The following is a 56,534-nucleotide window of genomic DNA, read 5'->3' as shown; positions in this document are numbered from 1 at the left end:
CGCGCTCGCCTCGACTGCGGCAAGCACCTTTTGTACCTGCAAAGCATCAGCGAACGACGGCGACGGCTGCTCGCCCGCGCCGATGGCCGTCACGAGGTCCACTACCTGGTGTGTAAACCCGTGCTCGTAACCCAGACCGTGGCCGGTTGGCCACCAGTTGGCGGTGTAGGGATGGGAGGGCTCGGTGACCATGATCTTCCGGAAACCCGCATCGGGTTCCAGGGCAGCATCGTAGAAGTGCAGGGAGTTCATGTCCTCGAAATCGAAGGCCACCGAACCCTTGGTGCCGTTGAGCTCCAGGCGCATTGCGTTCTTGCGTCCCAAAGCGAACCGGGTGGCCTCGAAGATGCCGATAGGGCCGGCGGCAGCACCGCCGTCGTGCTTTGACTCGAAACGGGCGGTGAACAGCGCTGCGTCGTCCACGGTGACCGGACCACGCGGGCTGTCGGAACCGCCACGGCCGCCAAGACCCACGAAGTCTCCGCCCACGGGCCGTTCTTTCACGAACGTTTCCAGGAGCGCAGAGACGCCGGTGACATTCAGGCCGGTGATCCACTGGGCGGCGTCGATGCTGTGCGCACCGATGTCCCCCAGCGAACCGGACCCCGACTTTGACTTGTCCAGCCGCCAGGTCAACGGCGCGTCCGCGTCGCTGAGCCAATCCTGCAGATACTGCGCTCGCACATGCCGGATGTCGCCCAGGCGCCCGTCATCCACCATCCGCTTTGCCAGGGCCAGTGCAGGGGTCCGGCGGTAGCTGAAGCCGCACATGGACAGCACGCCCCGCTCGGCTGCGGCCTGGGCCACGGCGGTCATCTTCTCGGCCTCTTCCACGGTGTTGGCAAGGGGCTTTTCGCAGAGGACGTGCTTGCCGGCCTCAAGGGCGGCGATGGCGATCTCGGCGTGGGTGTTGCCCGGTGTGCAGATATCGATGAGGTCGATGTCGTCCCGTTCGATCAGCCGGCGCCAATCGGTCTCCACGCTGTTCCAACCGTATTTGTGGGCGGCTACGCGGACGCCGTCGGCATTCCTGCCGGCCACTGCCGTGAGTTCAGGGACCAGGGGCAAGTCGAAGAACCGCGGTGCCGTACGCCAGGCGTGGGAGTGCGCTGCACCCATGAATGCATAGCCGACCATGCCCACCCGCAGTGGTTTCGTTTCAGTCATGACGGGATCCTTTCTGCTGGCAGACGCCAGTCACTTGCTGAAGCCTGCGGTCAGGCCGCTGAGCAGTTGGCGGCGTGCCACCACATAGACCACAAGCAACGGCAGGGTAGCGAGGACGACGGATGCGAGTACCGCAGGAATGTTGACGCTGAACTCGCCCTGGAACGTCCACAGCGACAGGGGCAGGACCCGGGTATCAGGGCTCTGCGTGAGGATCAGCGGAAACAGGAATCCATTCCATACGTTGAGCGCGTTGTAAATCCCGACGGTGATGACGGCGGGCTTGGTCATCGGCAAAGCGAGCCGCCACAGCATGGCCCAGTCAGAGCAGCCATCCAGGCGCATCGACTCGAACAACTCGTTGGGTACGTCCCGCAGGAAGTTGGAAAGGATCAGCACGGAGATCGGAATCGCGAAGGCAATGGACGGCAGGATCAAGGCCAACAAAGTGTCGTACATGTGGGCTTTGGTGATCATCCAATAGATGGGGATGATCGTGGCGTGAAGCGGGATGGCCAGGCCCAGCAGGAAGATGTTGTTGGTCAGGCCGAGGAATTTACCCCTGCCCCGGACGATTGCGTACGCCGCCATGAAGGAAACCAACAGAGCCGGAATAACACTGCCCAGCGTGACGATCAGGCTGTTGGCGAAGTACTTGGCGAAGTCGTTTTCCAGTACCAGTTTGTAATTGTCCAGGGTCGGTTCGGAGGGCGGCAGCATCGGGTTGGACGTAAAGAAGCCTGCTTGGTTCTTCAAGCTGGTGATGACCACGTAGTAGACCGGCACAATGATCACGGCCAGCCAGGCCCAGCCGCCCAGTCCGCCCAGGATGTTGGGCCGCGACCTGCCGGTCTGTGGAGTCCGACGGCGGGTAGCGGCCGGCTTCGGCGGTGCTGCCGGTGACGTGGGGAGCTGTGTGGTGGAAGCCATTACGCACCTTCCAATTGGCTGGCATTGCGGTTCTTGCCGCCGAGTCGTTGGAGGAACAGCGCCAACGCCAGGCCGATGACCACGAGGATCACTCCCAGGGCGCTCGCCGCTCCCATGTCATTGGCTTTGAAGCCGGTGAGGTACATGTGCAGCGGAAGCAACCGGGTGGAATAGCCCGGGCCGCCGGCAGTGAGGACGAAGACCAGGTCGAAGTAAGCCAGGGAACCAACCACCATCAGGGTGGACGAGGTGATGATCGTGTACTTCAACTGGGGGAGGGTGATGTTGAAGAACTGCTGGACCCTCCCGGCACCATCGATCTGCGCCGCTTCGTACAGCGACGTGGGTATCTGCCTGACGCCGCCTTGGTAGATCAGGGTGTGGAACGGCACGAATTGCCAGGCGATCACGAAGACCACCACGAACAGCACCAGGTCCGAGTTGCCCAGCCAGTCCTGGGCCAGGAACGGCAGGCCCAAGCCAGGGCCCAGGCCGAAGTTCGGATCCAGGAGCGCTTTGAAGGCGATGGCGACAGCCGCGGAGGAAAGGAGGAGCGGCACAAAGTAGAGCACTGCCAACGCGGCGCGGTACTTCTGGCTGGCAGCGGTGAAGACGCCCAGCAGGAGGCTGATGGGGGCCTGGACGACGAACGAGAAGAACATGATCTTGGCCGTCACCAGCAGGGCATTTCCGGTAACAGGGTCGGTCAGGACTGTTTGCCAGCTGGAGAGTCCGTCGAGCTTGATTTCGCCAAGCCCGTCCCAGCGGGTGAAGCTCAGGAAAAGGACGCCCAGGAGGGGAAGAATCGCGAACAGCGTGAAGAAAGCGAGGGCCGGGACTGCCAGCCACCCCGACGGACCCTTTTCGAGGGTCCGCCGGGAGGTCTGCTCCCGGGTAGCAGCAGTAGTGGTTGACACCGGATTACTTCCCGATCGTCGCGTTCATGGCTGAGGCGAACTGCTCGGGCGTGATCTTTTTCAGGAAAATCTGGTCAAGGTTCGCCAGCATCGCATCGCCCTGCGCCGGGCTGAGTGCCTGGTCCCAGGACAGCGTGAAATCAGGGGCGTCCTTGGCCATGCCGTAGACGTACGTCAGGAAGTCCTTGTCCGGCGACGCAGCAAGCTTGTCTTCGATGCCCGTGACCACAGGAACGGCGCCGGAGTCGATCAGGGCCTTGACGTTGTCGTCATTGAACATTCCGTCCTTGACGTAGCTCAGCGCTGTCTTCTTTTGTTCCTCGGTTGCCTTTGAGGAAACCGACCAGAAGTTGGAAGGGTTTCCCACGACGTTTGCCGGGTTTCCCTTACCGCCGTCGATGGTGGGGAAGGGGGTGTAACCGAGCTTGCCGCTCTTGACGAAATCGGCGGCGTCTTTCTTCATGCCCTGGTAGATCCAGCTGCCCTGCAGGATCATGGCTGCCTTGCCGGTGTAAAGAAGGGCCTGGTCGGCGTTGCTGTCAGCTGCAATGGAGGAGAAGCCGTTGATGAAGCCACCGGCATCCACCAGTTCCTGGATCCTGGTCAACGCTTCAATGACGGCATGGTCGGACCATGCATCAGGCTTGTTGGCTGCGATCTTGGCGAAGACTTCGGGTCCACCGATACGGTCCACGAGGTATTCGAGCCACATGAGGTCCGGCCATTTCGACTGCCCGCCCAGCGAGAACGGAGCTACGCCCGCGGCTTTGAACTTGGGCACCAGGGCCATGAGTTCATCCCAGGTCTTGGGCGCTTCGGCGCCGATCTTGTCGAAGACTTCCTTGTTGTAATAGAGGACCACCGGCTGCACTTTGTTGTTGGGCAGCGCGTAGGTCTTGCCATCGATGACGCCACTTTCCAGGATCGACGGGAGATAGCGGCTCTGGACGTCGGGGTTCTCTTTGAGGAATCCTGTCAGGTCATCCACCTGGCCGGCGTCGACGTAGGACTTAAGGACACCGCCTCCCCAGCCATACACCAGTGTGGGGCCCTGTCCCGCGCCTACGGCCGTACGGACCTTGGTCTTGTAGGCATCGTTGGCGAAGAAGTCGAGCTTGATGGAGGAATCGGGGTGCGCCTTGTTCCAGGAGTCCACGGAGGCCTGGAAGACCGGTTGGTCACCGCCCGTCAGGCCCCACATGGTGGCAGAACCCGCGGAAGCTCCCGTTCCGGCGGGGCCTGAGGAGCCGCAGGCTGCGAGCGAGATCGACAAGACGGCTGCCGAGACCGCCATTCCGGCGGTGCGCAACTTCAGATTATTCATGTGCTGTTTCCATTCGTCCTACGGGCTCGACGCTGATGGCCCGGCTGCTCGTATAAAAAGCCGCACTCTGCGGGGAGGGATCAACTTCGATCGCCAGTTACCCTGAAAGCTTTTCGAAATGTTTCGGAAGTTCTTTCGAAAGTGCCCACCAAATTTAGCCGTGAGCTATGTCACCGTCAAGGGTGTCCGTCAAGAATCTTTCCCGCCATAGCTTCACGATTGACGCCGAGGCCGATGCTGCTGCACACTAAAGCAACACCGAAACTTTTCGAAAGCAGACTTTTATGGCCCCCGAAGACCAACCGTCAAAAATGACGCTTTCCGCTGTGGCCCAAGAGGTAGGAGTGTCGGTCCCCACGGTCTCCAAAGTGGTAAACGGGAGGGCCGACGTGGCTCAGGGAACCCGCACGCGGGTCCTGGAGGCTCTCCAGCGGACTGGCTATAAGACGCCGCTCCAACGCAAGGGCAAACCCGTGCAACGAACGGTGGAAGCCGTCTTCGACTCGTTGAATTCCGCCTACAACATGGAGATCCTCAACGGCGTCATGGAGCAGGCCAACGTCTCCGGCATGGAAGTGGTGCTCTCGGTGACGGGCCTGCAGGCTCCGCCGTCCCTGGAGCCCGAGGAGCGGGCGCAGCGCATGATTGACGAAGGACGCAGCGGAATGATCGTGGTCACCTCGGCCTTCGGGGCAACGCAGCTCGAAGCATTCCAACGCCGCCAGATCCCGATCGTGGTGATCGACCCCCTCAACCCGCCACCATCGAACCTGTTCAGCGTGGGCGCGAGCAACTGGGCCGGCGGCAAAGCAGCTGCCATGCACCTCCTCGAACTCGGGCACCGCCGGATCGCGTTCATCGGCGGTCCCGACACCGCCGAGTGCAGCCAGGCCCGCCTCCATGGCTACATGGCTGCCCTCATGGCCGAAGGCATCACTGTCGAACACGAGTATGTCTCGGCCGGGAAGTTCCGGCCGGAGAACGGTGCCGCCGCCTTCAAAGCGCTGTTGGCCCTGGAGGATCCGCCCACCGCGATCTTCGCCGGCAGCGACAGTATCGCTTTGGGCGTCTTGGCTGAGGCGCGGCGTCAGGACGTGCGGATTCCGGAGGAGATGAGCCTGGTGGGCTTCGATGGGACCTACCAGGCGGAGGAGTCCATCCCACCCTTGACGTCGGTGAGCCAGCCGCTGCAGGAAATAGGCCGATCAGCCTTGAACTTCATCCTCCGCCAAATGCAGGGGGAAGAAATCGACTCCAGAAGGGTGGAACTGGCAACTCACCTCGTTGTCCGCGAGTCCACTGCGCCGCCGCGCGCAACAGCGCTACGCTAGGTCCCGTCGTCGTGGGTTCAGCTGCAGTGGCGGGATGGCCTCATACAGCAGCACCCGCACCCAACGGTCCCCGGTTTCGCGGAACTCCGCGCGACTGGCGAAGCGGTAAAGGTAGCTTCGCGCCCGGACCCACCGCGGGCGGCCGCCGTCGAACGGATCCCGTCGAAGCAGGTTGAGGGTGGGCTTGTCGGCCTCCAGTAGCCTGTCCAGGAAAGCGTAGAACCAGTCCTCATGGACGGTCCGCAGCGGCAGGAACCACATGAGCCAGTCCAAGCGAAGGTGGTACGGGGCCCATTGCCGCGGGAGCCGCCGGAGTTCCCCGGGCTTGCCCTTGAAACCGTACTCCAGCCAGTTCTCGTCAGGTGCGTCCGGCTCCTCAGCCATGGTGCCTTCCACCACGATCTCGATCCGCTGCTTCGTGACCGTCCCGAACGCGCCATAGGCGTTGACCAGCCGCCAGCGGTTGAAACTGGCATTCATCAGTTGGTGGTGGGAGAACAAGTTGAGCAGCGGACGGTAGCTGAACACCAGCAGCAGCGCCGTAACAAGCACGACGACGGCGAGCCACCACAACGGGGTTTCGGCACCTGGGTGCCACTCCAGCGGGATGGACGGAAAGACGGAGTGTGCCACGGGATCGCTCACGGCGGCGAAGGCCAAGACGATCGCCACCCAGTTCAGCCACGCGAAATTCCCGCTCGCCACCAGCCAGAGCTGGGTCACGATGATGATGCCAGCAGCAACGCTGGCCAGGGGCTGCGGAGCGAACAGGAAGAAGGGGACCACGAGTTGCGCAAAATGGTTGCCCAGCACCTCGAGCCTGTGGAGGGGCCGCGGCAGCAGGTGTGCCTGCCTGCTGAGTGGGCCAGGCATCGGTTGGGTCTCATGGTGGTAGAACATCGCGGTCATGTCCCGCCATTCACGACCCCCGCGGATCTTGATCATCCCGGCGCCGAACTCAAGCCGGAAGACCAGCCAGATGATCATGACCAGGACAGGGGTGGGCGGCGGTGTCTGGTCCGAACCCAGGAAAGCCACGATGAACCCGGCCTCGAGGAGCAGGATCTCCCAGCCGAAACCGTAGAACGTCTGGCCGACGTTGACAATCGACATGTAGAGCAGCCACAGGACGAGGAATGCCAGCAGCGGGAGCCACGGCGGCCCGGCCTGGGGGAGCCCCAAAACCAGCAGGGCCGCAACGGCCATGCCCGCCACGCAGACGATCCGGAGGAGGCCGTCCGAGTAGCGCCACCGAAAGAGGGTGGGCCGTGCCAGGCGGCGGGCCACTTCCATGAACTCCGGCACGGGAAGCAATCCATGCTCGCCCAGAAGGGCAGGAAATTGATTCAGCGTGGAGAGAAAAGCAACGAAGTACAGCCCGGCCGTGCCACGCTGCAGCACCTGCCGCGCGAACTCGTAATCCCAGGCATCAAGCCAGGACAGCCACTCCACGGTTCCACGGTACGCCCGGCCGGCGGTTCTCCACATAGCTCCAGGTCCGGTCGCTGCCTTCCCCGGTGGCTGGGATACTTAAGGAATGCAGCCGCGCAAGATCGTCATCCTCGGGTCCACCGGTTCCATCGGCACACAGGCGCTAGACGTCGTCGATGGCGCGCCTCACCGCTTCGAGGTGGTGGCGCTCAGTGCGGGCGGCGGAAACCTTGGACTCATTGCGCAGCAGGCCGTCCATACCCGTGCCCAAGCGGTGGGGATCGCCCACGGGGACCCTGCGACGCTACGGCAGATGATCGATGCCGCTGCCGCCTCCGAAGGCATCGGAGGATTCACTCCGGAAATCTTCGTCGGCCCGGATGCCTCCACCCGGATCGCAGCCATTGCGTGCGACGTTGTCCTGAACGGCATCACAGGCTCCATAGGGTTGGCCCCGACGTTGGCCGCGCTCGGCACGGGAGCAACGCTGGCCCTGGCCAACAAGGAATCACTGATCGTCGGCGGCGCGCTGGTCAAGGCTGCAGCACGCCCTGGCCAGATCGTCCCCGTGGACTCCGAGCATTCGGCCATAGCGCAGTGCTTGCGCTCAGGCACTGAGCCGGAAGTCGAAAAGCTGATCCTCACCGCTTCGGGTGGCCCGTTCCGTGGCCGCACGCGTGAACAGCTTCATGACGTCACACCGCAGGAGGCCCTTGCCCACCCCACCTGGGACATGGGCCTGATGGTCACCACCAATTCGGCCAGCCTGGTCAACAAGGGTTTGGAAGTGATCGAGGCCCACCTGCTCTTCGATGTTCCGCTGGACAGGATTGACGTGGTGGTCCACCCCCAATCGGTGGTTCACTCGATGGTCCAGTTCGTGGACGGCTCCATCATCGCCCAGGCGTCGCCGCCGGATATGAGGTTGCCCATCGCCCTGGGGTTGGGGTGGCCTGACCGTGTTCCGCGCGCCGCTCAGGCCTGCGATTGGAGCCAAGCCACCAGTTGGACGTTCGAGCCACTTGATACCGTGGCTTTCCCAGCCGTGGATCTCGCCAAGGACGCCGCGAAGCAGGGCAGTACGTTCCCGGCCGTGTTCAACGCTGCCAATGAAGAAGCGGTCGAAGCTTTCCATGCCGGGCGCATCAGGTTCACCGACATCGTGGACACGGTGGAGTCCGTCCTCAGCGAACATTCAGGCTCCTCGGAGCTTACGGTGGAGTCCGTGCTGGATGCTGAGAAGTGGGCACGCGCCCGAACCCACGATCGTTTAGCCAGCAGCAGCGCCCTGTAGCCTACAAACCCTTATGGAAGCAGTCCCACCGGTATGAGTCCCGTCCTTCTCTTCATTCTCGGAGTCGTCTTCGTCGCCATTGGCGTAGCGGTCTCCATCACGTTGCACGAGGTAGGCCACCTGGTGCCCGCGAAGCTCTTCAATGTCCGAGTCACCAAGTACATGATCGGCTTCGGGCCCACATTGTGGTCCCGGAAAAAGGGCGAAACGGAGTACGGCTTCAAGGCCCTTCCGCTGGGTGGTTATGTGGCCATGATCGGCATGTACCCGCCCAACAAGGACGACGGCGCCGTCCGCCCTTCCAGTACAGGAATGTTCCAGACACTGGCCACCGAAGCGCGTTCGATGGCGCACGAGGAAGTGGGTCCGGGCGACGAGAAGCGCGTGTTCTACAAGTTGCCGGTCTGGAAGAAGATCATCATCATGCTCGGCGGTCCCGCCATGAACATGATCATCGGCCTGATCCTGCTGGCGGTGCTGCTGATGGGATTCGGCGTGGCCCAATCAACCACCACAATCGCCGACGTTTCCAAGTGCCAAGTCGCTGCGGGCCAGACTGTGGACCCTGATTCCGCGGACTGCAAGCTCACCCCTGCCGCAGCTGCCGGGCTCCAGCCGAATGACACCATCACCTCCTTCGACGGCAAGGAAGTGACCAACTGGGACGAGCTGACCAGCTGGATCCGGGCATCTGCGGGCAAGGATGTTCCCATAACCGTGCAGCGCAACGGCACGTCGGTGGAGACCACTGTGACGCCGGTACTCTCCTCCCGGCCAGTGGTCGGACCTGACGGACGCGCGGAGCAGGACGCCAACGGTGTCCTGAAATACCAGGAAGTCGGATTCCTGGGAATCGGCGCCCAGAGCGCACTGGTACCCCAACCGGCGTCGGCTGTCCTTCCCTTGGCAGGGGAGAACATCAAGCAGATCGCCGGTGTGATCTTCAACCTGCCCGCCAGGGTGGTGGGCGTCGCGAAAGCGGCCTTCAGTGAGGAACCCCGGGACCCCAACGGTCCCATCAGCGTGGTGGGCGTCGGCAGGGTGGCCGGCGAAGTCGCCGCCATGGAACAGGTGCCCATGCAGGCGCGTATTGGAACCTTGGTGGGCTTGTTGGCCGGGCTCAACTTCGCGCTGGCGATCTTCAACCTGATACCGCTCCTGCCCTTGGACGGCGGCCACGTTGCTGGCGCCCTGTACGAGGGCGCACGCCGCCAAGTGGCCAGGTTGAGGGGAAAACCCGACCCCGGGGCCTTCGACATCGCCAAACTGCTGCCTGCTACCTATGTTGTGGCCGCGTTGCTCATGGCCATGGGTGCGCTCTTGATCTACGCAGACATCGTCAAGCCCGTGAACATCTTTGGCTGAGCTGTGAATATTCTCGGCGGGGCAGGCGGGATAGGCTAGCTCCATGACTGTTTTCGCTGTTGAGTACGTATACGCCGCCGATTCCGAAGCCCTTCGCGATGAAACCCGGCCGGCGCACCGTGCCTGGCTCGGCGGACTGGCCGAGGAAAGCACGTTGCTTGCCAGCGGTCCGTACGGTGACGGCGCTGGTGCACTGTTGATCTTCAAGTCTGCGGATGAAACCCAGCTCAACGACCTCCTCAAGGAGGATCCGTTCGCTGCAGCCGGCGTTATCGCCGGAATCCGAACCACGGAATGGTCCCCGGTCATCGGTGTCCTTGCCTCTCACACGTCCTGACACGGCCGTCCTCCACTACATCGCCCCACCCCAACCCAAGGAGTCCACGTGACCTCGGTCAGCCTGGGAATGCCAGCAGCCCCACCACCCGTTCTTGCCCCGCGACGTAAGACGCGGCAGATCAAAGTTGGTTCAGTGGGCGTTGGTTCTGATTCGCCCATCAGCGTTCAGTCGATGACCACCACGCCCACCACGGACATCAACGCCACGCTGCAGCAAATCGCGGAACTCACGGCATCAGGCTGTGACATTGTCCGCGTCGCCTGCCCGTCCGCCGATGATGCCGAAGCGTTGCCCATCATTGCCCGCAAGTCGCAGATCCCGGTGATCGCCGACATCCACTTTCAGCCGAAGTACGTCTTTGCGGCCATTGAGGCCGGCTGCGCAGCGGTCCGTGTAAACCCCGGAAATATCCGTAAGTTCGATGACCAGGTCAAGGAAATCGCTGCGGCTGCCCGCGATCACGGCACGTCCATCCGGATCGGCGTCAACGCAGGCTCCCTCGAGCCCGGCATCCTGAAGAAGTACGGCAAGGCCACCCCGGAAGCCCTTGTTGAGTCCGCTGTCTGGGAAGCCTCCCTCTTCGAAGAGCACGGATTCCACGACTTCAAGATCTCGGTCAAGCACAACGACCCCGTCATCATGGTGGCCGCCTACGAGATGCTCGCCGAGAAGGGCGACTGGCCCCTGCACCTCGGTGTGACCGAGGCCGGACCTGCCTTCCAAGGCACCATCAAGTCGGCCACGGCCTTCGGTGCGCTCCTGTCGCGCGGTATCGGCGACACCATCCGGGTCTCCCTGTCTGCGCCGCCGGTGGAAGAGATCAAGGTTGGAAACCAGATCCTGCAGTCCTTGAACCTGCGCCCCCGCAAGCTCGAGATCGTGTCCTGCCCATCGTGTGGCCGCGCCCAGGTTGACGTCTACACGCTGGCCGAACAGGTCACCGCCGGCCTTGAGGGCATGGAGATCCCGCTGCGCGTCGCCGTCATGGGCTGCGTCGTCAACGGACCAGGCGAAGCACGTGAAGCGGACCTTGGTGTGGCTTCCGGCAACGGCAAGGGCCAGATTTTCGTCAAGGGCGAGGTCATCAAGACTGTGCCTGAGAGCCAAATTGTTGAGACACTGATCGAAGAGGCCATGCGCATCGCCGAAGAGATGGGGGAGGCCGATGGCGAAGATGCTGTCAAGGGTAGCCCCGTGGTTAGCGTCTCGTAACGGGACCGGCTTGGGAGTCAGGGTGCTCGGCAGTGCCGACACCCTGGCCCTTCGCGAGCTTGCAAGCGAAGACGTTGTAGCCAACGTCTTCATACTCTCGCACTTGGACAGTACGGGTACGGCGGCGCCCACCAGCGGCGGTGCCAGTATCTTCGGAGTGTTCGACGATACGACGCTCCTGGGGGCCTGTTGGGCGGGAGCAAACCTGGTCCCCGTGCAACTCGATCCCGGACTGGCGGGGTACGTAGCCAACGCCGCCCACCAGACGGGTCGACGTTACGCGTCCATCTTTGGGCCGGCCGACACAGTGCTCGCGCTGTACTCCCGTTTCGAGCAGTTGGGGCACTCCGCCCATGAAGTCCGCTCCCAGCAGCCGCTCCTGACGATTTCCGGCACACCGACAACAAGCCCCAATCCTTCGCTGACTTTCGGCAGGATGGAAGACTTTGATCGCATCCTGCCTGCCTGCGCGGCGATGTTCGAGGAAGAAGTTGGCTATTCGCCCTTCCTGGGCGGCCAGGAGTTCTACAGCAGGCGGGTTGCGGGGCTCATCCGACAGGGCCATTCGCTGGTGCACATTGATGCCACGGGCACGGTGATCTTCAAGGCCGAGCTGGGTGCCGTGACCCCGGACGTTACCCAGGTCCAGGGTGTGTGGATGAATCCGGAACTGCGTGGGCGCGGCCAGAGCGCCGGGTACATGGCCGCCGTCGTTAATCTTTCCCGCACCTTCGCTCCGGTGACCAGCCTGTACGTGAATGACTACAACGCCAAAGCCCGTGCCACCTACGAGCGGGTGGGCTTCGAGCAAGTGGGCACGTTCGCGACTGTTCTTTTCTAGGCCTATCCGCTGCTCAGCCGGAGGCGTCAAGGTCCCCAGTGAGGTAGCGCTGGATGTTCGGCGCAGTCAGCCGGACAACTTCGTCCCGGCCGGCGGAAGCCAGGGGCTCAAGCCGGATCACGTAACGGACCAGCATCAATCCCACCACTTGGGTCGCCACCAGGTTGCCCCGCATCCGGACCTCCTCGGCGGTTCCAGGAACGCCGGCCATGATCCTGGAGAGGATGGTGCGGTTCACCATTTCCCGCATCAGCGCCGTCTTGGCTTTGGAGCCGATGGTTCCCCGGACAAAAGCCACTAGGCCGTGCTGCGCCGGACCTTCCCACAGCCGAAGTACAGCACGGACGATCGCCTCCGCCCGCGCCGCCGGGTCCAGGTCTTCGACGCCGGCCAACACTTCGGCAGGATCTGCGGGCAGTTCAACGCTCGCAGCAAAGAGTTCGTCCTTGCCGCGGAAGAAGTGGTGGACCATGGCCGGGTCCACGCCCGCGTCCCTGGCGACTTGGCGGAGGCTTGTCCCCTCGAAGCCGCGTTCAGCAAAAAGATGGCGGGCTGCTGCGAGGATGGCTTCGCGTGAATGGTCGCCGGCGTTTCGGCGGCCCCGCCGCACTTGGGGGAGGCTCACCGGCTCTGCCTCCGCAGGGTCAGCGATGCCAGGACAAGGACGCCCACCACGATTCCGCCCATGATCAATGTGTCTTGCCACAGTGCCGCTGTGGCGTCGGCGTTTCCCGCGATTTCCTTAAGTGCATCCACGGAGAACGTCAGTGGCAGGACGCCTGAGATGGCCTCGAGGACCTGGTTCATGTCGTCCCGGGCCACGAAGAGGCCGCACAGCAGGATCTGCGGCACCACCACGACGGGCATGAACTGCACGGCCTGGAACTCGGTGCGGGCAAACGCGGAACACAGCAGTCCCAAGGCGACACCCAGGACGGCGTTGATGACGGCGATCATCACTACGAAGCCGGGGCTTCCCTTGATGTCGAGGCCAAAGACCCAGTAAGCAACGGCCGTGGCCACCAGGGATTGCAGGGAGGCCATGATGGAAAAGGCCAGTGCATATCCGAACAGCAGGTCGGCTTTGTGGATGGGTGTCGTAAGGAGCCGCTCCAGGGTACCTGAAGTCCGTTCGCGCAGCATGGTGATGGAGGTGACCAGGAACATCACCACGAAGGGAAAAATGGCCAGCATCATGAGGCCAACACGGTCGAAGGTCCGCGGGAATCCGGGTGGAAGCGTCTCGTTTTCATACAGGAAATAGACCGCTGCCAGCAACAGGGCGGGGACTACCAGGATCAGTGCAACGCTGCGGTGGTCGTGTCGCAGTTGCTCAAGGACGCGCCGGGTTGTGGCGATGGTCATGCGGACGTTCATGATGCCACCTCGCTTTCTGCCTGGCCGCGGTCAGCGGCCTTGATGATGGTCAGGAACGCCCGCTCCAGGTCATCGCTGCCTCCCCGGAGCGCCAGCTCGGCCGGAGTGAGTTGTGCCAGCAGGAGCCCTTCACGCAGCAGCAGGAGCGAGGAGCAGTGGGACGCTTCTTCCATGACGTGGCTGGACACCAGCAGCGTCGTGCCCGACGCGGCCATCGCCGCAAAGCGCTCCCATAGTTCGGCGCGGAGTACCGGGTCCAGGCCAACGGTGGGTTCGTCCAGGATGAGCAGTTTAGGGTGGGCCACCAGCGCGCAGGCCAGCGAAACCCTGCTGAATTGTCCGCCGGAAAGGTCGGCGGCTTTCTGCCGTGCCAGCGGGGCGAGTCCGACGGCGTCAATCGCCTCGGTGACGTCAGCCGCCGTCGCGCCGTGCATGGCTCCGAAGTACCTGACGTTCGCTTCGACGCTGAGGTCCCCGTACACGCTGGCGCCCTGGGTGACATATCCGACGTCGTGCCTTAGCGAGGCGCTGCCCGCAGGGATGCCCATGACGGTGACGGTTCCGCGGGTAACCCGCTGGACGCCCATGATGGCACGCATGAGTGTCGTCTTGCCGCTGCCGGAGGGACCCAGGAGTCCGGTAATCCGGCCGGGCCCGACCGTGAAGTCCAGGCCGCGGAGAATGTGTGTCCGCCCTCTGGAGACGTGCAGTTCCGTGGCCTCGATGGCCGCTGGAGCAGGGGACATGGTGGCCTCCGGCGATGCTAATAATTCATCAGTTGATGAAATTAAAATAGAACTGTCCGCTCGCTGGGTCAAGGGGTGAAACGAAAGGTCAAGGGACTCAAGTCCTTGAAAATGTGTCGGCTATCACATAGGTTCTTCCCAAGCCGTGTCGTTGGGGTACGGGTGATTGAGGGGGAATCGTGACAATGACCTTGAAGGGTGCCCTGTGCGCCCGCATCATCCGTGTGTTCGGCAATGACCAATACGTCCCAGCCGCAGGCAGTCCCGCTCCGCTGGAGGGAACGGGGAACTAGTCCCAGGACAGAGTCTGCGGCCACCGGCCGCTGAGCCACGCCATCGCAGGATGACCAGCCCACCGCGGCCAGGGGCTTCCACCACGCGACGGCGTGGCTCTTCTGTGTCCGCCGGGGTGACAGCCCCGCTTGTTCCGGGCGCGGCCCGCTGAGCCGGTAGATTAGTAGGCAGTTGTTTTTGCCACATCTGCCATAGAAACGGATACGTACCCGTGGTCCTTCGCCTTTCCCAGTTGTTCCTGCGCACCCTGCGTGAAGATCCCGTCGACGCCGAGGTCGCCAGCCACAAGCTGTTGGTGCGTGCCGGCTACATTCGCCGCGCGGCACCCGGTATCTACACGTGGCTTCCGCTTGGCCTGAGCGTCCTGCGCAAGGTCGAGGAGATCATCCGCCAGGAAATGTCCGCGATCGGAGCCCAGGAAGTCCATTTCCCGGCGCTGCTGCCGCGTGAACCCTACGAGGCCACGAACCGTTGGACCGAGTACGGCGAGGGCCTGTTCCGGCTCCAGGACCGCAAGGGTGCGGACTACCTCCTTGCGCCGACGCATGAGGAAATGTTCACCCTTCTGGTCAAGGACCTGTACTCCTCGTACAAAGACCTGCCGTTGAGCCTCTACCAGATCCAGAACAAGTACCGCGACGAAGCCCGTCCCCGGGCAGGCCTCCTCCGCGGCCGCGAGTTCATCATGAAGGATTCCTACTCCTTCGACGTCGACGACGCCGGCTTGCATGCCAGCTACGCTGCCCACCGCGCCGCGTACCTGAAGATCTTTGCCCGTCTCGGCCTGGAAGTCATTCCCGTTGCCGCGACCGCCGGTGCCATGGGCGGCTCGAAGAGTGAAGAGTTCCTCTTCCCCACTGAAATCGGCGAGGACACCTTCGTGCGTTCGGCAGGTGGGTACTACGCCAACGTCGAAGCTGTCACCACCGTAGTTCCGGACGACATCGACTTCACCAACGCACCCGCTGCCCGGGTCCTGGACACGCCCAACACTCCCACTATCGATACTTTGGTGGACGCAGCCAACCAGCTGGCACCCCGCAGCGAGTCCGATGGCGGCGCATGGGCCGCCGCTGACACGCTCAAGAACGTGGTCCTCGCCGTGACGCTGCCCACCGGTGAACGCCAGATCGTGGTGATCGGCGTACCCGGCGACCGTGCAGTTGACCTCAAGCGCGTTGAAGCGAACATCGGCGCGTTCCTGCCGATCGCCGGCGAAATCGGGCTCGAGGCCGCCAACGAGGACGACCTCAAGAAGCTGCCGTGGCTGGTCAAGGGTTACATTGGCCCCGGCCTGTCACTTGATGAGCCCGTGCTGGGGCTCGAGGGATCGTCCAAGGTCCTCTTCCTGGTGGACCCCCGCGTTGTTTCGGGTACGAGCTGGGTCACCGGTGCCAACGCCGAGGGCAAGCACGTCTTTGGGCTGGTCGCCGGACGCGACTTCACCTGGGACGGCGTCATCGAAAGCACCGAAGTGCGTGCCGGCGATCCCGCTCCTGACGGATCCGGCCCGCTGGAAACTGCGCGCGGCATCGAGATGGGACACATCTTCCAGCTCGGCCGCAAGTACGCCGCTGCCTTGGACCTTAAGGTGCTGGACCAGAACGGCAAGCAGGTAGTAGTCACCATGGGCTCCTACGGTGTCGGTGTTACACGCGCCGTGGCAGCCCTGGCCGAAGCGAACCATGACGACCGCGGCCTTGTCTGGCCACGTTCCGTTGCTCCCGCCGACGTCCACGTGGTGGCTGTTGGCCGTGGTGACGAGATTTTCGAGGCCGCCGAGAAGCTTTCCGCTGAGCTGGAGGCCGCCGGCCTGGACGTCATCCTCGATGACCGCCCGAAGGTCTCTCCCGGCGTCAAGTTTGGCGACGCCGAACTTGTAGGCGTACCCACCATCCTCGCCGTTGGCCGCGGACTCGTGGACGGTGTCGTGGAAGTCAAGGACCGCCGGAGCGGCGAAGCCGAGAACGTCCCGGTGGACAAAGCCGTGGATTACGTGGTCAACGCCGTACGAAACCGGTGATCTCCGGCTTCGAATCGATCCAGCTCACCACCCTCATCCTGATTGTGGTGGCTGGTTTCGCGGCCGGCTGGGTGGACGCAGTGGTTGGGGGCGGGGGACTGATCCAGCTCCCCGCCCTGCTGCTGGTGCCCGGCATCACGCCTGTCCAGGCCTTGGCGACCAACAAAATGGGTTCCATCTTCGGGACCACCACCAGTGCGGTCACGTACTACCGCCGGGTCCGTCCTGACCTGAAAACGGCGGTACCCATGGCTGTCATCGCCTTGGCCGGGAGCTTTGGCGGGGCGATCCTGGCGGCGTCGCTTCCAGCCAGTGTTTTCAAGCCCATCATTGTGGCTGCCCTGATCGCCGTCGCAATTTTCACCGCACTGCGTCCCAGCGCAGGGGAGCTGACAGCGCTCCGCCACGATGGCCACAAGCACTACGTCGTTGCCTGCCTGATCGGCGGGGTGATCGGCTTCTACGATGGTTTGATCGGCCCTGGCACGGGGTCGTTCCTGATCATCGCCCTGGTCTCGGCCATGGGCTATGCCTTCCTCGAAGCCAGTGCCAAGGCAAAGATCGTCAACATGGCCACCAATGCCGGAGCCTTGATCTTCTTCCTACCGCATGGATCCCTGCTCTGGGGCGTAGGGCTTGTCCTCGGCCTTGCGAATATGGCCGGCGGCTACTTGGGCGCCCGTACGGCAGTAGCCAAGGGGAGCGGCTTTGTACGCGTGGTCTTCCTGGTTGTTGTGGCCGCCCTCATCATCAAGCTTGGTATGGACGTCTGGAACGACAACTTCGCGGGCTAGCTTCTGCCTAAGCCGATTCCCCTGGACCGGGAAGGTCGTGCGGGGCCGGAAGGCCATCCAATGTCCGGCCGGCCAAGGTGCTGGCAACCCAGAGGGAACGGGCCAGATCCCCGCCGTGCGCGGGTTTTCCGGCGTACCACAAAGCATTCTCCACCTCACGGGCGATACTCCATTGCCGGGCGGCCTCGGGATCGAGCCCGGCGGCGAGGCTGAATTCGTGGCAGCGGTCGCGCAACGCAGCCTCCGGGTCAGTCCGTGAAAGGTCGCCAATGCGGTTCCACAGGATGGGTGCGACGGCGAATTCGGCCTCACCGATCTGGGGCTGCGGATCGATGGCCAGGTAGGCGTCGCGTCCGGCCTCGCTTGCATCCAGGGTGGCCAGGATGTTCATGAAATGCAGGTCAGTGTGGACCAGGACGTCTTTTCCGGCGCGACGGCCCACGGCACCCCGTGTTTGGCACACCTCCAGTGCAGCCTCCAGCAGCCACCTGGGGAACGGGCGGTCCAGCCGTTCCCATTCAGCTGGCAGTTCGTCGCTCCACCGTTCAGCTGTGGCGGCAATATGGTCCAAATCCCGCCATTCAGGCCTGTCGTCCGGCGCGATGGACAGTTCACGCATGATGGTTCCCCATACATCCCGTGCTTTCGCCAGCGGTGCGTCCTGGAGCCAGCGGGCAGCGTCCAGCCGTTCCAGCAGCATGGAGCAACTCGGCGCATCTGCGGCAAGGAGCCGGACCGCGCCGCGGCCTCCCCACAGCGTGAGTGCGTGGCGCTCCACCCGGGCTTCGTCATGGGGAAACGCGATCTTCAATGCTGCGGGCTGACCGTGCCGCACCACGGGCACCACCAAGGCTCCGTGGCCGTTCCAAGGCTCGGCGCCAGGAGCGAGGTCTACTGCGAGCTCCCAACGGTCCAGTGCATCGGAAATGAGGCCGGGGAGGCTGGCCAACCAGTCCCGGCCCGCAGAGTCACGGTTATACCGGGCGTGGAGGTCGCCTGGCATCGGAATCATCGCGCGAAGGGTCACGCGATCAGCCTAACGCCGCTGCCGCGCCAGCTATCTAGAAAACGCCGCTGGCACCCAAGAGCGTTCCAATGGAGAACGTTGCCGCCAAGGCAAGTGCGCCGCCAACAACCACCCGTGCTGCGGCGCGGAACCGGGGAGCACCGCCGATCCAGGCCCCCACTGCGCCGGTAATCGCCAGGGCCAGCAAGACCGCCGCGAAGGTGAGCGGCACCCGCATTTCGGGTGGTGGAAGCAGGATGGCCAGCATGGGCAGTACCGCACCCAGCGTGAAGGCAACCGCCGAGGCCAGTGCTGCATTCCACGGGCTGACGATGTCGTCTTCGTGGATGTTGAGCTCGGCAGAAAGGTGTGCGGCCAGTGCGTCGTGCTCCGTCAGTTCTTCTGCCACTGTCCGGGCAGTCTCGGGGCTGAGGCCTTTTGACTCATAGATAGCCGTCAGCTCGTTGAGCTCTTCCTCGGGTTCCTCGGCAAGCTCGCGACGTTCCTTTTCGATCAAGGCCCGCTGGGTGTCGCTCTGGCTGCTCACGGAGACGTACTCGCCCAACGCCATGGAGATGGCACCGCCCACCAGGCCGGCCATGCCCGCGGCGAGGATGCTCCCGGAGTTGGTGGTGGCTCCCGCCACGCCCACCACGATCGCCGCGACGGAGACGATGCCGTCGTTGGCGCCCAGGACTCCGGCCCGAAGCCAGTTCAGGCGGTGCGCCAGATCGTCCCGGTGGGGTTCGTTTTCATGCGTGGTCGCAGTTTCTGTGGAAGCCATGGATTAAGCCAAGCACCGCAGCCCGGGCTTGGCCAGCATGGCTAGCCTGCCCTATCTGATGCTTGCGGTGGGGGAGGCGGTGTCGCTGGGCGTCGGAAGGGCAGGCAAGTCACCGGCGTCGAGCTCCAAGCCCGGGAGTGCCGGCAAAGCGGCGCCCCAGGCGGAACTGCGCCGGCCAGCGGCAAGCAGGCCATCGATGGCCCAATCACGGGTCCCACCGGTGGACAACGCCACGAGGTCGCCGAACCGCGGCAAGGATGACGCTTCGAGGTCCGCCAATGCGGCGGCAGGGTCTTTGGCGAACTTCGCCGGTAGCCTGTACCCCGCCTCGCCTGCCGGGACGTCCCCGCAGTTCACGCCGGTCAGGTCCTCGGCCTGCCGGAGCAGCACCTCGTGCACTTCGAGGTCACGGGCAGCTGCAGGGACGCTGGAAGCGCCGAGCTTTTTGACCGCTACCTGGTAGACATAGACCGCCTCGTGCTGGGCGCTGACCAACGACGCCAAGGCAGTGTCGGTGGTTGCGGAATCCGCGTCCGGGCTCGGGCTGGCCGAAGGGCAGGATCCGGCGGCCGGCGCAGTGGCGGGAACCCTGCTGGTGGTGGGCAGTGTTGGGGCAGGCAGTTTCCACGCGGCGGCCAGCTTCTCGGCGGACAGCAGCTGGGCGGATCCGACGGCGGCGAGCAGGCGTGCCATGCCGCCGTCGGACCCGCGGGCGTCGGTGAGGCGCTGCTGTCCGCTCCGGGACAGCTCCGTGACGAATGCGGACGGCGTTGCTTTCGGTGACGAAGCAGTGCCGGTTGGTGACGCAGTGGCCGGGGACGTGGGGAGTTGGCCGACGGGGTTCAGCAGGGCGCGGGCATGGGTTGTCAGCAAAGTCACAGCGTCGTCGGCGCCAGGTTTTCCGGCATCCGGCCCAGGGGCGTCAGCCAGCGCAACGGCCGAAGCACGGAGCAGCAGGGTGTCTTCCAACGCCGCAAGGCGGGCATTTTCGGAGAAGGAACGTGGTGGGGGAGTCCCGGAATCACGCGGAATAAGCACCATGCCGGTGCCAACTACCAGCAGGGCCACCACGGAAACGAGCACGAGCCGGCCCCATGCTGGTACTCGTCGCTTTTTGGTTCTCTGCTCGTCCACAACAGACCATGGTGTCATGTGGGCGGCGAAGTCCGTGCACGCAAGTTCCCGCGAAAATCGTTAGGCTAGTAGTCACAACAACATCTATCGGGAGGCGGCGGGCAACGTGAGTGACTCGGAAGCCACGACTTCACCGGACCGTTCTGAATCGAACTCAACGGCCACCATCCACAACCCGGAAGAGAGCAGGCTTAAAGCGCTGCTCGAACCGGCCGTCCTTGCCAGCAGGCTCTACCTCGAGGATGTTTCCATCCACGTGGCCGGCTCACACCGGACGGTCCATGTCGTCGTGGACCTGCCGCAGGAGGAGACCGGAGGCGTCAGTCTTGACGCCATAGCCGACGTCTCGCGCGGACTGTCCGATATTCTGGACAACGATCCCCAGGACGACGGCCGCCCGTATGACCTTGAGGTCTCCTCGCCCGGAGTCGGGCGTCCCCTGACGGAACCGCGCCATTGGCACCGTGCCCGCGGACGCATGGTCAGGGTCAACGTCATCCAGGGCGACAACCTCCTGGGCCGGATCGCATCAGTGGGCGATGACGGCGTGACGCTGATCCCGGAGCACGAGGTCAAGAAGGGCATGAAGCCCAAGCAGGGCGACCCCATCACTATTCCTTTCGACAGGATCCGCCAAGGAAAAGTCGAGATTGAATTCAGCCACCTCCACGAGGCTGCGCTGGAAGACGAACACAATGGACCTTCCGAGGAGGCCTAATGGATATTGACATGAGCGCACTGAGACTCCTGGAGCGTGAGCGTGAAATCCCGCTGGATCTCCTGATTCCCACCATCGAGCAGGCTTTGCTGGTGGCGTACCACAAGACGCCTGGCGCCTTTGAAAAGGCCCGCGCTGAGCTGGATCGCAAGAGCGGCCACGTCACCATCTGGGCCACGGAAATCGACGATGACGGCGAGCCGATCGGCGAGTTCGAGGACACCCCTGCCGGTTTCGGCCGTATCGCCGCGAGCACGGCACGGCAGATCATCCTGCAGCGCCTTCGCGACGTCGAGGATGACAACGTGCTGGGCGAATTCAAGGGCCGTGAAGGCGAACTTGTCGCCGGCATGATCCAGCAGGGAAACAACCCCCACATGATCCAGGTCAACCTTGGAGCTGTCGAGGCCCTGCTGCCGCCGCCCGAGCAGGTTCCCGGCGAGAAGTACCTCCACGGCAGCCGCCTGCGCGCCTTCGTGGTGGACGTCCACCGTGGCGCCAAAGGCCCGTCCATCACGCTGTCCCGTTCGCACCCGGGCCTGGTCCGTAAACTCTTCGAAATGGAAGTTCCGGAGATCGCGGACCACTCCGTGGAGATCGTCGCGCTTGCCCGCGAAGCCGGCCACCGTACCAAGATTGCCGTCAAGGCAAACATCCCCGGCGTCAATGCCAAGGGTGCCTGCATCGGTGAAATGGGTTCGCGTGTCCGTGCTGTCATGACCGAACTGAACGATGAAAAGATCGACATCGTCGACTTCAGCGACGACCCCGCGACGTTCATTGCCAACTCGTTGTCGCCGTCGCGAGTGAATTCCGTCACTATTACCGACGAGTCGACCCGCTCGGCGCGCGTAGTGGTACCGGATTACCAGCTTTCCCTGGCGATCGGCAAGGAAGGCCAGAACGCACGCCTTGCAGCCAAGCTGACTGGTTGGCGGATCGACATCGTCTCCGACGCAGCACCGGCCAAGGCCGAATAGCGTCCCAGTCGGGGTCGGCTTAACGCCGCGCTGGCGGTGTGCCCGGTTTCGGGAGTCCGGAGCCGGGGGCTAGACTAGATGGAACCGGGCTTACGTCCGGTATCCGCGCGCCTTGGCGTGCCTCAGCTGCATTCGCAGGACCGGGGCCCGTCGGGTGCCAGTAGCGTAAGGCAGGTTGGACACATCGTGGCTGAACTGCTTGAGCACGGCCATGGGCCTGTTCGCACGTGTATCGGATGCCGGAAGCAAGGCTCCCGGTCTGAGCTTGTCCGGCTGGTCGCCCAAGGCGCCAGTTCGTCCACCGTAGTGGTGGATGAACGACGCCGGATGGCCGGCAGGGGTGCGTGGCTGCACCCCAGCGAAAAGTGCTTGGCATTGGCGATCAAGCGGCGCGCTTTCGGAAGGGCCCTTGCGGGCGCTACCGAGACAACCGCCGTCGAACGCTACCTGATGCCGGGCGCGCCACTCGTGGAGGCCCACACTTCCACTGGCAAACCGTCCAAACCTGAAAGCGGGTCAGAAAACTGATGGAAACCCGATGAGTTCCCAGCGATGAGTGCGTAACGATGACAACTTTGTTGCGCTCTGCAATGGGCCTTTCCGCCGTGCAAACGGCTGAGGCCCGCATAAAGAAGTAGACGGTTCGTGCCTGGCTCGGTGCGGACCGAGACAGGAGAAATGTGGCCAAGGTCCGCGTACATGAGCTCGCCAAAGAGCTCGGTATTACTTCCAAAGATGCAGTGACAAAACTGCAGGAATTGGGCGAATTCGTTCGCTCCGCCTCTTCCACCATTGAGGCCCCCGTCGTGAAGAAGCTTCGCGACGCCTACCCGGGTGCCGGCGCTGCAAAGTCCGCCGCCCCCGCAGCCGCTCCCGCGGCAACCCGTCCCGCAGCATCCCGCCCGGCCGCCCCGGCACCGGGCCCGGCGGCACCGAAGGCTCCGGCCCCGGCGCCTGCTGCTCCGTCGTCGGCAACCCCGTCGTCAGCAACCCCGGCACCGGCCGCTCCGGCTCCGGCGGCACCTGCTCCGGCAGCCCCGGCAGCGCCTGCTGCTTCCAACCCGGTTTCGGCCAAGCCCGGTGCCCGTCCTGCCCCCAAGGCAGAGACCCCGGCTCCGGCACGCCAAGGCGGCCAGGCTCCTCGTCCCGGCGGTCCCCGCCCGGGCAACAACCCGTTTGCTACGTCCCAGGGCATGCCCCGTGGCCGTGGTGGCGATGGAGACCGTCCGCCGCGTCCGGGTAACAACCCGTTTGCTCCGTCGCAGGGCATGCCCCGTGGCGAGCGTCGCAACGACGGCGAACGTCCCGGTGGTCCCCGTCCCGCAGCTGGTGCCGGTGGACCCCGTCCCGCAGCAGGCACTGGCGGTCCCCGTCCGGGCGCCCCGCGTCCGGGTGCACCCCGTCCGGGCGCTCCGCGTCCCGCCGGTGGTCCCGGTGGCGGAAACCGTCCTACTCCGGGCATGATGCCCAACCGCACTGAGCGTCCGGCTCCGGGTGGCGCAGGCCGTCCCGGTGGCGCAGGCCGTCCTGGTGGCGGACCGGGTCGTCCCGGTGGCGCACCAGGTGCAGGTACCGGTGGCGGAGCTCCCGCCGGCGGTGGCTTTGGCAAGGGTGGCCGCGGTCGCGGTGGTACCCAGGGTGCCTTCGGCAAGGGCGGCGCCGGTCGTGGCAAGCAGCGCAAGTCGAAGCGGGCAAAGCGCCAGGAACTGGAGCAGATGAGTGCTCCGTCGCTGGGTGGCGTATCGGTACCCCGCGGCGATGGCGAGACCATCATCCGCTTGCGTCGTGGCTCGTCCATCACGGACTTCGCCGAGAAGATCGATGCGAACCCCGCGTCGCTGGTAACCGTTCTGTTCCACCTCGGTGAAATGGCTACGGCTACGCAGTCCCTCGACGAAGACACCTTTGGCCTGCTTGGCGCCGAACTTGGCTACAAGCTCCAGGTTGTTTCGCCGGAAGACGAAGAGCGCGAGCTCCTCGACCAGTTCGACATCAACATCCAGGACGAGCTCGACGCCGAAGGCGACGACGTCCTGGAGCCCCGCGCACCGGTTGTCACCGTCATGGGCCACGTTGACCACGGTAAGACCCGCCTGCTTGACGCGATCCGCAACTCCAACGTTGTGGCCGGCGAGCATGGTGGAATCACCCAGCACATCGGTGCTTACCAGATCAGCCACGTCCACGAGGGCAACGCCCGCGACATCACCTTCATTGACACCCCCGGTCACGAGGCCTTCACGGCCATGCGTGCACGTGGTGCCAAGGTCACTGACATCGCGATCCTGGTTGTCGCAGCTGATGACGGCGTCATGCCGCAGACAGTGGAAGCGCTCAACCACGCCCAGGCAGCCAACGTACCGATCGTTGTCGCAGTGAACAAGATCGACAAGGAAGGCGCCAACCCTGACAAGGTCAAGGGCCAGCTGACCGAGTACGGCCTGGTTCCCGAAGAATACGGTGGCGACACCATGTTCGTTGAGGTCTCTGCCCGCCAGAACCTCAACATCGACGAACTGATCGACGCCGTCCTGCTGACGGCCGATGCTGCCCTGGACCTGCGCGCCAACCCGGACAAGGACGCTCGAGGCATTGCCATCGAAGCGAACCTGGACAAGGGCCGCGGTGCTGTTGCTACCGTCCTGGTCCAGTCCGGTACCTTGGCGGTTGGCGACACGATCGTGGCCGGAACGGCTCACGGCCGCGTCCGCGCCATGTTCGACGAGAACGGCGAGGCACTCGATGTCGCACTGCCGTCCCGTCCGGTCCAGGTCCTTGGCCTGTCCAACGTGCCGCGTGCAGGTGACACCTTCCTGGTGACTCCTGACGAGCGTACGGCCCGCCAGATCGCCGAAAAGCGTGAAGCAGCAGACCGCAACGCCGCGCTGGCCAAGCGTCGCAAGCGCATCAGCCTGGAAGACTTCGACCAGGCCGTTGCCGAAGGCAAGATCGACACCCTCAACCTCATCCTCAAGGGTGACGTGTCCGGTGCCGTGGAAGCCCTCGAAGACGCCTTGCTCAAGATCGACGTCGGAGACGACGACGTTCAGCTCCGTGTCATCCACCGCGGTGTGGGTGCCATCACGCAGAACGACGTCAACCTGGCCACGGTGGACAACGCCATCATCATCGGCTTCAACGTCAAGCCGGCGGAGCGCGTTGCGGAACTGGCTGACCGTGAAGGCGTGGATATGCGCTTCTACTCGGTCATCTACGCTGCGATCGACGACATCGAGATGGCCCTCAAGGGCATGCTCAAGCCGGAGTACGAGGAAGTCCAGCTCGGTACCGCCGAGGTCCGCGAAGTCTTCCGTTCCTCCAAGTTCGGCAACATCGCAGGTTCGATCGTCCGCACGGGCATCATCCGCCGTAACTCCAAGGCACGTGTCAGTCGCGACGGCAAGGTCATCGGTGACAACCTCACCGTTGAGACGCTCAAGCGCTTCAAGGATGACGCCACCGAAGTCCGCACCGACTTCGAGTGTGGTATCGGTCTTGGTTCCTTCAACGACATCAGCGAAGGCGACATCATCGAGACCTTCGAGATGCGCGAAAAGCCGCGCGTCTAGGTTCCATGTGGAGCGGGTCCGTCGGGTAGCCCCGGCGGACCCGTTCCGTACCCGTTTCTACTTTCCAGGAGGAAGTCATGGCTGATCCCGCACGCGCCGCCAAATTGGCACAGCGGATAAAGGTCGTCGTCGCTGAGGCCCTCGGTCGCCGGGTCAAGGATCCGCGCGTCGAGTCCATTACGGTCACCGACGCCCGCGTCACCAACGACCTTCAGCACGCAACCATCTACTACACCGTCTTTGGCGATGAAGTGGCCCACACCGACGCCGCCAAGGCGCTGGAGAAGGCCAAGGGTGTGCTGCGCCAGGAAGTTGGCCGCAACATCACCGTCCGGCTGACCCCGACTCTTGAGTTCGTCGCGGACCAGATTCCGGTCAACGCCTCGAACCTTGAGGAACTGTTGCGCGAGGCCAAGCGCCGCGACGCCGAGGTTGCTGCCTTGGCGGCCGGCGCCAAGCCGGCAGGCGAGGCCGATCCGTACAAGAGCGACACTCCGGCTGACATCGACGAAGACGACTTCGACGAAGAGGACATCGACCTCTCCGGCGACGACGAACTCGACGAAGACGCCAATCGCTAAGACCTCAAAGTTTTTGTTCAGATAATGCTCCTAAGAGACGCTCTTAGGGGCATTATCTGTTTACAAACTGGTTAGGATCGGAGCATGTCGGCGCACGATGCTCAGCAGCGGGATGAATATTTGAACCGGGCCATTCGCTTGGCGGTACAAAACGTTTCCGACGGCGGCGGCCCTTTCGGCGCCGTCGTGGTCACCGCGGACGGAACCGTCCATGAGGGGGTCAACCGGGTTACACGCGACCACGATCCCACGGCGCACGCGGAAGTGGTGGCCATTCGTCGTGCGGCTGCCGAGCTGAGGAAGTTCGACCTCACCGGTTCCGTTCTCTACGCAAGCTGCGAGCCTTGTCCGTTGTGCCTGTCGGCGACGCTTTGGGCCAGGATCGGACGCGTCTACTTTGCCGCGGACCGGCACGGCGCGGCGCGGGCCGGCTTCGACGACGCGGTGTTCTATGAGTACTTCGCCGGCAGCAGGCCGGAACTGCTGCCCGTGGAGCACGCCCAGTTGGCAGCGGCGGAGGACCCGTTCGAGGCCTGGAAGCACCATACGCGCCGGACGTCGTACTAGGTCCGGCGGCAGCTAAACCTTCGCTGGAAGGCGATTGACGCCGTCGAGCAGGTCCTGGTGACCGCCACAAAGGGCGATCCTGATCCAGCCCTCGCCGATCGACCCGAACGCCGTGCCCGGCGCGAACGAGACTCCCGATTCCGCCAGGAACTTGCGCACCCACGTGCGGACGTCCCCGCCGCTTACGTGCGAGACGTCGGCCCAGAGATAGAACGCGCCCTGTGCCCCGAGGAACGGAATACCCTTGGCTTCCAGCACGGCCGAGGCCGCGTCGCGGTTGTTCCGGTAATGATCGCGGGCCTGGTAAACGTAGTCCTGGGGCCCGGTCGATGCGGCCAGCGCAGCGTACTGCGAGGGTGACGCGACGCAGGAGACGATCGATTCCATGACGTTGTTCATCTTCTGCTCAATCCCCGGAGGGCAGATCAACGCCCCGATGCGCAGGCCTGTCAGTCCGTACGTCTTGGACAGCGTCAACGAGGTGAACACGCGGGCTTCCCCTGGGACGTTGCTGTCGAAGCGCGCTGGGCTGACGTGCGGGACATCGAAGGTGAAGGCTTCGTAGCATTCGTCCGAGATGATCCAGAGGTCGTGCCGGACGGCCAGTTCCACCAATTCCCGGGTGGCTTCTTCACTGATGACCGCCCCTAACGGGTTGGACGGCGAGTTCAGCACGAGGACACGGGTCCGGGGCGTGATGAGTGCTTCGATGTCCTCGATGTGCGGCTGGAAGTCGTTCTTGGGATACAACGGATACTGTACGGGCACGGCGTGAAGCAGCCGGCTGGTCATGGCAAACGTGGGGTAGCCGGGGTTTGGGATGAGGATCTCGTCGCCGGGGGAGAGGAGAAGGCTCATGGCGAAATGCAGGCCTTGCTGGGCGCCGTCCACCACATAAACCCGTTCAGCACCGATCCCTACGCCCTGCTGTTCGCGGAAGCGGGCGGCGAACGCTTCCCGGAGAGCGGGTATCCCCGCGTTGGGTGTGTAGTTGGTCTCATCCCGGTCCAGGCAGGCAATGCCGGCGTCGAGGACGTGCCGTGGCAGCGCAAACCCCGGTTCGCCGATGCTCAGGACGATCGCGCCGGGGGTGGCCCACGCGGCCTCGGTGATTTCGCGGATCTGGTTCACGGGGACGTCACGGACGTGCAAGGCAAGCTCAGGCATGGGAGCCATCCTAGCCACCCATATACTGGTAAGCGTGCTTTCTGGACTGGTAATCGTTGACAAACCGCAGGGATGGACCAGCCACGATGTGGTTGGCCGGATGCGGCGGCTGGCTGGTACCCGGAAAGTGGGGCATGCGGGGACGCTGGATCCCATGGCCACCGGCGTCCTGGTGCTTGGCATCAATAAGGCGACGCGCCTGCTGACGTACATCGTGGGCACCTCCAAGACTTATACGGCCACCATCAGGCTCGGTGAAACCACCATCACGGACGACGCCGAGGGCGACGTTACGGAGGCCCGGAGTGCCGCGGACGTCACCGATGACGCCATCGCGGCCGGGGTTGCCGCGCTCACTGGCCCTATCCAGCAGGTGCCCAGCAGCGTGAGCGCCATCAAGGTCAACGGCGAACGCTCCTACGCCCGGGTCCGCTCCGGGGAGGAAGTGAAGCTCGCAGCGCGCCCCGTGACGATCCACCGCTTCGAGGTGCACGCGATCAACAGGCTCGACGGCGGCAGGGTAGTTGACGTGGACGTCACCGTGGAGTGTTCTTCCGGGACATACATCCGGGCCCTGGCCCGCGACCTTGGAAACGGTTTGGGCGTCGGCGGCCACCTCACGGCCCTGCGTCGGACGCAGGTGGGGCCGTATACGCTCGAGCAGGCAAGGACCCTGGAGGAACTGGCCGAAGAGCTCAAGGTGCTGGACATGTCCCTCGCTGCCCGCTCCTTGATGCCAAACCGCGAGCTCAGCGAGGACGAAACAACGGAGATCTCGTTCGGCCGCCGCATCGCCGCGGGGCCGGGAGCAGGCACCGAGGAGGCTGCCACGGCAGAAAATCCCGCAGCTGCCTTCGCACCATCGGGGGAATTGGTGGCGTTGCTGGCTGACACCGGGAGCTTTGCCAAGCCCGTGTTGGTGTTCGCTCCGGGAACCGGTTCGGGGGAGGCGAAGTAGCCATGGACGGATATTTCTATGCCCTCCTGATTATCGGACTGGTTTCGACCATCATGTGCGTGGTGGCCGGGCTGATGAAAAAGGCCCCGAATGATCCCACCATCTACTCGGTACTCGCCGTTGAACTGGTCCTGGTGGTGTACCTGGTAGGTTCCATCATCCGGGTTGCCTTGGGCGAGCAGATTGCCGGGGAAGCCTGGGAATTCTGGGGCTACCTGATCACGGCGCTCATGATCCCGCTGGGTGCGGTGTACTGGGCCATCCTCGAACGCACCCGCTGGAGCAACTTCGTCCTCGCTGCGGTAGGCGTCACGGTCCTCGTCATGGGCGCACGCATGAACCAGATTTGGTACTGACCTTGAAAGAAGAACCCATCGTGACTGGAACTGAGACCAATCCGGCAACCCCGCAGCCGAAGAAGGATACCCGGAACACCGGGCCTGGCCGCCTCCTGATCGCGGTGTACGCCGTTTTCGCCCTCTCCGCGACCGCGCGTGCCGGCTATCAGATCGCTACGAAGTTCGCCGAAGCACCGCTGGCGCATATCCTCTCGGCCTTTGCCGCCGTCGTCTATATTGTGGCGACCATCTCGCTGGCCAAGCCGGGCCGCACGTGGTTCAAGGTCTCAGTGGCCGCCGTGCTGACGGAGCTCATCGGCGTGCTGGTGGTGGGCGCCATCAGCCTCTTCGACCCCGTGGCGTTCCCGCACGATACCGTGTGGTCGCTGTTCGGCCGCGGTTACGGTTTCGTCCCGCTTGTCCTGCCCATCCTTGGCCTCCTGTGGCTGAACAAGCGCCGCCCGTCCTGAGCCAACCGCCCTTGCGGGTAACCTTAGAATGTTCCGGCGCCGGGAGGTTGCCGGGCGCACCGAACATCTGCAGTAAAAGGCGAGGTTGATGGTCCACATCTGGAACGATCCCACCGAAGTCCCCAAGGACTTCGGACCTACTGTCGTTACCATTGGGAACTTTGACGGCGTCCATCGCGGGCACCAGCATGTCCTGTCGCAGCTGACGGGCACCGCCAAGCGGCACAACATTCCGTCGGTTGCCGTGACTTTTGATCCGCATCCGGCCCAGGTCCACAGGCCCGATTCCGCTCCCGAGCTGATCATGGGCCTCCAGGACAAGCTCGACGCCCTCGGGGACACCGGCGTCGATGCCGTGCTGGTCATGAAGTACACCCTGGACCTGGCGGCGATGACACCGGTCGAGTTCGTCCGCGATGTCATCCTTGACGGACTTCACGCCGCGCACGTCGTCGTAGGCCACGACCTCCGCTTTGGTGCCGGGAACGTGGGGGATGTGGTCACCATGCAGCAACTGGGCGAGGAGCTTGGGTTCGGCGTGCAGGTGGTCAACGAGTACGGAGCCGGAGGCTCTCCGGTACACGACGACGGCGACGCTGACCGCCGCTGTTCCTCCACTTGGGTGCGGGAAGCCCTGTCCGAAGGCGACGTCGTGACCGCTGCCGCTGTGCTTGGCCGCCCGCACCGCATGCGCGGCGAAGTGGTGCACGGCGCAGCCCGCGGACGCGATCTCGGTTTTCCCACAGCCAACCTCGCCCACGACTCCACGGGGTATGTTCCGGCGGACGGCATTTATGCAGGGTGGTTGATCGACCAGTCCGGCACACGGTGGCCCGCCGCTATTTCCGTTGGTTCCAACCCCACCTTCGACGGCGTGAGCCGCCAGGTGGAGGCCCACGTGATCGATCGTCCCGAGGAAAAAGTGGAGGACTTCGACCTCTACGGGCAGACCGTTGCTGTCGAATTCACGCAGCGCCTGCGCGGCATGGTTGCCTACCGTGGACCTGAAGCCCTGGTGGAGCAAATGTGCCTGGACGTAGCCCAGGCGCACGAACTGCTGACCCGGCGCTAGGCGGATTTCGACAACACTGCTGACCTGCCGGTAAACTGGTGAATGGATCCGGCCGCAGTCCGTGGCAGCTGGACCTGTTTTTGTGTGCGGCAACGCACCAAAGGCAACCCGTCAGCGAGGCGCTGCACCGGGACGCACGGCACAACTCTAGGAGTTCACGTGGCACTTGACGCCGCTGTAAAGCAGTCCATCATCAAGGAATACGCAACCTCTGAAGGCGACACCGGTTCGCCCGAGGTCCAGGTTGCAGTTCTGACCCAGCGGATCAAGGATCTGACTGAGCACATGAAGGAGCACAAGCACGACTTCCACACCCAGCGCGGTTTGCTGGCCATGGTTGGTCGTCGCAAGCGCATGCTTTCCTACCTGAAGAACACTGACATCGCCCGCTACCGTTCGCTCATCGAGCGCCTCGGCCTGCGCCGCTAGTCTGCCTTTAGGGGCGGCCCGCTCCTTTCCGGAACGGGCCGCCTTCTTCACCAACAACTAAAAACAGGAATCAACCGCATCGCGCATTCGCGGTCCTCGGTAGTGATTCCCGGGAAGCTCATCTGTGGTGATGAGGCCCGTGGATCTCGATCGATGACCGGGTGTCGTACAGGCCAGGAAAAAAGAAGAGGCCTGGGTTGATGCGGCGGACTTCCGCTAACAGAAACGGAGGTGACTCTCTATGGAGGGTCCCGAAATCCAGTTCTCCGAAGCCATTATCGACAACGGCCGTTTTGGCAAGCGCGTCATTCGCTTCGAAACCGGCCGCCTTGCCAAGCAGGCAGCCGGCGCCTCGATGGTCTACATCGACGAAGACACCGCACTGCTCTCCGCAACCACCGCCGGCAAGCAGCCGCGCGAAGGTTTCGACTTCTTCCCCCTGACGGTTGACGTTGAAGAGCGCATGTACGCAGCCGGCCGTATCCCGGGATCGTTCTTCCGCCGCGAAGGCCGCCCGTCCACGGAAGCCATCCTGGCCTGCCGCCTCATGGACCGTCCGCTGCGCCCCGCGTTCGTCAAGGGCCTGCGCAACGAAGTCCAGATCGTCGTTACTGTCCTGGCGATCAACCCGGACGAGCTCTACGACGTCGTCGCCATCAACGCGTCCTCGATGTCCACGCAGCTTTCCGGCCTCCCGTTCTCCGGCCCGATCGGTGGCGTCCGCGTCGCCCTCATCGCCGACGAACACGGTTCGCAGTGGGTCGCTTTCCCCAAGCACTCCCAGCTTGAGAACGCCGTCTTCAACATGGTTGTTGCCGGCCGCATTGCCGGTGACGACGTCGCCATCATGATGGTGGAAGCCGAAGCCACCGACAACTCCTGGAACCTCATCAAGGAACAGGGCGCAACAGCTCCTACCGAAGAGGTTGTTTCCGAGGGCCTCGAGGCTGCCAAGCCGTTCATCAAGGCACTCTGCGAAGCACAGGCAGACCTGGCGGCACGCGCCGCCAAGCCGACCGTCGAGTTCCCGGTCTTCCTTGACTATCAGGACGACGTCTACGCAGCTGTTGAAGCCGCTGCCGCTGACAAGCTGGCCAAGGTCTTCCAGATCGCTGACAAGCAGGAGCGCGACGCCGCTTCCGACGAACTCAAGGACGAAGTCCTGGGCTCACTTGCGGGCGAGTTCGAGGGCCGCGAGAAGGAACTCTCCGCAGCGTTCCGCTCGGTCACCAAGCACGTCGTGCGCCAGCGCATCCTCAAGGACCAGGTCCGCATCGACGGCCGTGGCCTGACGGACATCCGCCAGCTGACCGCAGAGGTAGAGGTTCTGCCCCGCGTTCATGGTTCGGCCATCTTCGAGCGCGGCGAGACCCAGATCATGGGTGTCACCACGCTGAACATGCTCAAGATGGAGCAGCAGATCGACTCGTTGTCGCCGGTAACGCGCAAGCGCTACATGCACAACTACAACTTCCCGCCGTACTCCACCGGTGAGACCGGCCGCGTCGGATCCCCGAAGCGCCGCGAAATCGGCCACGGTGCCCTCGCAGAGCGCGCCCTGGTTCCGGTTCTGCCCAGCCGTGAAGAATTCCCGTACGCCATCCGCCAGGTATCCGAGGCCCTCGGTTCCAACGGTTCGACGTCCATGGGTTCGGTGTGTGCCTCGACGCTCTCCATGCTCAACGCCGGTGTGCCGCTGAAGGCAGCTGTTGCCGGTATCGCCATGGGCCTGGTTTCCGACCAGGTTGACGGCCAGACCCGTTACGCAGCACTGACTGACATCCTCGGCGCCGAAGACGCTTTCGGCGACATGGACTTCAAGGTTGCCGGTACGTCCGAGTTCGTCACAGCCATCCAGCTGGACACCAAGCTCGACGGCATCCCCGCGTCCGTGCTGGCAGCAGCACTGAAGCAGGCCCGCGAAGCCCGCCTCCACATCCTCGAGGTCATCAACGCAGCGATCGACACCCCGGATGAGCTCTCCGAGTTCGCCCCGCGCGTCATCGCCGTCAAGATCCCCGTGGACAAGATCGGCGAGGTCATCGGCCCCAAGGGCAAGATGATCAACCAGATCCAGGAAGACACGGGCGCGGACATCTCCATCGAAGATGACGGCACGGTCTACATTGGCGCCACCAACGGCCCGTCTGCCGACGCAGCACGTTCCGCCATCAACGCCATCGCCAACCCGCAGGTTCCGGAAATCGGTGAGCGCTACCTGGGTACGGTCGTCAAGACCACCACCTTCGGCGCCTTCGTCTCCCTGACGCCGGGCAAGGACGGCCTGCTGCACATCTCCGAGCTCCGCAAGCTGGCCAACGGCAAGCGCGTGGATAACGTTGATGACGTCGTCTCCGTGGGCCAGAAGGTACAGGTCGAGATCACCAAGATCGACGACCGTGGAAAGCTCTCCCTCTCGCCGGTTGTTGCCGACGAAGAAGGCGCAGCTTCCGAGGACGCTCCGGCCGAGGTCGTTGAAGAGTCTGCAGAGTAGTCTGTAAGCAGTACACCCGGCGGGGCCGGTGGGCTTGAAAAAGCTCCACCGGCCCTTCCGGCCTTAACCCTGAAAGGCCTTAATGACTGTCGTACCCTTGCCGCTGGAGCAAACCCTTCCCGGCGGCGAACTGATCCATGGTGCAGAGGGCGGTTCCGTCGTGCGGCGCTCCGTGCTTCCCGGCGGCGTGCGCGTCCTGACCGAGGCGATGCCCGGGCAGCGTTCGGCCACCATAGGTTTCTGGGTGGCAGTGGGTTCGCGCGACGAAGCGGACGGCCAGCATGGTTCCACACACTTCCTTGAACACCTGCTGTTCAAGGGCACCAAGAGGCGCACAGCGCTGGAGATAGCGTCTGCGTTCGACGAGGTAGGCGGCGAATCCAACGCAGCCACCGCCAAGGAAAGCACCTGCTACTTCGCACGGGTCCTCGATACGGATCTTCCCATGGCCATTGATGTCATTGCCGATATGATCACCGGCGCTGTCCTTGACCCTGCCGAACTGGAGCAGGAACGCGACGTCATCCTCGAGGAAATCGCCATGGACAGCGACGACCCCACCGATGTGGCGCACGAGAAATTCGTGGCAGCAGTGCTCGGCAGCCACCCGCTGGCCCGGCCGATCGGCGGAACACCGGATGCGATCAAGGCTGTGGCAAGGGACTCGGTGTGGGAGCACTACCAGCGCTACTACCGCCCCGAGGAACTGGTCATCACCGCAGCGGGCGGCCTGGACCACGACGTCGTCTGTGAACTTGTCCTTGATGCGTTGAAAGCTGCCGGTTGGCAGCTGGATTCCGGTGCAGCGCCCGTGGAACGCCGTGGGACGGAGCGTGCCGTCATTACAGGCACCGCCGGCCTCCACGTCGTGAAGCGTCCTGTGGAGCAGGCAAACATCATCATGGGTTGCCCGACGATCGTCGCCACGGATGACCGCCGCTTCGTCATGAGCGTGCTCAACGCAGTCCTGGGCGGTGGCATGTCCTCCAGGCTCTTCCAGGAGATCCGCGAGAAGCGGGGCCTGGTCTACTCCACGTACTCCTTCACCGCCGCTTACGCCGACGCCGGGTACTTCGGCATGTACGCCGGCTGCACCCCGTCCAAGGTCCGCCAGGTGCTGGAACTGCTGGGCGTGGAGCTGGATAAGCTCGCCAAGGACGGCATTACCGAAGAAGAGCTCAGGAAGGCCGTGGGCCAGCTCAGCGGTGGCATCGTGTTGGCCCTTGAGGACACGGGCTCACGGATGTCCAGGTTGGGCCGGGCGGAACTGGTGTCCGGAGAGTTCCAGGACATCGATGAGACCTTGGCCCGGATCCAGGCCGTCACTGTGGGCGACGTCCAGGAGCTCGCCCGCGAACTCGCGGCCGCTCCGCGCACCATCACGGTGGTAGGCCCCTTTGAGGAAACCGAGACGTTCGGCCTCTGACTCAAGACAGATTCCGACTCTGGACTCGCACACTCCCGGCAGGGCAGCATGATCACACAGTGATGATGCTGCCCTGTTGACGTTGGAGATGTGATGGAACTGCCCCCACGCGGCCACGCCGCGGAGATGCTGCAGGATTTCCTTGGCCATTGGCGTGGAGTCACGGAGATCGCCCCATCACCGTGGGGGAGTGCGCGGACTGCCGAGGCCGAAGTGGTGTTCAGCAGGGCCGCCAGCGGCTACGCCGTCGTGCAGAGTTACCGGCACCGCGAAGCGGATGGGACACACTTCGAAGGGCATGGCATGTTCACTGTGGACCGCGAACACGGTGACACGCTTTGGTACTACGTGGACAGCATGGGCCGGCCGCCGTCCAGTCCCGTCAGGGGTTCGTGGAACGCAGGCATTCTGACGCTGGACCGGCGCACGGACGACGGCGTGGCCAGGCACACGTTCCGCGTCGAGGACGGGGTACTGGTGCACACAGCCGATCTGCGGCTCGAAGGAACATCGGGCTTCAGTCCGTTGCTGAAAAGCGTTTTCCGCAGGGTGTCAACGCCCGGCGCCTAGCCCCCGGCAAAAGGCGGCAGGACGTCGATGACGTCGTGCGGGCTCAGCGGGGCCGAACGGTCGCGCACAGCCACTTCGTTGCGGAGGAAGCTGCTGCGTGCAACGATGCGCGCGAGGGTCGGCGTGCCGTCCGGGGGCACGGGACGTTCGACGGCGAGGGCGGCTTCCAGCAGCGCCTCCAGGCTGGTGCCTTCCGGCAGGTGGTGGACTTCTTCTTCGACTCCTGCGGCCGAGCGTGCGGCAGCGAAGTAGCGGACAAGCATGGTTTCAGCCTCCGATTGCACTCATGCTGCGGTCCGGCTGGACGAAGTCCGCTGCGCCGAGACCGGTGTGGTCCATTCCGTGCGCCTTGGGCTTGACCCACATGGCGTCCTGCCACCGTTGCGCAAGTTCCTCGTCGGTGGCTCCTCCACGAAGGAGGCCCAGGAGGTCGAACTCCTCGCGGGAGAAGAGACAGCTCATGATCTTGCCTTCGGCGGTGATGCGCGTCCGCCGGCAGTCGGAGCAGAACGGCTCCGTGACCGAGGCGATGATGCCCACGGTACCGAGGACCGGACCGGTGGCAAGACCGGAAGCCGTATCCCGGCGTCGTACTTCAAAGCGTTCCGCGGGGGCGCCGTCCCGTTCGCGGGGGTCGTGGTCCAGGACGTAGTCGCGTGACAGCAGCGTGCGGATCTCGGCAGCCGTGATCATGTTGCGCCGGGTCCAGCCGTGATCGGCATCCAAGGGCATCTGCTCGATGAAGCGAAGTTCGTAACCGCGACCCAACGCCCAGGCCAGGAGGTCCGGCGATTCGGCGTCGTTGATGCCGCGCATCAGCACGGCGTTCAGTTTCACGGGGCCCAGGCCGGCCGCCCAGGCAGCATCGACGCCGGCCAGGACGCGATCCAGGAATGGACGGCGGGTGAGCTTGGTGAACGTTTCTTCGTGAAGGGAATCCAGCGAGACGTTGATCCGGGTGAGCCCTGCGGCCTTCAACGCTGCGGCTTTCTTGTCCAGCCCGACGCCGTTGGTGGTCATGGAGATGGGGAGGTCGGGATGATTGCTTCGAATGCCGGAGATAATGTCCACCAGGTCGGCGCGCACCAAGGGCTCACCGCCGGTAAGGCGGAGTTCCCGCACACCCAGGGCCGTGACCCCGACTTGCACAATGCGGATGATTTCATCCTTGGTCATTACGGCCTGCTTGGACAACCACTCCAGGCCCTCGGCGGGCATGCAGTAGGTGCAGCGCAGGTTGCATTTGTCCGTCAGTGACAGGCGCATGTCCGTGGCGCGCCGCCCGTAACGGTCCCACAACCCTGCGGGCGTGCCCGCGGGACGCGGCGGCGGAACCCCCACGCCACTTTCCGTGCTGCCTGTGGCGGCACCCGACGGGGGCACCGGCATGCCCAGCTGAACAGTCATAAATTCAGGCTACGCCACCCCGGCCGGATCAGTGACACCAGTTACAGTCACAGAGTTCTTACGGATTCAATACGCTTCCCCCGCCGACGCCACGATCGGGTGCCGGGTGCCGCCGGCAAACCTATGCTGAAAGCGTGACCACAAATACGGCATCAGCAATGGACCCGGGAAACCGCCGGGTCCTCCTGGTAGAGGACGAACAGACCATCGCCGATGTTGTCCGCGACTACCTGCTGAAGGCAGGCTTCCAGGTGGACATGGCTGCGGATGGCTTCACCGCGCTCAAGGTTGCAGCGTCCCGGCAGCCGGACCTGGTGATCCTGGACCGCATGCTGCCCGGACTGGACGGTGTTGAGGTCTGCAGGCGGCTGCGCCAGACCATGAGCGTACCGGTCATCATGGTCACGGCCCTGGGAACCGAAGACGATCGGATCCTTGGCTTGGAGATGGGCGCCGACGACTACGTCACCAAGCCTTTCTCGCCCCGGGAACTTGTTCTTCGGGTCAAGTCGGTCCTCCGCCGCAGCGTCAAGGAGTTTGCCCCGGAACCATCGGTGGAGGCCGCCGGACTCGAACTCGATCCGGCGTCCAGGACGGTCACCCACAACGGCAACCCGTTGGCCCTGACGGTCCGTGAATTCGACCTCCTGGCGTTCCTGATGCGCAGGCCAAACCAGGTCTTTAGCCGCGAGGAACTGATCAAAGCCGTCTGGGGTTGGGACTTCGGAGACCTCTCCACCGTCACGGTGCATGTCCGGCGCTTGCGGGAGAAGATCGAAGCAAATCCCACCACGCCCGAACTGATCAAGACGGTCTGGGGCGTTGGTTACCGTTTCGATGACACAGGAGGTGGGCATGGGAGGCAGTGAACTGTGGACCATCCTCGCCTGGGTCCTGTTGTGGGCCGTCCTCATCGGTGCCACCACATTGGTGCTCCTCCGGTTGCTCCGCCGCGCCTCGGTGCTCACTCAGATTTTCCTGGTGGTGGTGGCAACCGTAGCTGTCTTGGTGGCCGGGATGGTCAGCGCCTTCAACGCCATGTTCATTTCCGCCAGGGACCTTGAGGTGATGTGGTACATCCTTGCCACCGCCTCGGCTGTTGCCGTTGCACTCTCCCTGATGCTCGGCGCGGGGGTGTCCCGTAACGCGGCACGGTTGGTGGATGCGGCCCGCAGGCTGGGGCGGGGCGAAACCCTGGACAACACCATGGAGGCCCGCCGGGGGAGGGCTCCCGCCGTGACCTCCGAGCTCGCCGAACTTGCGCAGGAACTGGAAGCAAGCAGCCGTAGCCTTGCCGAGTCCAGGGAACGCGAGGCCGCCATCGAAACGGCCAGGCGCGAACTCGTGTCCTGGATTTCGCACGACCTCCGCACACCGCTGGCCAGCATGCGCGCCATGACCGAAGCCTTGGAGGACGGCATGGCGGCCGATGTCCCCGGCTACTACCGGAAGATCATCGGGCAAACCGAACAAATGACGGCCATGGTCAATGACCTCCTGGAATTGTCCAAGATCCAGGCGGGCAGCCTGCAGCTTCGCGCCGAACCACTGGACCTCTACGACCTCGTCAGCGATGCCCTCTCGGACCTGGCCCCGTTGGCAGCGAAGCGGGGCATCAAGCTCGACGGCGGTGGGGACCGTGAGTGCATGGCCGTCGCCGACGGGCCAAGCCTGGCGCGGGCCATACGGAACATCCTTTTGAACGCCATCATCTACAGCCGTCCGGACAGCGACGTGCATGTGAGCGTCGGGCGGGACAACGGGAATGCCGTGGTCGCAGTACAGGACCAGTGCGGCGGTATCCCCGATGCCGACCTTCCCCACCTGTTTGAAACCGGCTGGCAGAAGAACCCGGCGCGCGGAACCACCGCGGAGTTGCAGGGGAGCTACAGCGGTGCCGGCATTGGCCTGAGCATGGTGGCCGGAATCGTCAAGGCCCACGGAGGAACGGTGGGCGTCACCAACCTCGACGGCGGTTGCCGCTTCGCGCTGTCGCTCCCCGCCGGATCCACCCGGGATGGCAGCCCGTCGGCCTCCGCCCTTACTTCAGTTGACAATCGCCCAGGAGGCGCATGATGGGCATGCCCAGCAGCATGAACAAACCCAGCCCGCACGTGGACCCACCGGATCCCGTAACGTCCCTGCCGCGACGAGGCCGTATGCGCCCCCGCCTGTGGGCTGCGGCGGCCGGTGTGGCCGCAGGGGCAGCCGGGATAGCAGCGGGGGAACTGACTGCGGGCCTGGCAAGCCCCCTGGTCTCTCCAGTGACCGCCCTGGGTGGCGCTGTCATCGATGCCGTGCCACCGGGCGTCAAGGACCTGGCCGTGGAATTGTTCGGCACGGCCGACAAGATCGTGCTCATCGCCTCCATCGGACTGGTCGCCGGGATCCTTGCCGCTCTGGCCGGAGTCCTGGAGCACCGCAGGACCGGATGGGGCCTGGCACTGGCAGGGCTGGCAGGCGCGGCGGGGCTGACCGCCGTCGTTACCCGCGCGCAAGCAGGACCGCAGGCTGCCCTCGCGCCCATCGTTGCGGCCGTGGTCACCATGCTGCTGTTGCGCACCCTGATCCGTAGATTGACCACCTGGGCCCCCTCCCGGGGGACACCCGGGCAGGACGAGGCGGATCCCGCGCCCTTGGCCCGGCGCAGCTTCCTCAACGCGCTCGCCGGGACGTCCATCGCCGCCGTCGTGGCCGGAACGGTGACCGCTGTCCTGACGCGTGCCACAGCGGCCGCATCTGGTTTCCGCAGTACTTTGAAGCTCCCACAGCCCACGACACCCCGCCAAGCCATCCCCAACGGCGCGGCACTGGCCGTGGACGGGATCAGCCCCCTGGTGACGCCCAATGCCGACTTCTACAGGATTGACACCGCCCTGACGGTTCCTGCCATCGACCCACCCTCGTGGAAGTTGAAGGTCACTGGAATGGTGGAGCGGGAAATCGAACTGGATTTCGCGACCCTCCTCACCAAGCCCATGACGGAGCGGCACATCACCATCGCCTGCGTGTCCAACAACGTCGGCGGAGACCTCATCGGCAACGCACTCTGGCTGGGCTGGCCGGTCCGCGAACTCCTAACCATGGCGGGTCCCAAAGCCGGCGCGGACATGGTGCTGTCCACCAGCAACGACGGCTGGACTGCCGGTACGCCCCTGGAGGCACTCACGGACGGCAGGGATGCACTGCTGGCCATTGGCATGAACGGTGAACCATTGCCGCTGGAGCACGGCTTCCCCGTACGCATGATCGTGCCCGGACTCTACGGATATGTGTCCGCCACCAAATGGCTGACCGAACTGAAAGTCACCCGGTTCGCCGACGACATCGGGTATTGGACCCCCCGCGGCTGGAGTGACCACGGACCCATCAAAACCCAATCGCGAATCGACGTACCCCGCAACGGCCGGACAGTTAAGGCAGGCAAGGTGCAGTTCGGCGGAGTGGCTTGGGCCCAGCATCGGGGCGTCAAACGGGTGGAGCTGCGCGTTAACCGGGGTCCGTGGCAACAAGCCACCCTGGGAAACGGTATCTCCACCGACACCTGGTACCAGTGGCAGCTCGGCATCGACCTCACAGCCGGCGACTACGAAGTCCAGGTGCGGGCCACGGATTCCACCGGTGAACCCCAGACAGAAGACAAGGCTCCCGTAGCTCCGGATGGTGCCACCGGCTACCACACAATCAGCGTCAAGGTGGCCTGAGGACCTAGTCTGGGTACGTCCGGGTAATTCCCGCACGTCAAAGTAGCCACACAGGAGGATGTCCGTGCCCCGATCTGTTGCAGCCCATCGGCAGGCCGTGGTGGAACTGCTGACCACTGCGAGGGCTGCCAAGGGCAACCTCCGCCTGCCCTTGCTCCAAGCACTGGGGCAAGCGCTCGCCGGTGACGTCTACGCACCCCTCTCACTGCCGCCGTTCCCCAACTCCCAAATGGACGGATTCGCCGTTCATTCAGAAGGGATTCCCGACGGCGGTGCGGAGCTCAGGGTCGCGGCGCCCGTCCCGGCAGGTGCCTCGCCAGCGCCACTGAAGGCCGGCTTCGCGGCCCCCATCATGACCGGTGCCATGATCCCGGAAGGGGCCGACGCCGTCGTGCCCATTGAAAAGGCAACGCCGAACGTCTTTCCCGAGCCGGCCGCCGAAGACGCTACCGTCCGGCTCCCACCGGTGGCTCCCGGAACCTATGTTCGACACAGCGGCAGCGACATCGAAACAGGCGGCTTGGCGCTGGCCGCCGGTACGCTCCTGGGGCCTGCCCAACTTGGCTTGCTTGCTGCCTTGGGCCTGGACACCGTGGAGGTCCGTGAACCATTCCGTGCGCTGCTGGTCACCACTGGTGATGAAGTGGTGGAACCCGGGCAGGAACTGGCGCCCGGCAAGATCTACGATTCCAACGGAACGCTCCTTGAAGCCTCCATGCGCCAAGCCGGCATGGACGTGACGCGGACGGGCATCTCCGACGACAACCCCGACACCCTCCTGTCAGTCCTCCACCGCTACACCCAGGATCCCCGGAACCCGGTGGACATCATCGTCACCACCGGTGGCGTGAGCAAAGGCGCCTACGAGGTAGTCCGCCAAGCGATGTCCGGCCAGCCAGTGGATTTCCTGCCGGTCGCCATGCAGCCGGGCGGTCCACAAGGCCTGGGAACCTTCGAGGGGACACCCTTCCTGGGCTTCCCCGGAAACCCCGTCAGCTGCCTCGTCTCCTTCGAGATGTTCCTCAGGCCCGCACTTTCCCAGGTCCAGGGAACACCAGCGACCCGGCCCGTGCAGATAGCCCGCCTCGCTGAGCCACTGACCTCACCGGACGGCAAACACCAGGTCCGACGCGGAAGCGTGGGCACGGACGGCATACTGCGCATGGAAGGCGGGGCCGGTTCCCACCTGGTGCACGCCCTGGCCCGCGCCAATGCCCTGGTCCAGATCCCCAGCGACGTCACGGAACTCGCCAAAGGGGACGAAGTGGAAGTATGGATGCTGTGAACCACACTCCCGAAAACCCAGCAGGCCTGACGCATCTCAGGCAAGACGGCACCGCACAGATGGTGGACGTCTCCGAGAAAGCCGTAACCACGCGTGAGGCCACCGCCACGGCTACTGTCCGCAGCACCGCCGAAGTCCTGGCCCTGCTGGGTGCCGGCGAACTTCCCAAGGGCGACGCCCTCGCCGTGGCGAGGGTAGCGGGGATCATGGCGGCAAAGAAGACCCCCGAACTGATTCCGCTATGCCATCCCTTGCCGATCTCCAAGGTCACCGTGGACTTTGAGCTGGGTGCGGACTCCGTGGGAGTCCTGGCAACGGTCAAGACCCGGGGCGTCACCGGCGTCGAAATGGAAGCCCTGACTGCCGCGTCGGTTGCGGCGCTCAGCGTCTACGACATGATCAAGGCCGTCGACAAGCATGCCGTCCTGGACGATATCCGGGTGCTCGCCAAGAGTGGCGGAAAAAGCGGCGACTGGGACGTTTCCTCCGAACCACGGCACGGGGAGGCCGGGGCATGAGTGCCTGCGAGCCCAACGCGCACGGACCGCGGAAGGCCGGCGTCGTGATCGCGTCCACCCGTGCCGCCGCAGGAATCTACACGGACGAGACCGGGCCGATCATCCTGGACTGGCTGAACGAGCACGGATTCGACACTTTTCCCACCATGGTGGTGCCGGACGGTGAACCTGTAGGTGCTGCCCTGCGTGCCCTCCTGACGCAGGAACCCGCAGTTGTCATCACCAGCGGCGGCACGGGCCTCAGCCCGGACGACCGCACGCCGGAGATGACGCTGCCACTCCTTGACCGCGAAATACCGGGCATTATGGAAGGCATCCGGCGCGCAGGTGCTGCGAAGACGCCCATGGCCATGCTGAGCCGCGGCCATGCAGGAGCGGCGGGAAAATCGTTCGTCATCAATCTTCCCGGTTCCCCCAAAGGGGTCATGGATGGGCTGGCGGTCCTGGACCCCGTGATCGGGCATCTCTGTGAGCAGTTGGAAGGAAACCATGGGCACTGAAACAGACTTCGAGGTTGTCAGCGCTGTCCTCAGCGCCGAGCCGATTTCCGTGGACCAAGCCATCAGGGCAGTGGAATCGGAAACTGCGGGTGCGGTGGTCAGTTTCAGCGGCGTCGTTCGTAACCACGACGGCGGCAAAGCTGTTGATCGACTGAGCTACAGCGCGCACCCCACGGCCCACCAGGTGATGTCGGACGTGGTGGCTCAGTTGGTCGCGGAGCACTCCGGCGAAGCCAATCAACCCGTGCGCATCTGGGCCGCGCACCGGATCGGCATGCTGGAAATCGGTGATCCCGCGTTGGTGTGTGCCGTTGCGGCCGCCCACCGGGGCCAGGCGTTCGCCGTCTGCTCGGAACTGGTGGACCGGGTCAAGGAGCAGGTGCCCATTTGGAAAGAGCAGTTCTTCAGTGATGGCACGGTGGAATGGGTCGGCGCAGGGGAGTAGGCGCAAGGTAACGGTTCCCGCCCGTGCCCGGCCCGGCGGTAGGGTTAAACGCATGACCGAACAACTTGCTGTTGCAGTGCTGGGCGCCAACGGGCGTATGGGAATTGAAGCCGTTAAGGCTGTTGAAGCAGCCGAAGACATGAAGCTGGTGGCCGCTTTGGGCCGCGGCGATTCCCTGGACAAGCTGCTCGACGCCGGTGCGCAGTATGTTGTTGATCTCACCGTCCCGGACATCACTGAGACCAACGTCCGGTTCGCCGTCGAGCACGGCATCCACGCCGTTGTGGGCACCACAGGCTGGAACGCCGACAGGCTGGAATCCCTCCGCGGACTACTGGAGTCCAAACCGGAAACAGGCGTGCTGATTGCCCCAAATTTTGCCTTGGGCTCGGTGCTGGCATCCGCCTTTGCTGCCAAGGCCTCGCAGTACTTCGAGTCTGTTGAAATCATTGAGCTGCACCACCCCAACAAGGTGGATGCTCCTTCCGGCACGGCCGTGCGCACGGCCCAGCTGATCGCCGAAGCCCGCCAGGAAGCAGGGGTGCCGGCCAGCCCGGACGCCACCGAGACGGCATTGGACGGTGCGCGTGGTTGCGACGTGGATGGGGTACGGGTGCACAGTGTCCGCCTTCGCGGCCTTGTTGCCCACCAGGAGGTCCTCTTTGGCGGTCCCGGCGAACAGCTGACGTTGCGCCACGATTCCTTCGACCGGGCCTCTTTCATGCCCGGCGTCCTTCTTGGACTGCGGAAGGTGGCAGCCAATCCCGGCCTCACGGTCGGCTTGGACGGCTACCTGGATCTGGGACTCTAGGACATGGGAAATTTCTGGACAGCACTGAAGAAGAACCGCACCAAGATCTGGGTAGGTGCCATCACCTTGTTGCTGGTGCTGTACCTGGTGGTGTCCGTCCAACGCTCCTTCCTCCTGCTCGGCGATCCCAACCTGGTGGCCAAGGGCATCGGTGCCGCCTACCTGGTCCTGCCCGTGGTGGGCGCGTGGGCGCTCATCCGGGAACTGCTTTTTGGTGCCCGCACTGAGCAGATGGCCAAGGTCCTGGAAGCCGAAGGCGGGTTGCCGGAGGACACGCTTCCCCGCACACCCGGCGGCAGGATTATCCGGTCCGCTGCGGACGCAGAGTTCGAAAAGTACCGGGCGGAAGCCGAGGCCGCCCCGGAAGATTGGCGCTCCTGGTTCCGGCTGAGCTGCGCCTACGACGCCTCCGGTGACCGCAAGCGGGCCCGCGCTTCCATGCGGGACGCGGTGAAGCTCTTCCGTTCTCAGCCGACTGTCGCCGGACGGTAGCTGCCCAGCCTGGACGCTTGGTGGGCCACCCACTCAAGTGGCCCCCGCCGTCGGAGTAAGGCGAAGCAGCTGCCGATGATGATCGCGGTGATCGCTTGGGCCCAGTACATCCCTTCAGGGGTCCAGCCGGCCGGCAGTGGCCTGTCGGTGAACCCGGAGACCACCCACACATGTGCGGAGTACAGGCTCAACGTCATGGCTCCCGGACCGCTGAGCAGGACCAGGAAGTTGACCTTTGCCCGCTCAGCCACTGCGCCAAGCAGCAGGCACAACCCCACGACAGCGGCCGCCGTACCCCCGGTGTGCAGCAGGTCCAAGGTGGTGCCCGCGTGTGGCGCCGCGGTAGCCAGCCACCACCATGAATCGACTTGCTGAAGGCCCGTCAGGTTGACCTGCAGCATGCTGTCCAAGGGGTACCCGCGGGTACCGGGGAGCGCCTCCAAGGCAGCCCTTCCGCCCCACGATTCCATGGCCAGGATGCCGACCGTTTTCGCAAGGACGGCTACAGCGCTTCCGCCCGCCAACAGCAGGACCTGTACCTTCGCCGTCGTGAGCGCCAGACGGCCTATGGCAAGCCCCAGCAGCAGGTACGACATCCACTGGAACACGGGGTAGTAGCCGGTAAAGAAGAGATCGGCCAGAAGCCGTCCCGGTGTCTCCAGGTCCTCAACTTTTGGGTTGTGGCCCAACTGAAGGGGAGGGTTCGTGTCCAGCAGCAGGGGGCGGACCAGGTACGCCAGGACCGGCGAGGCCAGGATCCAGCCCAATGCCACGAAGCAGAGGGCTTTCAGGCGCAGGCCCAGGAACGGCAGGACGCAGAGGAACAAGAGAGCGTAATGGACCAGAATCACTGCGACGTTCACATCAAGCCCGCCCAGGACAAATCCGACGACGGCAATCACCAGGGCGCGCATGGCCACTCCGCCCCGTGCCGCCCGCAGTACGGCGCCGCTCCACGGCTGCTCTTTGCCTGTGCTGAGGGCCAATCCGACGCCGGCCAGCACAGCGAAAAGGGCCGAGGACCGACCTGAAAAGACCAATCCCACGAATGTCGGATCCCACCGTGGGGGAGGCCCGAACGTCGGCATCAGGTGGGTGGACATCATGCCCAGCAAGGCCGCGCCCCGGGCGGCGTCGATCCCCTTGAGCCGGGCTGAAACCGGGCCGGCCCCCGCGGCCTCCTGCTGAGGGGCCGTCCCGTACGAAGTCATGCAGCGATCGTCTCATAGCCGCTGCGCGGCAACCCGACATGGAGCAGCTGGCGCCGAGTGGCCCTTGTCTTCGAATATATGTTCGAATAGCATTACGGCATGAACGATGTTCCAAAGCCGCAGGACCGCCTGTGTGGACCCATGAAGGCAATGAGCCCCGGTGTGGTCGACTTCCTGTTCAGGCAGCTTGTCACCGGCGAACCACCGGAGGACACCCAGTGGCGGAGCGAAGGTACGGTCCTGGCCGAGCAGATGCCGGGAGCTGAGCTCGCCCGCAGGCTGGCGGATACGGATCTTGACTCGCTCACGCCCATTGAACTCTTCGAGTACGTGCGGGCCTCCCAGCGGCTGGTGGCCTGGGCGGAGCAACTCAAGGAGCGGGCTGTGGCGCAGTATTGTTCGGAGCAGCCGGCCCGGACGTCCGGATCCGCCTGACGTTGCCGGTCCGGCTGTTCGCCGGACTACGATGGCCCGGTGACCCAAGCGCACCCGCAATTACCGTCCCCGTCGACCATGCCACGGCCCACCGGGCCTGCGCCAGCGTCAGCAACGCTGCTGGCCGCCGTCGTTCAGTACGAAGCGCTGGGAACAGGCAGCGGGGGAGCGGCAGTCGCTCGGAACGTCGCTGCCCACGCGGAGCTTGTAGAAAAGGCCCACGCTGACGGCGCACGGCTGGTGCTGTTTCCAGAGCTCTCCTTGACGGGCTATGAGTTGGACTCATTCGATGCCCCGGAGCATGCGGGTGGGCGTTCGGCCTGGCTGACTGACGGCGATACAAGGCTCCAGCCTCTTCGGGATGCCTGTGCCAGCACCGGGACCACGGCAGTGATCGGTGCAGGCTGGCGGGAAGCTGACGGCACTCCACGGTTGGCATCACTCATCATCGGACCGGATGGCTCCCTGCGACCGGCCTTCAAGACCCATCTGCATGGCGCGGAGCGTGAGCTGTTCGTCGCCGGGAACGGCCCCGAAATCATGGAAGTGGACGGCTGGCGGGTGGCTCTTGCCGTGTGCGCCGACGCCGCCCAACCGTCCCACGCCGCAGCTGCCGCAGAGTCAGGGGCCGACGTCTACGCAGTGTCAGCCCTGTACGTTTCCGGCGAGGAATTGCGCCTCGGACTGCACCTGGGTTCCCGGTCCATGGACCACCGGATGTTCGGGCTCCTGGCCAATCTTGGCGGGACCACTCCAGTGGGCGCTTCCTGCGGCCTCAGTGGCGGGTGGGGTCCGGAAGGTGCGGCCCTGGCCAAGGCAGCCGGCACGGGAACCGAAACTGTCATGGTGAACCTGGCCCGCTCCAGCTTGCATGGCTACAGGTCTGGCCCTGGCGCATGAGGACCATCACGCGGAACCCATTCTTGTAACAAGCCGCTGACAGGGTAACGTTTTTCTTATGTCTGACTTGCGCGCCCACAATCCCGCCCTTGGTACCCTGCTGACCGCCATGGTCACCCCGTTCACCGAGGACGGCAAGGTTGACTACGACCAAGCCGCGGCGCTGGCAGAGAAGCTCGTCCAGGACGGTTGCGACGGCCTCGTCGTCACCGGCACCACTGGCGAGACCTCCACCCTCACCGACGATGAAAACCTTGGCATGTTCCGTGCCGTCAAAGAAGCCGTCGGTGGCAAGGCAGCCATCATTGCCGGGACCGGCACCAACGACACCGCCCACTCCGTGCACCTTTCACAGCGTGCAGCAGAGGTAGGCGTTGACGGCCTGCTGATCGTCACCCCTTACTACAACAAGCCCAGCCAGGCGGGCGTCCGCGCCCACTTCGAGACGATTGCCTCCTCCACGGACCTGCCCGTCATGCTCTATGACATCCCGGGCCGCTCCTCCATCGCGATCGCCCCCGAGACCATGATCGGCCTCGCGAAGCACCAGAACATCGTGGCCGTCAAGGACGCCAAGGCCGATTTTGCTGCAGCGACGCGCGTCATGGCAGAAACAGACCTGGTCTTCTACTCGGGCGACGACGGACTGACCCTGCAGTGGATGGCGCTCGGCGCCGTTGGGCTGGTGGGTGTCACCACGCATGTGGCCACGCGCCGCTTCCGCGAATTGATCGACGCCGTCAATGCCAACGACCTCGCCACGGCAAGGGCCATCAACTTTGAACTGGAACCCGTGGTTCGTGGAACCATGACGCGGGTCCAAGGCGCAGTAGCCGCCAAGCAGATTCTCAAGTGGCAGGGAGTCCTGCCCAACTCGGTTGTCCGTTTGCCCCTCGTGGAGCCGGACGCGGCCGAGATCGACATCATCCGCGGGGATTTGGCGGAAGCCGGAATGGACTTCGACGTCCAGGACGGTTCCGCCGGAAAGTAGCAAAATATGACCCAAACCGCCCTTCCCGGACTGGTTACTCCGCCGAAATTGCCCAAGGGCACGCTGCGGATTGTTCCGCTCGGTGGACTGGGAGAGATCGGCCGCAACATGGCCGTCTTCGAAATCGACGGCAAGCTGCTGGTCGTTGACTGCGGCGTGCTCTTCCCCGAGGAGACCCAGCCCGGCGTCGATTTGATCCTGCCCGATTTCTCCTACATTGAGGACCGGCTCCAGGACGTCGTGGGTGTCGTGCTGACCCACGGACACGAGGACCACATTGGTGCCGTTCCCTATCTGCTGCGCCTTAAAGCAGACATCCCGCTGATCGGTTCCCAGCTGACGCTTGCCCTGGTGGAAGCGAAGCTCCAGGAACACCGGATCAAGCCGTATACCCTCACCGTCACCGAGGGCCAGGTGGAGCAGTTCGGTCCCTTCGAGTGTGAATTCGTGGCCGTCAACCACTCCATCCCGGATGCCCTTGCAGTTTTCATCCGAACCGCGGGCGGCAACGTCCTCCACACCGGTGACTTCAAAATGGACCAGTTACCGCTGGACGGCCGCATCACTGACCTCAGGCACTTCGCGCGCCTGGGCGAAGAAGGCGTGGATCTGTTCATGGCCGATTCCACCAACGCGGACGTTCCTGGGTTCACGACGGCCGAGAAGGAAATCGGCCCCACCCTTGACCGTCTGTTCGGCCAGGCCAAGAAGCGCATCATCGTGGCTTCCTTCTCCTCGCATGTCCACCGCGTGCAGCAGGTCCTCGATGCTGCGGCCAAGCATGGCCGCAAGGTGGCGTTCGTTGGCAGGTCCATGGTCCGCAACATGGCCATCGCCGCGAAGCTTGGGTACCTTGATGTGCCGGACAACATCCTGGTGGACATCAAGAACATCGATAACATGCCCGATGACCGCGTGGTCCTGATGTCCACAGGTTCACAGGGTGAGCCCATGGCGGCACTTTCCCGCATGGCCAACGGTGATCACCGCGTGATCGTCGGCAAGGGTGACACCGTTATTCTGGCATCGAGCCTCATCCCGGGAAACGAGAACGCCGTCTTCCGCATCATCAACGGCCTCCTCAAGCTCGGGGCCGACGTCATCCACAAGGGCACGGCAAAGGTCCACGTCTCGGGGCACGCCGCCGCCGGCGAACTGCTGTACTGCTACAACATCCTCGAGCCGCTCAATGCCATGCCGGTGCACGGCGAGACCCGCCACTTGATCGCCAACGGCAACATCGCCCTGGAGTCGGGGGTGCCCTCAGAAGGCATCATCCTGAGCGATAACGGAACCGTCATCGACCTCAAGGACCACAAGGCGGACGTCGTTGGCCAGGTGGAGGTCGGGTTCGTCTACGTTGACGGCTCCAGCGTCGGCGAAATCACCGACGCTGATTTGAAGGACCGACGCATCCTGGGCGATGAGGGATTCATTTCCATCATCACGGTGATCAACCGCACCACGGGCAAGATTGTTTCGGGTCCGGAGATCCATGCCCGCGGCGTGGCCGAGGATGATTCCGTCTTTGACGAGATCATTCCCAAGATCAATGCCGCGCTGGAAGATGCCGTGTTGAACAACGCCGATCACACCAACCACCAGTTGCAGCAAGTGGTGCGGAGGATTATCGGCACCTGGGTCAACCGTAAGCTTCGCCGCCGGCCCATGATCATCCCGGTGGTCCTGGAAGCTTAAGCTTCGAGAGCCAGCAACATGCATGCCCAAGGGGGCCTGAAATCCGCGGATTTCAGGCCCCCTTGGGGTAGCGTGGCACTTATGGCGACCCGTACTACCTCCACGCCACGAGGCAGCTCCAGCAGTAAATCCGGCGGCACAGGCCGAGGCGCGGCTGCCCCCAAAAGCGGTGCAACGGCGGCCAAAAGCGGCCGGGGCAGCACTGCGCGCACCAAGCAAGCGGCCGCCGTCGAGCCCCAGGCTCCGCTCCCGTTGCGCCTGCTGGCAGGCGCGTGGCAGGGCATTGGACACGTGGTGGGTGCCGGTGTCCGGCGTATCGGCCACGACGTCAGCGACCTCGATCCCGAGGACCGTCGCGACGGTGCCGCATTGTTCAACCTGGTGTTGGGCATAGCGATTGCCACTTTCGCCTGGTGGGGACTCACCGGTTGGCTGCCCGACATCGTCTACAGCGTGGTGAACGGAACGTTCGGCTGGATGTCCCTGGTCCTGCCGTTCATGCTCTTCATCTGCGCCTTCCGCCTGTTCCGGAAGCCACAGGACGGCCGCGGCAACAACCGCGTGGGCATCGGCTTCATGATCATGACCGTCGCAGGATCGGCGCTGGCCCACGTTATTGGTGGCTTGCCTTCCGTGGCGGACGGCTTCGACGGCCTGCGCAGGGCGGGCGGCATGCTCGGCTTCCTGGCCGCCGCTCCCTTCGCCGCCATCCATCCAGCTATCCCTGTGCTCCTTTACAGCCTGCTGGCCTTCGTCTCGGTGCTGATCGTGACGGCGACGCCGTTCGGTGCCATCCCGTCCCGGATCCGCGGGGCCTACAACCACCTCATGGGCGTCGACCTGATGGACGGTTCCGGCAAGGACGACCACGACCGCAGCTATCTGTACGAGAATGAAGCACCCAAGCCGCGGAAGAAGAAGCGGGTGCGCCTCTTCGGCAAGGACGAGGAAACCGACGCCGGCCTGGAAGGTTACGTCGGGGACGAGGCCTTTGAGCACGCCATAGTGGACGACGACGAAACTCCGGGTCCGTCCGAACCTCGCGTACCGCCGGGCGTGCGGCGTCCGACCCAGGCCGAGATCGCCGTCGGGAAAATCAAGGCCGCCCAGGGACTCGCGGGCGCAACGCCGGGTATCGATAACCCCACCGAAGCCATTCCCGTCCTGACCCCGGAGATGACGGCGCCTGCACCTGCAATCGCCCAGGTACCCGCGAAACCGGCAGGCGCACCGCTTCCGCAAACACCCATTCCCCAGCGCACAGAGCAGTTGTCGTTGGCGGGCGATGTTACTTACACGCTTCCGGCTTCGGACTACTTGACCCCGGGTTCCATCCCGAAGGAGCGCACGGAAGCCAACGACGCCGTCGTCGCTGCCCTGACTGACACCCTCACGCAGTTCAACGTCGATGCGTCGGTGACAGGCTTCAGCCGCGGTCCGACCGTGACGCGCTATGAAATCGAGCTGTCTCCAGGAACCAAAGTGGAGCGGGTCACCGCCCTGTCGAAGAACATTTCCTATGCCGTGGCGTCCAGCGACGTGCGGATCCTGAGCCCGATTCCCGGCAAGTCAGCCATCGGCATCGAAATTCCCAACACGGACCGCGAAACCGTCTCCTTGGGCGACGTGCTGCGGAGCCAGAACGCGCGGCGCACGGACCACCCCATGGTCATGGGCGTCGGCAAGGACGTCGAGGGCGGCTACGTGGTGGCCAACCTGGCAAAGATGCCGCACTTGCTCGTTGCCGGTGCCACCGGTGCCGGTAAGTCCAGCTTCGTGAACTCGATGATCACCTCCATCCTCATGCGGGCCACGCCGGATGAAGTGCGCATGGTCATGGTTGACCCCAAGCGCGTGGAACTCACGGCCTATGAGGGCGTCCCGCACCTGATCACGCCCATCATCACCAATCCCAAGAAGGCTGCGGAAGCGTTGCAGTGGGTGGTCCGGGAGATGGACGCACGCTACGACGACCTCGCCAACTACGGCTACAAGCACATTGACGATTTCAACAAGGCTGTGCGGGCCGGCAAAGTAGTGCCCCCGGTCGACTCCAAGCGGGTCATCAAGCCGTACCCGTACCTGTTGGTGATCGTCGATGAGCTTGCCGACCTCATGATGGTGGCCCCACGTGATGTTGAAGACTCGATTGTCAGGATCACCCAGCTGGCCCGTGCCGCCGGTATCCACCTGGTCCTGGCTACCCAGCGCCCGTCAGTGGACGTCGTCACCGGCCTGATCAAGGCAAACGTCCCATCCCGAATGGCGTTCGCAACGTCCTCCGTGACGGACTCCCGCGTGGTCCTGGACCAGCCGGGCGCGGAGAAGCTCATCGGCCAAGGTGACGCGCTGTTCCTGCCGATGGGTGCCTCCAAGGCGATGCGCGTCCAGGGTGCTTGGGTGACCGAATCCGAGATCCATAAGGTAGTGGAGCACGTCAAGGGCCAATTGCAGGCCGTCTACCGTGACGACGTTGCCGCCGAGGCCCCGAAGAAGCAGATTGACGACGACATCGGAGACGACCTCGACGTGCTGCTGCAGGCCACCGAGCTTGTGGTGACTACGCAGTTCGGTTCGACCTCCATGCTGCAGCGCAAGCTTCGGGTGGGCTTCGCCAAAGCCGGTCGCCTCATGGACCTCCTGGAGTCCCGCGGCGTCGTGGGCCCTTCAGAGGGTTCGAAGGCCCGCGATGTCCTGGTCAAACCCGACGACCTCGCCGCCGTCCTGGCAGCGATGAAGGGGCAGGAGTCACCGGCTGCGCCCGATGCCCACACTGCGGCGCTGAGCGACAACGCGAACTCGAACATCGCCGTCGGCGGTTATGCGGAAGACCTTGTCCAGGCGGACCTGGACAACCGGACGCAGGCCATTGAGTACTACGACGGTGCTGACGGTCCCGATGACGAAGAAGGCGGCGAAGACGCCTGGTCCCTCACGGGACGGTAACGCTCCGGGCGACGGTGCCGGAGACGGTAGCCTAGAGGGGTGACTACAGCCGAGGGTGATAACGCGACGTCCAGCAGCTCCGACATCTGGAACCTGCCCAACATCCTCACGATGCTCCGCATTGTCCTGGTGCCGTTCTTCGTCTGGTTCCTTGTGGCCGACAACGGCAACAACGGGATTTGGCGCTGGGCCGCGGTGGTTGCTTTCGCAGTCGCCATCTACACGGACAAGCTCGACGGCGACATCGCCAGGGCACGGGGCCTCATTACCAACTTCGGCAAGATTGCCGACCCCATAGCCGACAAGCTCCTCATCGGTTCCGCGCTGGTGCTGCTGTCCATACTGGGGGAGCTGCCCTGGTGGGTCACCATCCTGATCCTTGTCCGGGAATGGGGCATCACCGCCCTGCGATTCGTTGTGATCCGCTACGGAGTGATGCCGGCTTCCCGGGGCGGCAAACTCAAGACAGTCATCCAGACGGTGGCCATCTTCCTGTACGTCCTGCCGCTGAAGGCGATCGCGCCGTGGCTGGGAGACGTTGCTTTCTGGGTCATGATGGTGGCCCTGGCCATCACGCTGTGGACCGGCGTCGAATACGTTGTCCAGGCCATGCGGCTTCGGGCAGCCGGACGCCGCGCGTGAGTACTCACGCCTCAGGGTCCGGCGGCGCCCAAACCGCGACGGCGGCAGTTGCGGCGGCAATCGAACGGCACCTGACGGTGGCTACGGCCGAGTCGCTCACGGCCGGTTTGCTAGCTGCCACCCTCGCCAACACACCTGGAGCATCCGGGATGCTCCAGGGCGGCGTGGTGGCCTACCAGAATTCAGTCAAAGCAGATGTCCTTGGGGTCCCGGCCCACTTGCTTGCTGCTGTTGGGTCCGTCGACGGCGGTGTCGCCGAGGCAATGGCCGACGGCGCGCGGCGCGCCTGCGGGTCCGACGTCGGGATTTCCACCACCGGAGTAGCCGGACCGGAGCCCCATGACGGCAAAGCAGTGGGAACAGTCTTTATAGGTGTGGCAACGCCAACGTCGGTTTCCGCGTTCGAGTACCGGTTTTCCGGTGATCGGCAGGCCATCCGGGAGCAGGCCTGCGAGGCCGCAATGGTGCGTCTCCTTGCCGCGCTAAGTGACGTTGGTTACCGTTCGTAAAGTAGCCGGGAACAAAAACAGATTGCCAATAGTTGTGTCATTGTGTCGCTTCGGAAGAGCCGGGGCGCCTAGGATGTAGAAACCAACCCGGTCCGCCAGCCAGCGAACCGGATGAACGAGGGAGCAAGGCGATACAGATGGTAAAGCAGCCCGTATCCGTGAACGGCGTTGTCCGCTGGAAGGATGTGGGCTTGGCTGATCAGACACAGAGCGAACAGAAGGAGCGCAAAATGGTTGTACTACGCCACGAGATCGGTGATGTACTGCGCGATGTCCGCCAGCGTCAGGGCCGTACCCTCCGCGAGGTTTCGCACAGCGCCCGTGTCTCACTCGGTTACTTGAGTGAAGTTGAACGCGGCCAGAAGGAGGCTTCTTCCGAGCTCCTGTCCTCGATCTGCACAGCCCTGGATGTTCCGTTGTCCCACATGCTCCGCGAAGTCAGCGACCGCGTAGCCGTCGCTGAAGGCGTGTCCGTGCCGGACACCGTTCCGCAGGAATTTTCACAGCGTTACGGTCGCGACCTGGACCTCACGGACGACTTCCCGCAGGGAATGCTCTCCGGAGCCCGGTAACCGTTACACAGGAATGAAGGAAGGGCCCCCAGCCGTCGGCTGGGGGCCCTTCCTTGCTGTATTCGGTGCTTGTGGGCGCTTGGCTCCTTGATGGGGGAGCGCTGGCCCCGGCGCAACCTAGGCTGGGTCGTCCGGAGTGTTTTCCTTGAGAGTGACATCCCTCAATACGCCATCGCCGTAGATGGCGTTGAGTCGGCCCATGTAGTCCGCCAGCGTCTGGACGTCCTCCAGCGGCCACTCACCGAGCCGTTCCCGGAACACCTGCCGGCGCGCGTCCTGGACCTGGTGCATCTTCTCTTCGCCCTTCTCTGTCAGTCGGATGGACTGGGCGCGGCCGTCCTGCGGATCGGCTTCCTTGTATACGAGGCCAATGCTTTCCAGGAAGGCGATTTGGCGGCTGACAGAGGGCTTGCCCACCCCGATGCACGTAGCGAGCTCGGTGAGCCGGATGGGACCTTCCCTCCGTATGACGGTAAGGAGTCCGTAGGCAGCCGGCTCCATGTCCGGATGGACCTGTCGGGACAATTGGTGGGAGATCGAACGGGCGCGGCGCCAGAGCAGGCTCAGCTGGTGTTCCACCTGCTGGAGGGCGTCGTCCACGGCGTCGCCTGGCGGGACCGTGTCGGGTGCGCTCTGGAGAGGATTGCTCATGGCAACCATTCTAGAGTCCGGGGGCATGAGAGACTCTATCCGTGAGGGCAAGTGACTTTTGGCGATTGATGGACGACGAATTCGGGGCAGGCTACTCCCGGGTTCTGGCCAACTCCCTGGTGCTTGCCGGCGTTGGTGGACGCACTGCGGTGGAGGCCCTGGCGGCCGGGTACCAGCCCCGCGAAGTGTGGTTGGCCATGTGCGAAGTCCAGGACGTCCCCCTCGAACGCAGGTTGGGCAGGGACATCAAACCAGCCTCAAGCTAAGTGCGTTGAGGTCTCTGCAGCGTGACACGCCGACCCGTTGTTCGAATATCTGTTCGGATGGGGATATGCTCCTGGAAGAGGAAAATTGATCCTGAAGACGCATTCCACGGCATCCAGCGGTCCCGTTTATCCACATAGCAGGGGTCGGCTTGTAAAAATGTCCGGGCACCGTAATAGCGTCGGTCATGACAGGAAAGCGGCCCTTCGGGCCACTCCACAGCGAGAAAGCATCAGAGGTGTGAACCATGGCGGCAGCCCCGGATCGTGAGAAGGCGCTCGAAGCAGCGCTTGCCCAGATCGACAAGCAGTTCGGCAAAGGCTCTATCATGCGCCTGGGTGATGACACCCGTGCGCCCATCGAGGTCATTCCTACCGGGTCCATTGCCTTGGACGTAGCCCTCGGCATTGGCGGACTGCCGCGCGGGCGTGTCGTGGAGATCTATGGCCCGGAATCCTCGGGTAAGACCACCGTTGCCCTCCACGCCGTAGCCAACGCGCAGCGCGCCGGCGGTATTGCGGCCTTCATCGACGCCGAGCACGCGCTCGACCCCGACTACGCAGCAAAGCTGGGCGTCGACACCGACGCGCTCCTGGTCTCGCAGCCGGACACCGGCGAGCAGGCCCTGGAAATCATGGACATGCTGGTGGGTTCCGGCTCGCTGGACATCATCGTCATCGACTCCGTTGCAGCTTTGGTTCCGCGCGCCGAAATTGAAGGCGAAATGGGTGACTCCCACGTTGGCCTCCAGGCGCGCCTCATGAGCCAGGCCTTGCGTAAGATCACTGGCCGCTTGAGCCAGACCAAGACCACCGCCATTTTCATCAACCAGTTGCGTGAAAAGATCGGTGTCTTCTTCGGCTCCCCGGAAACCACCACCGGTGGTAAGGCGCTGAAGTTCTAC

At 64.1% G+C, this 56,534-nt stretch carries 57 protein-coding genes (2 of these 57 cut by a window edge); 41 read left to right on the top strand and 16 right to left on the bottom strand.

All coding sequences use genetic code 11. From position 1 onward, the window contains the following. The 4 genes in view from NEK97_RS18285 to NEK97_RS18270 are tightly spaced (at most 30 nt apart) and all read right to left on the bottom strand, a layout consistent with a single transcriptional unit that may run on beyond the window. A protein-coding gene (locus tag NEK97_RS18285) for a Gfo/Idh/MocA family protein (RefSeq protein WP_257371154.1) crosses the window boundary here: on the bottom strand, positions 1 to 1,167 show its 5' portion. The gene continues 30 nt to the left of window position 1, outside the view; only the first 1,167 of its 1,197 coding nucleotides appear in the window; its start codon is at positions 1,165 to 1,167; its stop codon lies beyond the left edge, outside the window. 30 nt (positions 1,168 to 1,197) lie between these two features. Then, the gene (locus NEK97_RS18280) at positions 1,198 to 2,097 is read right to left on the bottom strand and encodes a carbohydrate ABC transporter permease (protein WP_235521781.1); all 900 of its coding nucleotides are present in this window, start codon (positions 2,095 to 2,097) and stop codon (positions 1,198 to 1,200) included. After that, positions 2,097 to 3,014, bottom strand: coding sequence for a carbohydrate ABC transporter permease (locus NEK97_RS18275; protein ID WP_257371152.1), 918 nt, complete (start codon positions 3,012 to 3,014; stop codon positions 2,097 to 2,099). Before NEK97_RS18275 ends, NEK97_RS18280 begins: the two co-directional genes overlap by 1 nt. 4 nt (positions 3,015 to 3,018) lie before the next feature. Beyond that, complete coding sequence (locus NEK97_RS18270; RefSeq protein ID WP_257371151.1) at positions 3,019 to 4,338, bottom strand: ABC transporter substrate-binding protein; 1,320 nt, start codon at positions 4,336 to 4,338, stop codon at positions 3,019 to 3,021. A gap of 284 nt (positions 4,339 to 4,622) precedes the next feature. Here NEK97_RS18270 and NEK97_RS18265 point away from each other — a divergent pair, with 284 nt between their 5' ends. Then, positions 4,623 to 5,669, top strand: a complete 1,047-nt coding sequence (locus tag NEK97_RS18265; RefSeq protein ID WP_257371150.1) for a LacI family DNA-binding transcriptional regulator — start codon at positions 4,623 to 4,625, stop codon at positions 5,667 to 5,669. Here NEK97_RS18265 and NEK97_RS18260 read toward each other — a convergent pair. Continuing rightward, positions 5,661 to 7,121, bottom strand: a complete 1,461-nt coding sequence (locus NEK97_RS18260) for a lipase maturation factor family protein (protein WP_257371149.1) — start codon at positions 7,119 to 7,121, stop codon at positions 5,661 to 5,663. The two genes, NEK97_RS18265 and NEK97_RS18260, sit on opposite strands and share 9 nt — an antisense overlap. Before the next feature lie 85 nt (positions 7,122 to 7,206). Between NEK97_RS18260 and dxr the strand changes: the two genes are divergently transcribed. Genes dxr through NEK97_RS18235 form a run of 5 tightly spaced genes read left to right on the top strand, consistent with a single transcriptional unit; the run spans position 7,207 to position 12,152 of the window. Next, positions 7,207 to 8,394: a 1-deoxy-D-xylulose-5-phosphate reductoisomerase gene (dxr, locus tag NEK97_RS18255; protein WP_257371148.1), complete on the top strand. Its 1,188-nt coding sequence runs from the start codon at positions 7,207 to 7,209 to the stop codon at positions 8,392 to 8,394. A gap of 33 nt (positions 8,395 to 8,427) precedes the next feature. Continuing rightward, a complete protein-coding gene (locus tag NEK97_RS18250) occupies positions 8,428 to 9,759 on the top strand; it encodes an RIP metalloprotease (protein ID WP_257371147.1) in 1,332 nt (443 codons plus the stop codon). Positions 9,760 to 9,802: 43 nt separating this feature from the next. After that, entirely contained in the window at positions 9,803 to 10,096 is a 294-nt protein-coding gene (locus tag NEK97_RS18245; RefSeq protein ID WP_257371146.1) for a YciI family protein, read from the top strand. Between the two features lie 48 nt (positions 10,097 to 10,144). Further along, complete coding sequence (gene ispG / locus NEK97_RS18240) at positions 10,145 to 11,311, top strand: flavodoxin-dependent (E)-4-hydroxy-3-methylbut-2-enyl-diphosphate synthase (protein WP_235521789.1); 1,167 nt, start codon at positions 10,145 to 10,147, stop codon at positions 11,309 to 11,311. Beyond that, on the top strand, positions 11,274 to 12,152 hold the full coding sequence (locus NEK97_RS18235) for a GNAT family N-acetyltransferase (protein WP_257371169.1): 879 nt from the start codon (positions 11,274 to 11,276) through the stop codon (positions 12,150 to 12,152). The genes ispG and NEK97_RS18235 overlap by 38 nt, the downstream gene beginning before the upstream one ends. A 13-nt stretch (positions 12,153 to 12,165) precedes the next feature. On the opposite strand, the gene NEK97_RS18230 is transcribed toward NEK97_RS18235, so the two are convergent. From NEK97_RS18230 to NEK97_RS18220, 3 genes are read right to left on the bottom strand one after another with little or no spacing between them, the layout of a single operon-like run. Further along, the gene (locus tag NEK97_RS18230; protein ID WP_257371145.1) at positions 12,166 to 12,777 is read right to left on the bottom strand and encodes a TetR family transcriptional regulator; all 612 of its coding nucleotides are present in this window, start codon (positions 12,775 to 12,777) and stop codon (positions 12,166 to 12,168) included. Beyond that, entirely contained in the window at positions 12,774 to 13,517 is a 744-nt protein-coding gene (locus tag NEK97_RS18225; protein ID WP_257371168.1) for an ABC transporter permease, read from the bottom strand. Before NEK97_RS18225 ends, NEK97_RS18230 begins: the two co-directional genes overlap by 4 nt. 8 nt (positions 13,518 to 13,525) lie before the next feature. Further along, the gene (locus NEK97_RS18220) at positions 13,526 to 14,275 is read right to left on the bottom strand and encodes an ABC transporter ATP-binding protein (protein WP_235521791.1); all 750 of its coding nucleotides are present in this window, start codon (positions 14,273 to 14,275) and stop codon (positions 13,526 to 13,528) included. A 505-nt stretch (positions 14,276 to 14,780) separates the two neighbouring features. On the opposite strand from NEK97_RS18220, the gene NEK97_RS18215 reads away from it, so the two are divergent. Both NEK97_RS18215 and NEK97_RS18210 read left to right on the top strand, forming a co-directional pair. After that, a complete protein-coding gene (locus NEK97_RS18215) occupies positions 14,781 to 16,592 on the top strand; it encodes a proline--tRNA ligase (RefSeq protein ID WP_257371144.1) in 1,812 nt (603 codons plus the stop codon). Beyond that, positions 16,589 to 17,386 (top strand): TSUP family transporter, encoded by a 798-nt coding sequence (locus tag NEK97_RS18210; RefSeq protein WP_235521793.1) that lies wholly within the window; start codon positions 16,589 to 16,591, stop codon positions 17,384 to 17,386. Before NEK97_RS18215 ends, NEK97_RS18210 begins: the two co-directional genes overlap by 4 nt. A 7-nt stretch (positions 17,387 to 17,393) precedes the next feature. On the opposite strand, the gene NEK97_RS18205 is transcribed toward NEK97_RS18210, so the two are convergent. The 3 genes from NEK97_RS18205 to NEK97_RS18195 are packed head-to-tail and all read right to left on the bottom strand — an operon-like array spanning position 17,394 to position 20,310. After that, a complete protein-coding gene (locus tag NEK97_RS18205; RefSeq protein ID WP_257371143.1) occupies positions 17,394 to 18,413 on the bottom strand; it encodes an aminoglycoside phosphotransferase family protein in 1,020 nt (339 codons plus the stop codon). 34 nt (positions 18,414 to 18,447) lie between these two features. Further along, on the bottom strand, positions 18,448 to 19,176 hold the full coding sequence (locus NEK97_RS18200) for a VIT family protein (protein WP_257371142.1): 729 nt from the start codon (positions 19,174 to 19,176) through the stop codon (positions 18,448 to 18,450). 51 nt (positions 19,177 to 19,227) lie between these two features. Then, a complete protein-coding gene (locus NEK97_RS18195) occupies positions 19,228 to 20,310 on the bottom strand; it encodes a DUF4439 domain-containing protein (protein WP_257371141.1) in 1,083 nt (360 codons plus the stop codon). Positions 20,311 to 20,416: 106 nt separating this feature from the next. On the opposite strand from NEK97_RS18195, the gene rimP reads away from it, so the two are divergent. From rimP to NEK97_RS18165, 6 genes are all read left to right on the top strand, one after another. After that, positions 20,417 to 21,028, top strand: a complete 612-nt coding sequence (gene rimP, locus NEK97_RS18190; RefSeq protein WP_257371140.1) for a ribosome maturation factor RimP — start codon at positions 20,417 to 20,419, stop codon at positions 21,026 to 21,028. After that, entirely contained in the window at positions 21,028 to 22,008 is a 981-nt protein-coding gene (gene nusA, locus NEK97_RS18185; RefSeq protein ID WP_257371139.1) for a transcription termination factor NusA, read from the top strand. Before rimP ends, nusA begins: the two co-directional genes overlap by 1 nt. 186 nt (positions 22,009 to 22,194) lie before the next feature. Then, positions 22,195 to 22,536 carry a YlxR family protein gene (locus NEK97_RS18180; protein ID WP_257371138.1) on the top strand — a complete coding sequence of 114 codons (342 nt, stop codon included), beginning with the start codon at positions 22,195 to 22,197 and terminating at the stop codon, positions 22,534 to 22,536. A gap of 152 nt (positions 22,537 to 22,688) precedes the next feature. Then, entirely contained in the window at positions 22,689 to 25,577 is a 2,889-nt protein-coding gene (gene infB, locus NEK97_RS18175; protein WP_257371137.1) for a translation initiation factor IF-2, read from the top strand. Between the two features lie 77 nt (positions 25,578 to 25,654). After that, a complete protein-coding gene (gene rbfA, locus NEK97_RS18170) occupies positions 25,655 to 26,158 on the top strand; it encodes a 30S ribosome-binding factor RbfA (RefSeq protein ID WP_257371136.1) in 504 nt (167 codons plus the stop codon). Between the two features lie 84 nt (positions 26,159 to 26,242). Then, on the top strand, positions 26,243 to 26,725 hold the full coding sequence (locus NEK97_RS18165) for a nucleoside deaminase (RefSeq protein ID WP_257371133.1): 483 nt from the start codon (positions 26,243 to 26,245) through the stop codon (positions 26,723 to 26,725). A gap of 12 nt (positions 26,726 to 26,737) precedes the next feature. On the opposite strand, the gene NEK97_RS18160 is transcribed toward NEK97_RS18165, so the two are convergent. Beyond that, positions 26,738 to 27,892: a pyridoxal phosphate-dependent aminotransferase gene (locus NEK97_RS18160; RefSeq protein ID WP_257371132.1), complete on the bottom strand. Its 1,155-nt coding sequence runs from the start codon at positions 27,890 to 27,892 to the stop codon at positions 26,738 to 26,740. A gap of 34 nt (positions 27,893 to 27,926) precedes the next feature. Between NEK97_RS18160 and truB the strand changes: the two genes are divergently transcribed. From truB to NEK97_RS18120, 8 genes are all read left to right on the top strand, one after another. Next, entirely contained in the window at positions 27,927 to 28,850 is a 924-nt protein-coding gene (truB, locus tag NEK97_RS18155; protein ID WP_257371131.1) for a tRNA pseudouridine(55) synthase TruB, read from the top strand. A 2-nt stretch (positions 28,851 to 28,852) separates the two neighbouring features. Beyond that, complete coding sequence (locus NEK97_RS18150) at positions 28,853 to 29,206, top strand: hypothetical protein (protein ID WP_257371130.1); 354 nt, start codon at positions 28,853 to 28,855, stop codon at positions 29,204 to 29,206. Positions 29,207 to 29,208: 2 nt separating this feature from the next. Continuing rightward, on the top strand, positions 29,209 to 29,658 hold the full coding sequence (locus NEK97_RS18145; RefSeq protein ID WP_306673144.1) for a hypothetical protein: 450 nt from the start codon (positions 29,209 to 29,211) through the stop codon (positions 29,656 to 29,658). An 88-nt stretch (positions 29,659 to 29,746) separates the two neighbouring features. Next, complete coding sequence (locus tag NEK97_RS18140; protein ID WP_235521807.1) at positions 29,747 to 30,730, top strand: bifunctional riboflavin kinase/FAD synthetase; 984 nt, start codon at positions 29,747 to 29,749, stop codon at positions 30,728 to 30,730. A 159-nt stretch (positions 30,731 to 30,889) separates the two neighbouring features. Next, positions 30,890 to 31,159, top strand: a complete 270-nt coding sequence (gene rpsO, locus NEK97_RS18135; protein WP_144652206.1) for a 30S ribosomal protein S15 — start codon at positions 30,890 to 30,892, stop codon at positions 31,157 to 31,159. A 241-nt stretch (positions 31,160 to 31,400) separates the two neighbouring features. Continuing rightward, complete coding sequence (locus NEK97_RS18130; protein ID WP_257371128.1) at positions 31,401 to 33,653, top strand: polyribonucleotide nucleotidyltransferase; 2,253 nt, start codon at positions 31,401 to 31,403, stop codon at positions 33,651 to 33,653. Between the two features lie 82 nt (positions 33,654 to 33,735). Further along, positions 33,736 to 35,079, top strand: coding sequence for a pitrilysin family protein (locus NEK97_RS18125; RefSeq protein WP_257371127.1), 1,344 nt, complete (start codon positions 33,736 to 33,738; stop codon positions 35,077 to 35,079). 93 nt (positions 35,080 to 35,172) lie between these two features. Then, complete coding sequence (locus NEK97_RS18120) at positions 35,173 to 35,649, top strand: DUF1579 family protein (protein ID WP_257371126.1); 477 nt, start codon at positions 35,173 to 35,175, stop codon at positions 35,647 to 35,649. On the opposite strand, the gene NEK97_RS18115 is transcribed toward NEK97_RS18120, so the two are convergent. Continuing rightward, complete coding sequence (locus NEK97_RS18115; protein WP_257371125.1) at positions 35,646 to 35,912, bottom strand: MoaD/ThiS family protein; 267 nt, start codon at positions 35,910 to 35,912, stop codon at positions 35,646 to 35,648. The genes NEK97_RS18120 and NEK97_RS18115 overlap by 4 nt on opposite strands. 4 nt (positions 35,913 to 35,916) lie before the next feature. Then, positions 35,917 to 37,056 (bottom strand): GTP 3',8-cyclase MoaA, encoded by a 1,140-nt coding sequence (moaA, locus tag NEK97_RS18110; protein ID WP_257371124.1) that lies wholly within the window; start codon positions 37,054 to 37,056, stop codon positions 35,917 to 35,919. Between the two features lie 134 nt (positions 37,057 to 37,190). On the opposite strand from moaA, the gene NEK97_RS18105 reads away from it, so the two are divergent. The 9 genes from NEK97_RS18105 (at position 37,191) to NEK97_RS18065 (ending at position 44,811) form a co-directional block, all read left to right on the top strand. Then, a complete protein-coding gene (locus tag NEK97_RS18105) occupies positions 37,191 to 37,925 on the top strand; it encodes a response regulator transcription factor (RefSeq protein WP_284987777.1) in 735 nt (244 codons plus the stop codon). Beyond that, positions 37,912 to 39,132 (top strand): sensor histidine kinase KdpD, encoded by a 1,221-nt coding sequence (locus NEK97_RS18100; RefSeq protein ID WP_257371123.1) that lies wholly within the window; start codon positions 37,912 to 37,914, stop codon positions 39,130 to 39,132. The genes NEK97_RS18105 and NEK97_RS18100 overlap by 14 nt, the downstream gene beginning before the upstream one ends. An 83-nt stretch (positions 39,133 to 39,215) precedes the next feature. Next, a complete protein-coding gene (locus NEK97_RS18095; protein ID WP_257371167.1) occupies positions 39,216 to 40,760 on the top strand; it encodes a molybdopterin-dependent oxidoreductase in 1,545 nt (514 codons plus the stop codon). 58 nt (positions 40,761 to 40,818) lie between these two features. After that, entirely contained in the window at positions 40,819 to 42,045 is a 1,227-nt protein-coding gene (gene glp, locus NEK97_RS18090) for a gephyrin-like molybdotransferase Glp (protein ID WP_257371122.1), read from the top strand. Further along, a complete protein-coding gene (gene moaC / locus NEK97_RS18085; protein ID WP_257371120.1) occupies positions 42,033 to 42,563 on the top strand; it encodes a cyclic pyranopterin monophosphate synthase MoaC in 531 nt (176 codons plus the stop codon). The genes glp and moaC overlap by 13 nt, the downstream gene beginning before the upstream one ends. Further along, complete coding sequence (locus NEK97_RS18080; protein WP_235521817.1) at positions 42,560 to 43,063, top strand: MogA/MoaB family molybdenum cofactor biosynthesis protein; 504 nt, start codon at positions 42,560 to 42,562, stop codon at positions 43,061 to 43,063. The genes moaC and NEK97_RS18080 overlap by 4 nt, the downstream gene beginning before the upstream one ends. After that, complete coding sequence (locus tag NEK97_RS18075) at positions 43,053 to 43,508, top strand: molybdenum cofactor biosynthesis protein MoaE (protein WP_257371118.1); 456 nt, start codon at positions 43,053 to 43,055, stop codon at positions 43,506 to 43,508. Before NEK97_RS18080 ends, NEK97_RS18075 begins: the two co-directional genes overlap by 11 nt. A gap of 52 nt (positions 43,509 to 43,560) precedes the next feature. Continuing rightward, the gene (gene dapB, locus NEK97_RS18070) at positions 43,561 to 44,319 is read left to right on the top strand and encodes a 4-hydroxy-tetrahydrodipicolinate reductase (RefSeq protein WP_257371117.1); all 759 of its coding nucleotides are present in this window, start codon (positions 43,561 to 43,563) and stop codon (positions 44,317 to 44,319) included. Positions 44,320 to 44,322: 3 nt separating this feature from the next. Continuing rightward, the gene (locus tag NEK97_RS18065; protein WP_257371116.1) at positions 44,323 to 44,811 is read left to right on the top strand and encodes a hypothetical protein; all 489 of its coding nucleotides are present in this window, start codon (positions 44,323 to 44,325) and stop codon (positions 44,809 to 44,811) included. On the opposite strand, the gene NEK97_RS18060 is transcribed toward NEK97_RS18065, so the two are convergent. Next, entirely contained in the window at positions 44,787 to 46,022 is a 1,236-nt protein-coding gene (locus NEK97_RS18060; protein WP_257371115.1) for a DUF1624 domain-containing protein, read from the bottom strand. The genes NEK97_RS18065 and NEK97_RS18060 overlap by 25 nt on opposite strands. Positions 46,023 to 46,121: 99 nt before the next feature. Between NEK97_RS18060 and NEK97_RS18055 the strand changes: the two genes are divergently transcribed. The 8 genes from NEK97_RS18055 (at position 46,122) to NEK97_RS18020 (ending at position 54,715) form a co-directional block, all read left to right on the top strand. Continuing rightward, positions 46,122 to 46,457, top strand: a complete 336-nt coding sequence (locus NEK97_RS18055) for a hypothetical protein (RefSeq protein WP_257371114.1) — start codon at positions 46,122 to 46,124, stop codon at positions 46,455 to 46,457. A gap of 39 nt (positions 46,458 to 46,496) precedes the next feature. Then, positions 46,497 to 47,357, top strand: a complete 861-nt coding sequence (locus NEK97_RS18050) for a carbon-nitrogen hydrolase family protein (protein ID WP_257371113.1) — start codon at positions 46,497 to 46,499, stop codon at positions 47,355 to 47,357. 58 nt (positions 47,358 to 47,415) lie between these two features. Next, positions 47,416 to 48,348 (top strand): 4-hydroxy-tetrahydrodipicolinate synthase, encoded by a 933-nt coding sequence (gene dapA / locus NEK97_RS18045; RefSeq protein WP_235521825.1) that lies wholly within the window; start codon positions 47,416 to 47,418, stop codon positions 48,346 to 48,348. Positions 48,349 to 48,354: 6 nt separating this feature from the next. Continuing rightward, positions 48,355 to 50,046, top strand: coding sequence for a ribonuclease J (locus NEK97_RS18040; RefSeq protein ID WP_257371112.1), 1,692 nt, complete (start codon positions 48,355 to 48,357; stop codon positions 50,044 to 50,046). An 81-nt stretch (positions 50,047 to 50,127) separates the two neighbouring features. After that, positions 50,128 to 52,992 carry a DNA translocase FtsK gene (locus tag NEK97_RS18035; protein ID WP_257371111.1) on the top strand — a complete coding sequence of 955 codons (2,865 nt, stop codon included), beginning with the start codon at positions 50,128 to 50,130 and terminating at the stop codon, positions 52,990 to 52,992. A gap of 39 nt (positions 52,993 to 53,031) precedes the next feature. Next, complete coding sequence (pgsA, locus tag NEK97_RS18030) at positions 53,032 to 53,634, top strand: CDP-diacylglycerol--glycerol-3-phosphate 3-phosphatidyltransferase (protein WP_235521828.1); 603 nt, start codon at positions 53,032 to 53,034, stop codon at positions 53,632 to 53,634. Beyond that, entirely contained in the window at positions 53,631 to 54,143 is a 513-nt protein-coding gene (locus tag NEK97_RS18025; protein ID WP_257371110.1) for a nicotinamide-nucleotide amidohydrolase family protein, read from the top strand. Before pgsA ends, NEK97_RS18025 begins: the two co-directional genes overlap by 4 nt. Before the next feature lie 137 nt (positions 54,144 to 54,280). Continuing rightward, positions 54,281 to 54,715 carry a helix-turn-helix domain-containing protein gene (locus NEK97_RS18020; protein WP_211711854.1) on the top strand — a complete coding sequence of 145 codons (435 nt, stop codon included), beginning with the start codon at positions 54,281 to 54,283 and terminating at the stop codon, positions 54,713 to 54,715. A 117-nt stretch (positions 54,716 to 54,832) separates the two neighbouring features. Here the strand turns inward: NEK97_RS18020 and NEK97_RS18015 are convergent, their stop codons facing one another. Further along, entirely contained in the window at positions 54,833 to 55,366 is a 534-nt protein-coding gene (locus tag NEK97_RS18015) for a MarR family winged helix-turn-helix transcriptional regulator (protein WP_374111549.1), read from the bottom strand. Between the two features lie 68 nt (positions 55,367 to 55,434). Here NEK97_RS18015 and NEK97_RS18010 point away from each other — a divergent pair, with 68 nt between their 5' ends. Further along, positions 55,435 to 55,632: a DUF3046 domain-containing protein gene (locus NEK97_RS18010; protein ID WP_257371165.1), complete on the top strand. Its 198-nt coding sequence runs from the start codon at positions 55,435 to 55,437 to the stop codon at positions 55,630 to 55,632. A gap of 245 nt (positions 55,633 to 55,877) precedes the next feature. Then, positions 55,878 to 56,534 carry the 5' portion of a recombinase RecA gene (gene recA / locus NEK97_RS18005; protein WP_235521831.1) on the top strand. Its footprint extends 384 nt past the window's final position, so 657 of the gene's 1,041 nt are visible here — the first part of the coding sequence; it begins with the start codon at positions 55,878 to 55,880; the stop codon falls past the right edge of the window.

Source organism: Paenarthrobacter sp. UW852 (assembly GCF_024608385.1).
Taxonomy (GTDB): Bacteria; Actinomycetota; Actinomycetes; order Actinomycetales; family Micrococcaceae; genus Arthrobacter.
This window is presented reverse-complemented; position numbering and strand designations above follow the sequence as displayed.

What these genes read in the sequence shown, in the direction of transcription:
- NEK97_RS18065 (WP_257371116.1), top strand. Translation starts at nt 44,323, where the DNA reads ATGGGAAATTTCTGGACAGCACTGAAGAAGAACCGCACCAAGATCTGG.
- nusA (WP_257371139.1), top strand. Translation starts at nt 21,028, where the DNA reads ATGGATATTGACATGAGCGCACTGAGACTCCTGGAGCGTGAGCGTGAA.
- NEK97_RS18075 (WP_257371118.1), top strand. Translation starts at nt 43,053, where the DNA reads ATGGGCACTGAAACAGACTTCGAGGTTGTCAGCGCTGTCCTCAGCGCC.
- NEK97_RS18055 (WP_257371114.1), top strand. Translation starts at nt 46,122, where the DNA reads ATGAACGATGTTCCAAAGCCGCAGGACCGCCTGTGTGGACCCATGAAG.
- NEK97_RS18220 (WP_235521791.1), bottom strand. Translation starts at nt 14,275, where the DNA reads ATGTCCCCTGCTCCAGCGGCCATCGAGGCCACGGAACTGCACGTCTCC.
- NEK97_RS18245 (WP_257371146.1), top strand. Translation starts at nt 9,803, where the DNA reads ATGACTGTTTTCGCTGTTGAGTACGTATACGCCGCCGATTCCGAAGCC.
- NEK97_RS18080 (WP_235521817.1), top strand. Translation starts at nt 42,560, where the DNA reads ATGAGTGCCTGCGAGCCCAACGCGCACGGACCGCGGAAGGCCGGCGTC.
- dapA (WP_235521825.1), top strand. Translation starts at nt 47,416, where the DNA reads ATGTCTGACTTGCGCGCCCACAATCCCGCCCTTGGTACCCTGCTGACC.
- moaC (WP_257371120.1), top strand. Translation starts at nt 42,033, where the DNA reads ATGGATGCTGTGAACCACACTCCCGAAAACCCAGCAGGCCTGACGCAT.
- glp (WP_257371122.1), top strand. Translation starts at nt 40,819, where the DNA reads ATGTCCGTGCCCCGATCTGTTGCAGCCCATCGGCAGGCCGTGGTGGAA.
- NEK97_RS18115 (WP_257371125.1), bottom strand. Translation starts at nt 35,912, where the DNA reads ATGCTTGTCCGCTACTTCGCTGCCGCACGCTCGGCCGCAGGAGTCGAA.
- NEK97_RS18130 (WP_257371128.1), top strand. Translation starts at nt 31,401, where the DNA reads ATGGAGGGTCCCGAAATCCAGTTCTCCGAAGCCATTATCGACAACGGC.
- NEK97_RS18035 (WP_257371111.1), top strand. Translation starts at nt 50,128, where the DNA reads ATGGCGACCCGTACTACCTCCACGCCACGAGGCAGCTCCAGCAGTAAA.
- NEK97_RS18280 (WP_235521781.1), bottom strand. Translation starts at nt 2,097, where the DNA reads ATGGCTTCCACCACACAGCTCCCCACGTCACCGGCAGCACCGCCGAAG.
- NEK97_RS18140 (WP_235521807.1), top strand. Translation starts at nt 29,747, where the DNA reads ATGGTCCACATCTGGAACGATCCCACCGAAGTCCCCAAGGACTTCGGA.
- NEK97_RS18225 (WP_257371168.1), bottom strand. Translation starts at nt 13,517, where the DNA reads ATGACCATCGCCACAACCCGGCGCGTCCTTGAGCAACTGCGACACGAC.
- moaA (WP_257371124.1), bottom strand. Translation starts at nt 37,056, where the DNA reads ATGACTGTTCAGCTGGGCATGCCGGTGCCCCCGTCGGGTGCCGCCACA.
- NEK97_RS18100 (WP_257371123.1), top strand. Translation starts at nt 37,912, where the DNA reads ATGGGAGGCAGTGAACTGTGGACCATCCTCGCCTGGGTCCTGTTGTGG.
- NEK97_RS18060 (WP_257371115.1), bottom strand. Translation starts at nt 46,022, where the DNA reads ATGACTTCGTACGGGACGGCCCCTCAGCAGGAGGCCGCGGGGGCCGGC.
- NEK97_RS18040 (WP_257371112.1), top strand. Translation starts at nt 48,355, where the DNA reads ATGACCCAAACCGCCCTTCCCGGACTGGTTACTCCGCCGAAATTGCCC.
- NEK97_RS18150 (WP_257371130.1), top strand. Translation starts at nt 28,853, where the DNA reads ATGGACGGATATTTCTATGCCCTCCTGATTATCGGACTGGTTTCGACC.
- NEK97_RS18125 (WP_257371127.1), top strand. Translation starts at nt 33,736, where the DNA reads ATGACTGTCGTACCCTTGCCGCTGGAGCAAACCCTTCCCGGCGGCGAA.
- NEK97_RS18015 (WP_374111549.1), bottom strand. Translation starts at nt 55,366, where the DNA reads ATGAGCAATCCTCTCCAGAGCGCACCCGACACGGTCCCGCCAGGCGAC.
- NEK97_RS18250 (WP_257371147.1), top strand. Translation starts at nt 8,428, where the DNA reads ATGAGTCCCGTCCTTCTCTTCATTCTCGGAGTCGTCTTCGTCGCCATT.
- NEK97_RS18265 (WP_257371150.1), top strand. Translation starts at nt 4,623, where the DNA reads ATGGCCCCCGAAGACCAACCGTCAAAAATGACGCTTTCCGCTGTGGCC.
- NEK97_RS18095 (WP_257371167.1), top strand. Translation starts at nt 39,216, where the DNA reads ATGCGCCCCCGCCTGTGGGCTGCGGCGGCCGGTGTGGCCGCAGGGGCA.
- rbfA (WP_257371136.1), top strand. Translation starts at nt 25,655, where the DNA reads ATGGCTGATCCCGCACGCGCCGCCAAATTGGCACAGCGGATAAAGGTC.
- NEK97_RS18235 (WP_257371169.1), top strand. Translation starts at nt 11,274, where the DNA reads ATGCTGTCAAGGGTAGCCCCGTGGTTAGCGTCTCGTAACGGGACCGGC.
- NEK97_RS18160 (WP_257371132.1), bottom strand. Translation starts at nt 27,892, where the DNA reads ATGCCTGAGCTTGCCTTGCACGTCCGTGACGTCCCCGTGAACCAGATC.
- dxr (WP_257371148.1), top strand. Translation starts at nt 7,207, where the DNA reads ATGCAGCCGCGCAAGATCGTCATCCTCGGGTCCACCGGTTCCATCGGC.
- NEK97_RS18270 (WP_257371151.1), bottom strand. Translation starts at nt 4,338, where the DNA reads ATGAATAATCTGAAGTTGCGCACCGCCGGAATGGCGGTCTCGGCAGCC.
- NEK97_RS18200 (WP_257371142.1), bottom strand. Translation starts at nt 19,176, where the DNA reads ATGGCTTCCACAGAAACTGCGACCACGCATGAAAACGAACCCCACCGG.
- dapB (WP_257371117.1), top strand. Translation starts at nt 43,561, where the DNA reads ATGACCGAACAACTTGCTGTTGCAGTGCTGGGCGCCAACGGGCGTATG.
- NEK97_RS18120 (WP_257371126.1), top strand. Translation starts at nt 35,173, where the DNA reads ATGGAACTGCCCCCACGCGGCCACGCCGCGGAGATGCTGCAGGATTTC.
- NEK97_RS18165 (WP_257371133.1), top strand. Translation starts at nt 26,243, where the DNA reads ATGTCGGCGCACGATGCTCAGCAGCGGGATGAATATTTGAACCGGGCC.
- NEK97_RS18010 (WP_257371165.1), top strand. Translation starts at nt 55,435, where the DNA reads ATGGACGACGAATTCGGGGCAGGCTACTCCCGGGTTCTGGCCAACTCC.
- NEK97_RS18020 (WP_211711854.1), top strand. Translation starts at nt 54,281, where the DNA reads ATGGTAAAGCAGCCCGTATCCGTGAACGGCGTTGTCCGCTGGAAGGAT.